Here is a 57,671-nt window from a genome sequence, read left to right on the forward strand (position 1 = left end):
GCTCGCGATGGAGCTCGCGATGGAGGCAGCACATTCAACATTGATGTGTCTGACAAACCGCCATCGCGAGCAAGCTCGGCTCCTACAGAATTTGCGGTCGTTCTTTAGACCGCCATTGGCGCGGTCATCGGCGCATGGTGCTGATAACCCTCAAGCGAGAAATCGCCCGGTTCGATCAACTCCAGCCATTCCGGCTGATACTCACCCGTCTTGGCAAACTCCGGCACTCGATCACTGATCACCAGTTTCGGCATCGGGAACGGCTCGCGCTTGAGCTGTTCGTTCAGCATGTCCAAATGGTTTTCGTAGACATGGGCGTCACCGATGAAATAGGTGAACCAGCGCGGCGTGTAGCCGGTCAGGCGACCGATCAGGCTCAGCAGCGCGGCGCCTTCAGTGAGGTTGAACGGCGTGCCCAGACCCAGATCGTTGGAGCGGATGTAGAGAGTCAGGGAAATTTCCTTGGTCTCGACATTCGGGTGGAATTGGTACAGCAGATGGCACGGCGGCAGGGCCATTTCATCGAGTTGGGCGACGTTCCAGCCGTGGAACAGGATGCGGCGGCTGCCCGGATCCTTGATGATGGTGTCGACGCACTGACGGATCTGGTCGATCGCCTTGTACAGCACCACGTAGGCCTGACCGTCTTCTTCGCCCTCAGCGATCTGGCGATAGCCCTGGCTCAAGGTCTGCTCGATCGCGGCTTGGTTGCTGACCGGGATCTGCTTGTACGCCGGCCACTTGCGCCATTGCACGCCGTAGATTTCACCGAGGTCGTCTTCGCCCTGACGGAACGGGTTGGCCAGCCACTGCGCGTTTTCATTGGCGTTCTGGTCCCAGACCTTGCAGCCCAGCGCCCGGAATTCCGCGGCGTTGTTCACGCCACGCAGAAAACCACACATCTCGCCGACGGCCGATTTGAAGGCCATCTTGCGCGTGGTGATCGCCGGGAACCCTTCTTTCAGGTCATAACGCAGCATCGCGCCTGGAAAGCTGATGGTGTTCACGCCGGTGCGGTTGGCTTGCTTGGTGCCATTCTTGATGACGTGGGAGACCAGTTCGAGATATTGCTTCATGAGTTACCTGTGTCCTTGAACCCGGAGGCCATCGCCCCCGGGATTCGAATTTATACGGCCGCCGCTGGGGTCGCCGGAGCGCGGTGATATGCCAGCCAGATCAGGAACAGACCGCCGACGATCATCGGTACGCAAAGCACTTGGCCCATGGTCAGCCAGTTCCAGGCCAGATAGCCCAGTTGCGCGTCCGGTACGCGGACGAATTCGACGATGAAACGGAAGATGCCGTAGAACAGCGCAAACATCCCGGACACCGCCATGGTCGGCCGCGGCTTGCGCGAGAACAACCACAAGATCAGAAACAGCGCGACGCCTTCCAGCGCGAACTGATACAGCTGCGACGGATGGCGCGCCAGTTGCGCCGGATCGGTCGGGAAGACCATCGCCCACGGCACGTCAGTCGCCTTGCCCCACAACTCGGCGTTGATGAAGTTACCGATACGCCCGGCACCCAAGCCAATCGGCACCATCGGCGCGACGAAGTCCATCAGCTGGAAGAACGACTTGTTGTTCTTTTTCCCGAACCACAGCGCCGCGAGCATCACGCCGATGAACCCGCCGTGGAACGACATGCCACCCTTCCACACTTCGAAAATCAGCGCCGGGTTGGCCAGGTAGGCGTGCAGATCGTAGAACAGCACATATCCCAAACGGCCGCCGACGATGACGCCCATCGACATCCAGAAGACCATGTCGGAGAGTTTCTCCTTGGTCCAGGTCGGGTCGAACCGGTTCAACCGGCGAGACGCCAGCAGCCAAGCGCCGCCAATGCCGACCAGGTACATCAAACCGTACCAGTGGATTTTCAGCGGACCGATGGCCAGGGCCACCGGGTCGATCTGCGGGTAAGGCAGCATTGCGACTCCTCGTTAGAGTTGAAACCAAAATTCCCGGGCGACGCTGCCACCTCAGGATTAAGCCAGGATTGCGCCGTGCGTCAGAGTAAGAAACTCAGGCCAACGCAGAACAGCAAAGCGGCAAACAGTCTTTTCAGCAACTTCGGCGACAGCCTGTGGGCCAATCGCGCGCCGATACGGGCGAAAAACATGCTGGTCAGGGCGATCCCCAGCAGCGCCGGCAAATAAATAAAACCGAGACTATGAGCCGGCAACAACGGATCGTGCCAGCCCAGAATCATGAAACTTAGTGCACTGGCCAACGCGATGGGCAGACCGCAGGCCGATGATGTGGCCACAGCTTGTTGCATCGGCACACTGCGCCAAGTCAAAAACGGCACTGTCAATGAGCCGCCGCCAATCCCGAATATCGCCGAGGCCCAGCCAATCACGCTGCCGGCCATGGTCAGACCGAGTTTGCCCGGCACCGTGCGACTGGCCTTGGGTTTGACGTCCAGCGCCAGTTGCGCGGCGATGACCAGGGCGAATACGCCAATGATCTTCTGCAAATTCGGGCCGGAGATCGCTTCGGCGGTCAGCGCGCCGAAACCGGCGCCGATCAGAATGCCGGCGGTCATCCAGACAAAAATCGGCCAACGCACCGCGCCACGACGCTGGTGTTCGCGGACAGCGTTGATCGACGTAAAGATAATCGTCGCCAGGGACGTGCCGACCGCCAAGTGGGTCAGGATCGACGTGTCAAAGCCCTGCAAGGTGAAACTGAATACCAACACGGGGACGATGATGATCCCGCCACCCACCCCGAACAGCCCGGCCAGCACGCCTGCGCAGGCGCCCAGCGCCAGATAGAGCAGAAAATCCATGCCTGCATCCCACTCTTCACCCAAAACCGGAGCGGCATGGTAACGGATGCATGGCCTTGGGCTCCACTGGATGGCGATGGATACCCGCGCGATGTCTGCGTAGAGTGGGCAAAAAACACACAAGGACCACCTTATGTGCCTGATTGTCTTCGCCTGGCGGCCCGGCCACGCCCAGCCGCTGATCGTGGCGGCCAACCGCGACGAATTCTATGCCCGCCCGAGCCTGCCCCTGGCGCAATGGCCCGAAGCGCCACACGTTTATGCCGGCCGCGACCAGGAAGCCGGCGGCACCTGGCTCGGTATCGGCGCTAACGGGCGCTTCGCCGCGCTGACCAATATTCGTGATCCCCATCAACCGCCGTCGCGAAAATCGCGGGGTGAGCTGGTGGCCGGTTTTCTGTTAGGTGACAAACCGATTGCTGACTACTTGGACGACGTTGTCAGACGTTCGCTGGAATATTCCGGGTTTAATCTGTTGATCGGCAATGCCAACGAGCTGTGGCATTTCAATGCACGGGCGTCTGAAGCGGTGATGCTGGCACCCGGTGTTTATGGGCTGTCGAATGCAGGCCTGAATACACCGTGGCCGAAATTGCTCAAGGCACGGGCGGCGCTGGAGGAAGTGCTGGGGGATCCACAGCCTCAGGCTTTGCTGGCGTTATTGGCGGATTCGCAGACGGCGCCGTTTGCCGAACTGCCGGACACCGGAGTTGGGTTGGCGACCGAGACATTGTTGTCGAGTGTGTTTATTGCCAGCCAGAGTTATGGGACGCGGGCGAGTACGGCGTTGATTGTTCAGGCGGATGGGACGCGGCATATGGTCGAAAGGAGTTTCGGGCCGTATGGCGGGCATTTGGGGGAGGTGGAGATCAGGATTTAGGCGTTGCCTGGACTGACGCCATCGCGGGCTAGCCTTGCTCCTACAGGGTTGTGGCTGCACGCAGTAGCGCGAACGACACAAATCCGTAGGAGCATGGCTTGCCCGCGATGGGACCACCAATGTCTTAGAGGGGCTTGATCGCCGCCGGATTGATCATCCGCGCCAACCCAAGGTTCTTCAGCGCCAGTTGCAGCGAGCTGTGGATAACTTGCGGGTTGTCGATGGTCATCAGCTCCGCGAGCAAATCCTTGGCCTTGCTCAGGTTGACCTGACGCAGCATCCACTTCACTTTCGGCAAGTTGGTGGCGTTCATCGACAGGCTGTCGAAGCCCATCGCCATCAACAGCACCGCGGCCGCCGGATCGCCGGCCATTTCACCGCAGATACTCACTGGCTTGCCTTCGGCATGAGCGTCACGCACCACGCTCTGAAGGGCTTGCAGCACCGCTGGGTGCAGGTAGTCGTAGAGGTCGGCTACTCGCGGGTTGTTTCGGTCTACAGCCAGCAGGTACTGGGTCAGGTCGTTGGAGCCGACCGACAGGAAGTCCACTTGCCGCGCCAGTTCCTTGGTCTGATAAACCGCCGCCGGAATCTCGATCATCACCCCGATCGGCGGCATAGGCACGTCGCAGCCTTCGTCGCGGACTTCGCCCCAGGCCCGGTGAATCAGGTGCAGGGCTTCTTCGAGTTCGTGGGTGCCGGAGATCATCGGCAGCAGAATCCGCAGGTTGTTCAAGCCTTCGCTGGCCTTGAGCATGGCGCGGGTCTGGACCAGGAAAATTTCCGGGTGATCAAGCGTGACGCGAATCCCGCGCCAGCCGAGGAACGGGTTGTCTTCCTTGATCGGGAAGTACGACAACGCCTTGTCACCACCGATGTCCAGGCTGCGCATGGTGACCGGTTGCGGGTGGAACGCGGCAAGCTGCTCGCGGTAGATTGCCAGCTGTTCTTTTTCACTCGGGAAGCGCTGGTTGATCATGAACGGCACTTCGGTGCGGTACAGACCCACGCCTTCAGCGCCGCGCTTCTGCGCCCGCGCCACGTCTGCCAGCAGGCCGGTGTTGACCCACAGCGGCATGCGGTGGCCATCGAGGGTCACGCACGGCAAGTCGCGCAGTGCATCCAGCCCGAGGGCCAGTTGTTTTTCTTCCTCGACCACTTCGGCGAACTGCTTGCGCAGCACTTCACTCGGGTTGGTGTAAACCTCGCCGTGGTAACCGTCGACGATCATCTGGATGCCGTCGACTTTCGAATACGGCAAGTCGACCAGGCCCATCACCGTCGGGATGCCCATGGCACGCGCCAGGATTGCCACGTGGGAGTTGCCGGAACCGAGGACCGACACCAGACCCACCAGCTTGCCTTCCGGCACCTCGCCGAGCATCGCCGGCGTCAGTTCTTCGCTGACCAGAATGGTGTTGTCGGGGTAAACCAGGGTTTGCTGACGCTCCTCCTGCAAATAGGCGAGCAAGCGGCGACCGAGGTCTTTCACGTCTGAGGCGCGCTCACGCAGGTAGGCGTCGTCCATCAATTCGAAACGGTTGACGTGATCGGTGACCACTTGGCGCAACGCGCCCTGGGCCCACTGACCGGTCTTGATGACGGTAGTGACTTCGTTGCCCAGCGCGGCATCGTCAAGCATCATCAGGTAGACGTCGAACAAGGCGCGCTCTTCCGGGCGCAACTGTGTAGCGAGCTTGGTCGACAATGCGCGCATATCGGCGCGCACACCTTCGATGGCGGTCTTGAACAGCCCGAGTTCGGCTTCGATGTCGACGATAGTCTTGTCCGGCACCACGTCCAGATCGGCGGGGGGCAGCATGACCACCGCCGTACCGACCGCCGCACCCGGCGAACCTGGCACGCCGACAAACTTGGCTTCCTGAATACCCTTGCCCTGACGGCCCAGGCCCCGGATCGAACCCGTGGCTTCGGCGTGGGCGATAACGCCGGCTAGCTGCGCGCTCATGGTCACGAGGAAGGCTTCTTCACCTTCATCGAACTGGCGGCGTTCTTTTTGCTGAATGACCAACACGCCGACAACGCGGCGGTGGTGAATGATCGGCGCCCCGAGGAAGGAGGCGAAGCGTTCTTCACCGGTCTCGGCGAAGTAGCGATAGCGCGGGTGGTCCGCAGCGTTTTCGAGGTTCAGGGGTTCTTCGCGCGTACCGACCAGGCCGACCAGACCTTCGTTGGGTGCCATGCTGACCTTGCCGATCGAGCGCTTGTTCAAGCCCTCGGTGGCCATCAGCACGAAGCGGTTGGTCTCAGGGTCCAGCAGGTAGACCGAGCAGACCTGGCTGCCCATGGCCTCTTTGACGCGCAACACAATAATCCCCAACGCCGCCTTGAGATCCTTGGCGGAGTTAACTTCCTGGACGATCTTGCGCAGCGTATTGAGCATGGCTCGGGGTCGAACTCCGTCGTCAGTCGCGCGTTAAAAGGCGCGGGGCAAGCTCTTTGAGAGCGCGTCGATACACCTCGCGCTTGAATGTCACCACCTGGCCCAACGGATACCAATAACTGACCCAGCGCCAGCCATCGAACTCCGGTTTACCGGTCAAATCCATCCGCACCCGCTGCTCGTTGGAGACCAGGCGCAGGAGAAACCATTTCTGTTTCTGGCCGATGCACAGCGGTTGGCTGTGGGTACGGACCAGACGTTGCGGCAAACGATAGCGCAACCAGCCCCGGGTGCAGGCGAGAATTTCAACATCTTCGCGCTCAAGACCCACTTCTTCGTTCAACTCGCGGTACAAGGCGTCTTCCGGCGTCTCCTGGGGGTTGATCCCACCCTGTGGAAACTGCCACGCATCTTGATTGATACGGCGAGCCCATAGCACCTGTCCGGCATCATTCGTGAGAATGATCCCGACATTGGGGCGGAAACCATCGGGGTCGATCACGGCAACAACCTCGCAAACGCATGTCGCCGCATTGTTCCACAAAGGTTGTGAAAGCAGCAACGCGCCGACCGACCTTATGTGCACTCTTGTGAAAAGTCCGTATTCTGGGCGCCTTTCTACAGACTTTTCAGCGAGTAACTGCAATGCGGCTGGCTTTATTCGACTTGGACAACACCCTTCTCGGGGGTGACAGTGACCACGCCTGGGGCGATTACTTGTGTGAGCGCGGCTTTCTCGACGCCGTCGCCTACAAGGCACGCAACGACGAGTTCTATCAGGATTACCTGGCCGGCAAGCTGGATAACGCCGCTTACCTGAACTTCTGCCTGGAAGTCCTCGGCCGCACCGAAATGGCCACGCTGGATCAATGGCACCTGGATTACATGCGCGATTGCATCGAGCCGATCGTGCTGCCCAAGGCCATGGCGCTGTTGGCCAAACACCGCGAGGCAGGCGACAAGCTGGTGATCATCACCGCGACCAACCGCTTCGTGACCGGGCCTATTGCCCAGCGTTTGGGGGTTGAGACCTTGATCGCCACTGAATGCGAGATGGTTGATGGCCGTTACACGGGCCGCAGCACCGACGTACCGTGCTTTCGCGAAGGCAAGGTGACGCGCTTGAATCGCTGGCTGGAAGAGACCGGCTATTCGCTGGAGGACAGCTATTTTTATAGCGACTCGATGAATGATTTGGCGCTGCTGGAGCAGGTGACGAATCCGGTGGCGGTTGATCCTGATCCGAATCTGCGCGCTGAAGCCGAGAAGCGTGGTTGGCCGGTGATGAGCCTGCGCGACTGAATACGCCATCGCGGGCAAGCCTTGCTCCTACAGGTTTGGCGTCGTACCCAAATTCGATGACCCGTAGGAGCAGGGCTTGCCCGCGATTGGGTCAACCCGGTTTCAAGCCCTACACAGGCTTGGCACCCATCAAACCCGCAATGGCCACAAAACAGACAAAACTGAACAACGCCAACGCAAAGGTAAATTTACCGACGCTACCCGGCGCCTTACGCAGTTTGTTAAGCCGCACCAGCAACCAGAACCACGCCAGCGCCGCCACGGTGTAAAGCACGCTCGACGCCAACAACCACGTCTGCCCCAACGACCAGCCCACCAGATGCACCATCCACCAGCCAGTCACCGGCATGCTCAGCAGCGCCAGGCCCATCAACATCCAGATAAACACGCGCGGTCGCTGCAAGGTGCGACTTGCCGCCGTCGCGTCGCCATTGCGCCGCGTGCGCCAGACCCAGATCCCAAGACCCAACGCGCCGATCAGCAACACCACGGTTGCAACCATGTGCGCCGCTTTCAGGGCAGTTAACGTTTCCATTGTTCGGTTTCCTTATGGCCTGCCCTTCAGAGTAGCCACTCAGCCGAGAAACAACTGATAGGCCGGGTTGTCGCTTTCGTCCCAGTACGGGTAGCCGATGTCTTCAAGGGCCGCCGGCACCAGATGACGCTCTTCATGCGGCACTTGCAGGCCCGCCACCACCCGGCCATCCGCCGCGCCGTGGTTGCGGTAGTGGAACATCGAGATATTCCAGCGCCCGCCGAGCTTGTTGAGGAAGTTGAACAACGCCCCCGGACGCTCCGGGAATTCAAAGCGCAACACCACTTCATCGACGACATGGGCCGCACGACCACCGACCATGTGGCGGATGTGCAACTTGGCCAGTTCGTTGTCGGTCAGGTCCAGCACCGGGAAGCCCTGCTCGGTGAGGCTCGCCAGGAGCGCACTGCGCGGATCGGTTTCCGGGTGCGTCTGCACGCCCACGAAGATGTGCGCTTCGCTGCCGGTGTTGTAGCGGTAGTTGAATTCGGTGATCTGGCGTTTGCCGATGGCTTCGCAGAACGCCTTGAAGCTGCCCGGTTTCTCGGGGATGGTCACGGCGATGATTGCTTCGCGCCCCTCACCCAGTTCGGCGCGTTCGGCGACGTGGCGCAAACGGTCGAAGTTGACGTTGGCGCCGGAGTCGATAGCCACAAAGGTATGGCCGGTGACGCCGTTCTGCTCGACATATTTCTTGATCCCGGCCACGCCCAGTGCACCCGCCGGTTCAGTGATCGAGCGGGTATCGTCGTAAATATCCTTGATTGCCGCACAGATCTCGTCGGTGCTGACGGTGATCACTTCATCGACATAGTCTTTGCAGATATCGAAGGTGTGCTGACCGATCTGCGCCACCGCGACGCCGTCGGCGAAGAGGCCCACGGTCGGCAACACCACGCGCTCGCCGGCCGCCATGGCGGCTTGCAGGCAGTTGGAGTCGTCCGGTTCGACGCCGATGATCTTGATTTCCGGGCGCAGGTATTTCACATAGGCCGCGATGCCGGCGATCAGCCCACCGCCGCCCACCGGAACGAAGATCGCATCCAGGCGCCCGGGGTGCTGACGCAGAATCTCCATGGCCACCGTGCCCTGCCCGGCAATGGTGTGAGGATCGTCGTAAGGGTGGATGTAGACGTAACCTTTTTCGTCGACCAGTTTCAGCGAGTAGGCCAGGGCCTCCGGGAACGAATCCCCGTGCAGCACCACTTTGCCGCCGCGCGAACGCACGCCTTCGACTTTGATTTCCGGGGTGGTCTTGGGCATGACGATGGTGGCTTTGACACCCAACACTTTCGCTGCCAGGGCCAGGCCCTGCGCGTGGTTGCCTGCCGAAGCCGTCACCACGCCGCGAGCACGTTCTTCATCGCTCAACTGGGTCAGCTTGTTGTAAGCGCCGCGAATCTTGAACGAGAACACGGGCTGCAAGTCTTCGCGCTTGAGCCAAATACTGTTGCCCAAACGCTCGGAGAGCTGGCGGGCAGTCTGCAATGGGGTTTCTATGGCAACGTCATAAACGCGCGAGGTGAGGATCTTTTTGACGTACTGTTCGAGCATCGGAAAGCATCACTGAGCGGGTTGGGCAGGGCCAAGGAGTCTAACCCGGCTTTTGGGCAGGCGACCACACGAATCAAGAGGTTTTAACCCTCGCAGGCGATAGAGATCCATTGTGGCAAGCTCCCTCACCACAAAACCCTGCTCCCACTGACATACCGTCGCACCGGCCAATCGGGCAATGACCTTCCCAGCCCCGGGGCTTATAATGCCGGCCTCTCGTCCCTCTTCGGCACCTCGGAGCCCGCATGACCCAGGATCAACTCAAACAGGCAGTGGCTCAGGCCGCCGTCGACTTCATCCTCCCGAAACTCGACGACAAGAGCATTGTCGGGGTCGGCACCGGCTCCACCGCCAATTGCTTCATCGACGCCCTGGCCAAGCACAAAGGCGCATTCGACGGCGCGGTCGCCAGCTCCGAAGCCACTGCCGCCCGTCTCAAGGGCCATGGCATTCCGGTGTATGAGCTGAACACCGTCAGCGACCTGGAGTTCTACGTCGACGGCGCCGATGAAAGCGACGAGCACCTGAACCTGATCAAGGGCGGCGGCGCAGCCCTGACCCGCGAGAAGATTGTTGCCGCCGTGGCCAAGACCTTCATCTGCATCGCCGATGCCAGCAAACTGGTGCCGGTGCTCGGTGCGTTCCCGCTGCCGGTCGAAGTGATCCCGATGGCCCGCAGCCACGTGGCCCGCGAGCTGGTGAAACTGGGCGGCGACCCGGTTTACCGTGAAGGCGTGCTGACCGACAACGGCAACATCATCCTCGACGTATTCAACATGCAGATCACCAACCCGGTTGAACTGGAAAGCCAGATCAACGCGATTGTTGGCGTGGTCACCAACGGGCTGTTTGCAGCACGTCCGGCGGATTTGCTGTTGCTGGGCACCAGCGAAGGCGTGAAAACCCTGCGCGCCGAATAAGCCATACACAACGCAAAACCTGCGCATGGCACCGATTTATTGTGGGAGCGAGCCTGCTCGCGATTGCGGACTGTCAGTTGATATCAATGTCGACTGATACACCGCGATCGCGAGCAGGCTCACTCCTACAGTTGTTTCTGGGGTGTTGGTCAGGGTTGTGGTGATTTTTTGAAGACGTAGAACAGATTCGGTTCGCTGACGAGGTACATCGTGCCATCGTCGTCCATGGCGATGCCTTCCGCTTGCGGCACGGTCTTTTGCAGGCCCTGGCGCCCCTTGTTAAGTGACATCGTACTCAACGGACGCCCGTCCACATCCAGCTCCAGAATCAGCCGCGACTCGTCAGACAGCGCCAGTAAATGGCCGCTGCGCTCGTCGTATTGCAGGCTCGACAGGTCTCGCACGAACATCCCGGCATCGCGCTTGGGGTTGTTCACCACGTGCACCGCGTAGGATTTCTCCGGGTTGTAATGCGGGAAGCCCTGCACTTCGTAGATCAGCATCGGGTCGCGCTCCTTGGCGACGAACAACCGCTTGCCCACCGAATCGTAAGCCAACCCTTCAAAACCCTTGTTACTGCCCATGTGCACGCCGAGGGTCATCTGCTCGGCGTCCGCACCATCGAGGAAGGTGGTGTCCTTCTCCAGATGAATCTTGATCAGTCGCTGCTGGCTTTCATCCGCGATCACGTAGGTGTCGGGGCTGATGAATTCCACCGCCTCCGGGTCGCCGAAGCCAATCAACGCCACACGCCGCAGGATCTTGCCCTCGAGGGACAGCTCGATCAGCTCGGAGTTTTTGTTGGTGACCGTGAACAGGCTTTTGCGCACCGGATCAAACGTCAGCGCCGAGACGTTATCGTCCAGCCCGTCGATCGCCCGTGCTTCGATGTCCACCCGGTATTGATCCAGGCCAATGGATTCACTGCTCTGCGGCTGCCAAAGGGTATGCAGGTTGAACCAGGCACGTTCGAACAAGCGCATGTATTGCACGACCGCAACCAGCACGATCAGCGCAATCACTGACAGGATCAAAATGAGGGGTTTGGGACGGGCAAGTCGGCGCATTCAGGCGAGCTCGAAAACAAAACAGGCGGATGAAATATCACGCCTGTATGCATTCAAGCTTAATGGCCAGTGGCTTTCGACCACAACTGCGCGAGTGTTGCCGCCTACTTCTGCTTTTCGAAGCGATAGAACAGATTCGGCTCACTCACCATGTACAGCGTGCCCGCTTCGTCCATGGCCACGCCTTCGGCACGGGGAATGGTTTTTTTCAGACCATTGAAGCCGCTCAACAGCGCGATGAAACTGACTTGCTCACCCTTTTTGTCCAGCTCCATCAACAAGTGGGACTCGGCGGACAGCACCAGCATGTGGCCAGTCCGCGGGTCGATGGCCAAGGCCGACAGGTTGCGCATGTCCAGCGCATGACTGGCCAACTTCAGCTTGTCACCGGTCAGGACCTTGCCGTCACCCTGCCAGGCAAACAATGCCGGCGGACGTTCTTCGCCCAGCAGCAGCTGCTGGTTGCTCGAATCCCAGGTGACACCTTCAAAGGCCTTGTTCTGGTCTTTCGAAGGCCCAAGGTCGTACTTCGGAAAGTTGGCGACGTTCAATTCACGGGTGTCAGCATCAACCTTGACGATGGTGATCAGGTGTTCGCGCTCATCGACAATCGCCAGCAGGCCGTTGCCCAGCACGGTGACGCCTTCAGGGTTGCTCCAGCCCACCAATGGAATTTTGCGCAGCACATCACCCTGCAACGACAACTCGACCAAGAACGGATTTTTACCCATCACCGAAAACAGGGTTTTGGTCTGAGGGTCGTAGGCGAGATCCGATGCTTCGTCCTTTTCCATACCCGGCAATGTTTTGGCATCGATCACTGCCCGGTAGTCAGGAAGCCAGATACTGGCCTGACGCTCGGCCGGGCTTTTGAATTGCTCTTTCACCCAGAGCATACCCCGGTCATCCCAATGCATCGCAAACGCCACACCGTAGGCGATGGCTGCAACCAGCAACAGCCAGGAATACCAACGCAAGGCGAAGCGGGAGCGGCTGGCAGTTTTGAAGGTGGGCAGCAGTGTGGTGGCCATTGGGGGATGCGTTCCAGAAATTCAGGCTAAGGGTAATAGCATAATTGGGACCGGCTCAAACGCCGCAAGCACCGGAATTATCCAGAGAAAATGTGAAAAAAACGGGAAATAGCGGGATTGCCCTACGGTGGCCAACCACGAAACCCTTGTAGGAGCCGAGCTTGCTCGCGATAGCGGTCGTTCATTCAACATCCAGGTTGAATGTGCTGACGCCATCGCGAGCAAGCTCGGCTCCTACAAGGGTTTTGCAGTCTCTGGACTTAGCGCACGCCGCTGGTGAAGCGGCTCGCGCCTGGCAACTCCAGAACAATCTCATCACCGACATTCAGCGGACCAACGCCCACCGGCGTGCCGGTCAGGATTACGTCACCAGCCTGCAGCGAGAAGCAGCCGGCCATGTGCTGGATCATCGGCACGATCGGGTTGAGCATCGCGCTGCTGTTGCCATCCTGGCGCACTTCGCCGTTGATGGTCAGGCGAATGCCGATATCGGTCAGATCAGCAAAGGTGCTGCCGGACACGAACGGCGCGATCACCGCCGCGCCGTCGAAGGACTTGGCGATTTCCCATGGCAGGCCTTTGGATTTCAACTCGGCCTGCTTGTCACGCAGCGTCAGGTCCAGCGCCGGGGCGAAACCGGAGATGGCATCCAACACTTCTTCGCGGCTCGGCTTGGTCGACAACGGCTTGCCGATCAACACAGCAATTTCTGCTTCGTAGTGAACTGAACCGCGCTCGGTCGGAATCGTAAAACTGCCTTCCAGCGGCACGACACAACTGCCCGGCTTGATGAACAGCAGCGGCTCGGTAGGCACCGGGTTGTCCAGTTCCTTGGCGTGTTCGGCGTAGTTGCGGCCAATGCACACCACTTTCCCCAGCGGAAAATGAATACGCGTACCGTCGACATACTGGTGCTGATAGCTCATTACCGACTCCTTCCTGGTTCGTTGATTCAAACAGCGAAAATCTTGCCCGGGTTCATGATGCCGTTCGGGTCGAACACCGCTTTAACTGCTTTCATGTACTCGATCTCGACCGGGGAACGGCTGTAGGTCAAATAATCACGCTTGGTCATGCCCACGCCGTGCTCGGCGGAAATCGAACCGTTGTACTTCTCGACGGTTTCGAACACCCACTTGTTGACGGTCGCGCATTTGGCGAAGAACTCGTCCTTGCTCAGGTTATCCGGCTTGAGGATGTTCAAGTGCAGGTTGCCGTCGCCGATGTGGCCGAACCAGACGATTTCGAAGTCCGGGTAATGTTCGCCGACGATCGCGTCGATTTCCTTGAGAAACGCCGGGACTTTCGACACGGTGACCGAGATGTCGTTCTTGTACGGCGTCCAGTGGGAAATGGTTTCGGAGATGTACTCGCGCAGCTTCCAGAGGTTCTGCAACTGGGTTTCGCTCTGGCTCATCACGCCGTCCAGCACCCAGCCCTGCTCGACGCAGTGCTCGAAAGTTTCCAGGGCGTGGTTGGCCACTTCTTCGGTGGTCGCTTCGAACTCCAGCAGCGCGTAGAACGGGCAATCAGTTTCGAAGGGTGCCGGGACATCGCCGCGCGCCATGACTTTGGCCAAGGCTTTATCGGAGAAGAATTCGAAAGCGGTCAGGTCGAGTTTGCTCTGGAACGCGTGCAACACCGGCATGATCGAGTCGAAATCAGTGGTGCCAAGTACCATGGCAGTGAGGTTTTTCGGGGCCCGGTCCAGACGCATGGTCGCTTCAACCACAAAACCGAGGGTACCTTCGGCGCCGATGAACAGCTGACGCATGTCGTAGCCGGTGGCGTTCTTGATCAGGTCGCGGTTCAGTTCCAGCAAGTCGCCCTTGCCAGTCACGACTTTCATGCCAGCAACCCAGTTGCGGGTCATGCCGTAGCGAATGACCTTGATCCCGCCGGCATTGGTGCCGATATTGCCGCCAATCTGGCTGGAACCTGCCGAAGCGAAGTCCACCGGGTAGTACAGGCCTTTTTCTTCAGCGACGTTCTGCAAATGCTCGGTGACCACACCTGGCTGACAAACGGCCGTGCGGTCAGTGAGGTTCACGTCGAGAATCTGGTTCATGTAGTCGAACGACACGACTACTTCGCCATTGGCGGCCACCGCCGCGGCGGAAAGCCCGGTACGACCGCCGGACGGCACCAGCGCCACCTTGTGTTCATTGGCCCAACGGACAATAGCCTGCACCTGCTCGGTGGTCTTGGGAAACACGATAGCGGTCGGGGCCGGGGCGAAATGCTTGGTCCAATCCTTACCGTAAGCATTCAGGGAGTCGGCATCGGTCAGCACCTTGCCAGGCTCAACCAGGGTCTTCAGCTCTTCAATCAAGGCAGGATTGGTCATCGACAGAACTCTCGAACAATTCATGGTCATCCTGAGAACGCTTCACGTCGCAGGAATGAGTGTTTAGCGGGGCGCCTATGCTAGCATATCGACCCCGCAGGATAGTGCCCAAAGGCTGTTCTGCGGCGACGGCTTTCTTGCCGTCGGGGTCAGCGTCTGTTGACCATTTCCTGCCATTTTTCTCCGGGATACAGGTTTACGCAGATGAGCAAGACTTCTCTCGATAAGAGCAAGATCAAGTTCCTTCTTCTCGAAGGCGTCCACCAATCGGCTGTCGACGTTCTCAAGTCGGCGGGTTACACCAGCATCGAGTACCTCACTGGTTCTCTGCCGGAAGCCCAGCTGAAGGAAAAGATCGCTGATGCGCACTTCATCGGCATTCGCTCCCGCACTCAACTGACCGAAGAGATCTTCGATCACGCGAAGAAGCTCGTGGCTGTAGGGTGTTTCTGCATCGGCACCAACCAGGTTGACCTGAACGCAGCTCGCGAACGCGGCATCGCGGTGTTCAACGCACCGTACTCCAACACCCGCTCCGTTGCCGAACTGGTGCTGGCCGAAGCGATCCTGCTGCTGCGCGGCATCCCTGAGAAGAACGCTTCCTGCCACCGCGGCGGCTGGATCAAGAGCGCGGCCAATTCCTTCGAGATCCGTGGCAAGAAGCTGGGCATCGTCGGTTACGGCTCGATCGGCACTCAACTGTCGGTTCTGGCTGAAGGCCTGGGCATGCAGGTGTACTTCTACGACACCATCACCAAGCTGCCACTGGGTAACGCTACTCAGGTAGGCAACCTGCACGAACTGCTGGCGATGTCCGACATCGTTTCGCTGCACGTACCGGAAACCGCCGCCACCCAGTGGATGATGGGCGAGAAGGAAATCCGCGCCATCAAGAAAGGCGGCATCCTGATCAACGCCGCCCGCGGCACCGTGGTCGAACTGGACCACCTGGCTGCGGCCATCAAGGACAAGCACCTGATCGGCGCGGCCATCGACGTATTCCCGGTGGAGCCACGCTCCAACGACGAAGAGTTCGAAAGCCCGTTGCGTGGCCTGGACAACGTGATCCTGACCCCGCACATCGGTGGTTCCACCGCTGAAGCCCAGGCTAACATCGGTCTGGAAGTGGCGGAAAAACTGGTCAAGTACAGCGACAACGGTACTTCGGTATCGTCCGTGAACTTCCCGGAAGTGGCCCTGCCGGCTCACCCTGGCAAGCACCGCCTGCTGCACATCCACGAAAACATTCCGGGCGTGCTCAGCGAGATCAACAAGGTCTTCGCCGAAAACGGCATCAACATCTCCGGTCAGTTCCTGCAGACCAACGAGAAAGTCGGCTACGTGGTAATCGACGTCGACGCCGATTACTCGGAAATCGCCCAAGAGAAACTGCAGCACATCAACGGCACCATTCGTTGCCGCGTGTTGTTCTGATAGTGACTTGAGCGACAAGAAAAGGAGACCTTGGGGTCTCCTTTTTCATGGGCGCGGTTCTTTATTCCGAGCAGGTTACTTAACGTTGACGGTGATCTTCTCGGAAACGATCGGCGGATCGAACGGTATGTGGTTGCTATCGCCCAGTTCAAGCTGCAAGGTGTGTTTGCCCGGCGTAAGCGTTACTTCACCCTGGGTCTGCGCGCCGCCGAAATGCTGGTGGTTGGCATCTTTGGGAATCGGCGCACCGGCGGCTGGCAGCTCGTCGACGTCGATCAGCAAGTGATGATGACCGGTGTTCTTGGTGGTATTGCCCGCCGGAGCCAAGGAAATGTTCTCGACAGCGAACTTGACGATGACAGTTTGCGGCACCGTGTCACCGTTCTCAAGATCAACGAAGAACACTTCAGCGCCCTTCGGGGCCGGTGTAGCCGCACTGGCCAGCACCGAAACACCCATCAGCAGGCCAGCCAAAGCAGCACGAAACATAAACGTTTTCATTCTCTTCTCCAGTTTTTCCGTAAAATCCGCGTGACCATGACAACTTCATGGTCAATCGTTGTCGAAGGCACTCGATAACCATAGCAAAGCGATCCTGAATCAGAGCATCGCGATAATGAATTCAAAGGAGTGACCATGCGTTTTCTGCCTGGCCTGATCTGTTTGCTACCCCTTCTGAGCCCTCTGGCTCATGCCGAACTGATTGACGACATAAACGACCGCGGCGAACTGCGTATTGCGCTTGAGGCCAATACACCGCCCTTCAATTTCAAGGAAGACGACAAACTCGCGGGCTTTGAAGTCGAACTAGGTCGAATGCTGGCCAACGAACTGGATGTGCGGGCCGACTTCGTTGTCACCGATTCCGGCGATCTGTTGACCGGCGTTGAAAGCGGCAAGTACGACGTCGCCATCAATCACATAGCAATGACCCCGGACCTGAAAGAACGTTTCGACTTCAGCGAGCCTTACGTTCAAACCAATGCGCAATTGATCGCGCAGAAAGAAGAGCAACCACGTCCGATGGTGTTGGTGCAGTCGTTTACAGAAGAGAAACCAAACGCCGCCTCACCCGTGAGCCTGGCGATTCCGTTTCAGAAAGGTAACCCGGCGTTTCATGCCAGCCTGGAAAACGCGCTGCAGCGGATCAAGGATGACGGGCGACTGCAAGCGCTGGAGAAGAAGTGGTTTACGGCGGATGCGAGTGTGGCGCCGAAGCCGTGAGGCACTGCAGATCTAAAAGTCAGTGATATACCTGTGGGAGCGAGCCTACTCGCGATAGCGGTGGACCAGTCAACAAAGATGTTGAATGTTAATTCGCTATCGCGAGCAGGCTCGCTCCCACATTGGTTTTGTGTCGGTTGTCAGTCCTGCATGGCCAAAGCAGCCACCGCCTCGGCCAACTCCAGCTCACTGAAGACCTGCACGCCATTGCGCCTGAGCAAAGCCGCCGTCACACCTTCGCCCGTAACCTTCACGCCACTGAAGCTTCCGTCATACGTCAGCAAATTCCCGCAGGACGGGCTGTTGGCCTTGAGCACGGCGATGCGGATGCCGTGCTTTTGCACCAGTTCCAGCGCCTGATAAGCCCCGGATAGAAACTCGGCACTGACATCCTCGCCCTCGGTGGTGATCACGCAGGCCTGGCCATCCAGCACTTCAGCGCCCTGCCCGCCGGGAATTTCCGCCGCGGCCCTGGGCGTCGGCAAGCCGCCGGCAACCTCGGGGCACAACGGTACGACCCGACCGTCATCCAGCCACTGCTGAAGCTGATCGAATGGCCCGCTCGCCCCGCCGTCGTAACGGACGCGGTGGCCCAGCAGGCAGCGGCTTACCAGAATCTTTTGCATGATCAGAACGGCTCATTACCCCGACGCCGGAACCAGCCAGTCAACGACAGGCGATCCCGGGTGGCGGGCAGGACTTCGTGGGGCACTTCGCCCGACAGGAATACCACCAGGCATCCGCCGGTGGGCACGACATCGTATTCCACACCCTCATCCAGATACATGCGCAATTGACCGCCGTGCTCGGGCAGCCAGGCGTCATTGAGGTAGACGACCGCCGACACCATGCGCCGGTCGTCATCGCGGAAACGGTCGACATGCTTGAGGTAGAACGCGCCGGGCGGGTACAGCGCGAAATGGCTTTCGAAATCTTCCAGACCCAGAAACAAACCGCGATTCATCGCTTGTCGCAGGCTGTCCATCAACGCTAGGTAGCTGTCGCACGCCTCGGCCTGGCCGGGGTCGATCCACTGAATATGGTCACCGCGAATCCCCTCGCGAACCTCCGATGAGGGACCTCGGCCTACGGCGGCTGGGGCCAGTTCACCCTCGGCCGCACGTTTACGGCACTCAGCCGCCAGCGCTCGGGTCAGATCCTGAGGCAGGAAAATATTCTGTTGCGACCAGCCGCGTGCAGCCAGGTCGTCAACGATACGCAACAGCAGCGGGTGATCAGAGGGTATTTGCATGCCGCGCATAGTATTCCTGTGCCTGAAAATCCGACAGAGCCACGCAGCGGGTTGATACGAATTCTCGACAAGCGCGGATGCCACACGGAGAATAGTCGGCTGCTGACAGGAGTCCCTATGCGCCGGTTGCTTTTTTCACTGTTGATGCTCTGTGTTTTGCCCGCTTGGGCAGACGGCCACGACCAGTTGTACAAGGTCGCCGGCTGGCCAGAGCAACGCGCGCATTTCAACGATGCTCTCACGGCCGCACAAAAACGCTACGAGAGCAGCCTGCCACCCGCGGTGTTTCAAGCACTGGTCAATAACAGCAATCAGCGTTTCGCTGCCCAGTCCGTCGATCAGCGTGCCGAAGCGCAAATGCGCAAGAGTCTCGCCGACCCCAAACCCGCACTGACCTTCTTTCAATCGCCCCTGGGCAAAAAAGTCGTTGCTGCCGAACTGCTGGCAACCCGTCGCGACCAATTGGCGAAAAACGCCAAGGGTCTGCCGAAGATTCAGGCCAGCGACAGCCGTCAGTTGATCATCGGCCATCTGGCCCAGGCCCTGCCCGCCCGCGAGGCGGGGGCTGAAGTCAGCCTGGCGATTGCAGGCGTTGCGGCCGACAGCCTGAGTTCAATGATCCCAGGGTTGCTCGGTGGTGGTCAGGCGCAAGGGATGTTGAACGGTCAGCGTCAGCGCTTGATGGACCAGATCGCCAGCGATTTGAACAACACGTTGCTGTATGTCTATCGCGACCTTTCGGATGACGAACTGGAAGAGTTCGCCACGTTTGCCGAGTCCACCGAGGGCCAGGCTTATTACCAGGCGGCGCTGGCGGCGATTCGGGCGGGGTTGGCGGTGGGGCAGGATACTTCGAACCTCAGCCAATAATTTTCGGCGCCTACAAAGGCCCCTTCGCTGGCAAGCCAGCTCCTACATTCCGGCCCTTGATCCGCTTGGTCAAAAACCCGAAATACTCCTCCCGCATCACCAGCGTCTCATTCGCCAGATGATGCCGTGCCTCTGGCAACATCAACACCTGAGGCCGGTCGAACTTGGCCTTCAACACCTCAAGGTTATGCTCCCAATCCACCGTCATGTCCGCCTGCCCCTGCACGATCAGCGGCCGACGCGGGCTGTTCGGTGCGGCCTCGATTTGCTTGATCCAGCGCGCCAACGCCCCGACCCACGCCGTTGGCAGACGCTGCGGCTGCAAAGGATCGGCCTGGAGGAACGGCAAGAAATCAGGGTCGTTGGAGTTCTCGCTAAAGCGCCGGGCGATGGCTTTGACGAAAGGTTTGAGCAGGTAATAGCTGAGCTTTGACCAACCCCAGGCACGCGGCCTGACCAGGGGTGACAATAGAATCACCTGACCTTGAGCGGGGCTGTTCGCGCCTTGATTGAGCACATGATCGATCACTATCGCCCCGCCCGTGCTCTGCCCGCACAAGTGCCACGGCTGCGGCAGGTCGATGGACAACGCCTCGGCGAACAAGCCTTCCAGCGTGTCCTGATACTCGGCGAATTCCTTGATGCTCGCCCGCTCGCCGCTGGACAGACCATGCCCCGGCAGGTCGCAGGYGATCACGGCGAACCCCTGATCCAGCGCCCACTCGATCACATGGCGGTAGAGCCCGGTGTGATCGTAGAACCCGTGGAACATAAACAACGTCGCCTTCGCCCGCTCAGGCCACCAGTACTGACTGACCAATTCATAGCCATCGACCTCGAAACGCCCCAGCCCCCCGCGCAGCGTACGACCCGGAAAATCCAGCCCGTAAAAACGCTGATATGCCATGGCCTCGGTCGACAGCGCCTGCCCTTCGGCCAATGGCCGCAGGCTGGCGCGCAAGTGATCGGGGGCAAAAGTGGCGGACATGAAGGATTCCAGAGCGTTAAACAGACTTTATAGGCCTGCGATATTCATCTGTCGCAGCAAGCATGGCAAGCTAGCCGACCTTCGAGGATTCAAACCCATGCGTCCGGCCTACCGCACCCCACTGCTTGCCAGCCTGCTCGCCCTCGTGTGTGCCGGCGTTTTGTGGGCCGCATATGACTGGTTTCAGGGGCGCTACTTGCGCGCGTTCAGCGAACACACCGCGGTGTTTTCCGGCGACCCGTTGCGCCTGCCCGACGACCTCGCCGGCCCCGGCGCCATCCGTCTGGTGCACTTCTGGGACCCGGCCTGCCCGTGCAACGTCGGCAACCAACAACACTTGAGCGAACTGGTTGAGCGCTATGTGCCGCAAGGCGTTGAGTTTTACGCCGTGCAAAAACCCGGCAGTCACGGCCAGCTACCCACCACGCTGAGCAGCCTGAAAACCATCAACGTGCTGCCTGGCGCCGAACAGATCCCCGCCAGCCCGGCCGTAGCGATCTGGGACCGCAGCGGCAAACTGGCCTATTTCGGTCCGTACAGCGAAGGCCTGACCTGCAATTCGAACAACAGCTTTATCGAACCCATTCTGCAAGCACTGAGCGAAGGGCGCGGGGTGAATGCCACGCATACACTGGCCGTGGGTTGTTACTGCCCGTGGCCAAACAAAACAATAATAGATAACTAATGCAATATGCCCACCTTAAGTCAGGATGGGCAAAATTGCTCTACGAAGATCTATGATAGGTATCAGACAATATTTTTAAAATCCAAATAACGTCTTAATGGTTCAGGAATCTCTACAGAGCCGTCAGCTTTTTGAAAGTTTTCCAAAATCGCGATCATCGTTCTTCCTAGTGCCGAAGCGGTTCCATTGAGAGTATGAACATACTGATTTTTCTTCAGAAGAGGATCCTTATATTTAATATTAAGTCGCCGCGATTGATAGTCAGTACAATTACTTGCTGACGTTATTTCACCATATTCCCCGGCAGTGCCTTTACCCGGCATCCAGGCCTCGATATCATATTTTCTATACGCCGGCGCCCCCAAATCGCCAGTGCAATTTAGTACGACTCTATACGGAATACCTAGCTCGGTATAAATCTCTTCCTGCAATGCAAGAATTTTCTCATGAAATTCAGCGCTATCCTCGGGCAGACACAATACAAATAATTCTAATTTTTCAAATTGATGGACCCTATAAAGGCCTTTGCTAGACTTACCGGAAGCCCCAGCTTCTCGCCTGAAACAATGGCTTTCGGCAATATAAAGCAGTGGGAGTCGAGCAAAATCAATTACCTCATCAGAATGCATACCGGCAATACATATTTCGGCTGTAGCGATAAGACTTTTGTCTAAGCCACCCAACTCGTATGTATTACTTTCGTCCCCCTTGGGAGAAAACCCTACGCCTTCCATTATATGATTGTAAGATATGTCCGGCGTCTGCAAAGGTGTGAAGCCGGCCTTTAATGCCTTGTTGAAAATATAGCTCTTCAGCGCGTGCTGGAGGAACACCGCTTGATTTTTAAGAAAATARAACTTTGAACCTGCGACTTTTGCACCCGAGTCAAAATCAAGCAAGTCGAGATTACGCCCCAATTCAAGATGATCCTTACTGGGAAAGGAGAACTTGGGAATTTCTCCACTTACTCGGACAGTTAAGTTGTCTTCATCGCTGAGGCCAATTGGCACATCTGACGAAGTCCAATTTGGTAACTGGCGGATACACGATGAAAATTCCGCATCAAGTAAATTAAACCTCTCTTTAGCCTTTATAATGGCACCTTTTAATGTCATCGCACTCATCGCGACGGACGGTGGAATTTCCGCTGTTAAGGCACTATCTCTGGGCACTTTCGAAAGAGCATTTAACTGACCTTGCATATCCTCAAGTTCTCGCTTTTGCGATTTAACGTCCTCATAGAGAGAAATAATACGGTCCAAATCGATTCTTATATTTCTTGCCGACAAATTGGATTTCATCGACTGATAGTTTTCCTGCAGCTGTTTTATATCTATCATATTAAATACCCGCATATTTTTCTAATACTTACGGAGACAGACGGCTTCAGCTAACCGACCTGGCACCAAAAATCTAAACAACAACTAAAGGTTCAGATAAAAAATTTGCTAACGCTTTAATGCCAAATCGTATTTGGTCGATATCGATTTTTTCATTAGCTGAGTGTGCATCACTTAAAGAGCCTGCACCGAAAATCGCAGTGGGAATATTGGCTTCTTGGGCATAATGTCGAGCATCACAACTAGCCCTCCAAGCAAATATTCCATCGTTCTTTGTTAACCCCCGCGCCTCGGAAACAGATTGATCTAATCGCTTTAAGAAAATGTCCTCCTCAGAAACAATATATGCTTTATTCCGTAATCCAACGTGAAAATCGAAGTCGACTTTGACTTCTGGGTATTCTGACAAAAGTGACTTCATTCGAGTCTTCAATAAAGTTTCGATATCTTCTACCGACGTGGCTGGCAAAAAACCTACATTAAAAGTGAAGCTGCACTTTTCGGGCACCGAACCAGGCCACTCCCCCCCTGAAATCTTACCCACATTTATCTGTACAGGTCGTTTCCAGATTGAAAAGGCAGAGTCACTATGAGACTCCCGAACCATCTCTTTTTCTAAAGCGTTCAAACCTTCGATTAATTTCATTGCGACAGTTATCGCAGATACCCCCTCTAGAATGCCACCCATATGAACAGCCTTTCCGATAATAGTTATTTCACAGGTCAAACACCCTCGGTGACCGCGATGAACCGCCAAGTCAGTAGGCTCGAAAACAACGACCATATCTGCATAAACCCCATGGAGAATAGTGGACAATGTTCCGTTACCTCCTATTTCTTCTTCCGAAACCAAGTCCAATAAAATTTTAAATTGAGGACTGATCTCTTTATGCTTCATATACGCCAAAGCACCAAACAATAAAAAAAGATTTCCCTTGGTATCACATGAACCACGACCATAAACGTAATTGCCGTCGATCCAAGGTGATAGCAACTTTCGCCCCTCACCCTCTGCCGGAACAACATCTATGTGCGAGTTGAATAGAACCGTGCCATCCGTGACAGACAACGCATTCAGCTCTGCTCTAATATTTACTTTTCCATTGTTATCATCTGAAACTGTGTTAGCCCTATGAGCTCCAAGCTCCGTATGATATTGCTCAACACGGAACCTAAAACCATATTTTTCAAGTAAGCTCTCCAAACAAGGAATGGCCTCCCGCTCCTTTCCTAAGCTGGTATCAATAGATAAATACTCTATTAGCTCAGGCAGCATTTCTTTTTTGTAAACATTAAACCAATCACCGAACTCACAATTATTTAACATTATCGTCACCTTTGAATTATTTCAATTATAAGGGGATCAATCTTGTTTAATCAGATATGACAAAATTTTCTCAGATAGACCTTGTCGAACCTTGGATAAAAATACTTCTTGAGCGGCCTTGATCATTTTGTAATCTTCAGTTCCATTCAGAAGATCGGAACAATGGCTCAAGTCCTTTAACGCATCACCAATTGAAAATTTAAGCGGATCTTCGATATCATCTATAATGGCACTCACAAACGATTGCGTAATAGCATTATTTACTGCTCCCTGCTGTATTAAAGTTCTTAAATAATGAACATTAATATTCAATACCTGCGCGGCACCAATCATATTTGCGGTCAGCGCAACAACCCCCATAGAAAGTGCATTATTTAACAACTTTAACTTCTGCCCTTCCCCTGTTTCTCCAGCATGAAGGACCCATCTACAAAACCCACTTAATACAGTACAAGCCTCATCCACCAGCGCCTTTGGCGCCCCAAGTATCGCATTTGACTCCCCACGTCTTGCCTCTCTAGGCCCCCTTGTGAGTGGCGCATCAACGTAACGAATGCCGTGGTCCAACAATTTTTCGGAGAGTTGTCGGGTTTCAACCGGACATCCTGTCGTAGTATCAATTATTAATAGACCATCGTGACGTGCTGTAATTAATCCATTCCTGCCAAAGCAGACACTTTGAACCTCTTTCGTAGAGGGAAGTGACAGAATTATGGTTCCGCACGACTCAGCGACGTCCTTCGGAGTGGTTACTTCATTACCACCCAACTCGACTAACTCTGCTATACCTTCCCGAGAGCTATACGATAAACTTGTAATCGAAGCTCTATTTCTGATTAGGCTTACAGCAATTCCGCGTCCCATTTTCCCGAGACCTATAAGCCCTATGCGACGCCCTTCTAGTAGCGTCTTTTTATACAAATCAATATCGACTACTCCAGTCATAAGGCAATTCCTTCGAAACACCAAATTTTATTAACTTAGCCAACTCATACAATTGCTGTATTTCCTTTTCGTCTGAGGCATAACGGCCCTCAGAAAATCCTCGTCGCCTGATTACTCTCCCCTTCTCAAACTCATTTACGATTTTCTGTACCAAAAGGGCTTGAGACTTAGTTGGTAGAGCCTTTGAACCTCCGCCACCGATATCGCTAATAACATCCTCCAGAAATAAACAGATTTTTTCAATGTGCCGGCGTGAACCAAACTGTTGAGACTGAGTAACACATGAAGTCTCAAGACTCGGAGAGATAGCATCCCCATCAATTCTAAAAATTCTCAGACTATCGTCGTCCCACCCAGGGTTATCTAGGTGAAGGACCGCAACTTCAACAACCTTCGATAATTCGTCAGCAAGTAGAAACTCCATCGTTCTACTACGTTGACTGTGAACATAACTACTAGTACCACTAAGTAACATACCTCCCTCAAACTCAGCACAAGCCGTCATCGTGTCAGGTCGAAATGCCCCTCCTCGTACGTAATCGCTTTCTAAAATGCAGGAAAAGTGAAGCTGGAAATCATTATCATCTTTTACAGCACCTAAATAGCAGGCCAAATCTACTGGATGAGTGATTTCCGAAATTACTCCCACAGTGGGTCGTGAATCTTTTATTCGATACTTTGACCAAACAAAATTAGCACTGGATACACTTCGCCTATTGATTTCAATATAATATTTCAATGCTGAAACAGCTGAACTGTACCGCTCGACAAAACTCACAAAGATCCGATCATCATCAAATGCTGAACGTACAAATTGACAATTTTCCTCAGTAGTAACAATGGGTTTTTCGCAAATTATTTTTTTATACCCAATTGATTGCTCTTTAATGAATCTCAATATTTCATAATGTGAACTGTCAGTGGTAGCAATTATAATTAGCTCACACGGAACATTCATTAAGATCTTTTTGAAATCTAACTCCAAGGGTATATCTATTTCGGTTAAAGCATTTAGCTTTTCGGAATCTATGTCCGCCACACCTACTATTTCTATCTTGCCGATTGACGGATCAATATATTGGGCAGCTCGTAAGAAACGCGAACCAGATCTACCTACCCCAATTACCACAGTTTTAATACTCACCATCACTCCACCCCGCTTTACTTATTCATCATTAGCCCCAGCAACAAATAACTTCATCACAACACGCAAAATACACATAAATGCAACCTTAGTTGCACTCGCGCACTTTTGACTTTTGGTAATGCTCAACGTACCAATTCACAGTTTCCCTSAAGCCTGTCGCGACAGTCATGCTTGGTTCATACTTTAGTTCCTCTTTGATCCGATCTATATCTGCTAATGAATGTCGAATGTCGCCTTCCCTATATGGGGCCTTAACTGGAGTTAACTCATATTGCAAACCCAAGTTTTCGAGCTGACTTTTTATCAAACAGTAGAGTTCGCTCAAAGATGTTTGAGAATTCAGTGCGACATTGAAGATATTGCTTGTGCTTTTTTCATTAGCTAGCGAAGCAAGGATATTGGCCTGGACCACATTTCCCACAAAACAGAAATCTCGGCTCGTGTCTCCACTCCCATTTATCACGACAGGTTTATTGCGAAGCATCGACTCAATCCACCGCGGGATTACCGCCGAATATTCACTTACTGCATTTTGCCTGGGACCAAAAACATTAAAATACCGTAACCCAATAATTTTATAATCGCAGGATGAAGAGAAAACATCCGCATATAATTCATTCGCTCTTTTCGTCACAGCGTAAGGCGACAACTGTTTGCCCGTTTGCTCCTCATGCATTTGCGCACCCTCTACGTTTCCATATACTGAACTGGAAGATGCATATACAAAGCTCTTGAGCCCTATGTTCCTTGAAGACAACAATATATTTAAAAATCCCCTTATGTTAACTTCATTGGTTTCCAAAGGATCTTTTAAAGATCGTGGGATTGACCCTAAAGCCGCATGATGCAAGACATGTTCGACCCCAATGAGACTCTTCCTACAGTCATCTAGGTTCCTAATATCCCCCTCTATGAATTCAAATCTGTCCCACTGGCGCTTACTAACCTTAGATTTTACTTCCTGAAGGTTACTTTGTTGTCCAGTCACAAAATTATCCAACCCCACTACGTCCTGGTCTGCGGAAAGTAAATACTCAAGTAAATTCGAACCAATAAATCCTGCGACACCAGTGATCAACCATTTTTGCTTTGTATTTCTCAATGACACTTCAAGGTTTTCAATCAGACTGCTCATATAAACTCCGACATTAGAGACGCAAGTCGCTAGAGGCCTTAGGCAAAATATATTTCAAATCGTAGATTAGGCATTGTGCTTTCCCCCAAGAACGAATGATTTCTTCATCAAACGATCGAAACTCATCGTGAGCGACTGCCAGTACTACAGCGTCATACGCTGCTAACGCTGGAGATAAAATCGTATTAAGATCATACATATCAAGCACGTCATCTTTGTTAGCAAAGGGGTCATATATATCAACCTGCACTTTATAATCAATTAGTTTGCGGGCTATATCGACTATCTTGGTATTACGCAGATCAGTACAGTTTTCTTTAAACGTACAACCGAGCAATAGAACTCTAGCTCCATTTATTGAAAAACACCGCTGAACCATTTTTTTTATCAGCTCAACGACGATGTGTTCTGCCATACCTTCATTGATTCGCCTCCCCGAAAGTGTCATGACAGCATGATGGCCAATTTCTTCGGCTTTATATGCAAGATAATACGAGTCCACACCGATGCAATGTCCACCAACCAATCCAGGCCTAAAAGATAGAAAGTTCCATTTGGTTTCGGCCGCTGTCAACACCTCTTCAGTGTCAATTCCCAACCTATTAAAGATCATGCTGAACTCGTTTATTAAAGCAATATTCACATCCCGCTGGACGTTTTCAATTAGCTTCGCTGCTTCTGCTATTTTTATACTGCTTACAACATGGACTCCAGCTTTTATAATACTTGAGTAAAGCTCTCGAACAAACTGCTCAGTTTTAACGGTCGAGCCTGATACTAATTTGACAACTTGAGTAAGACCGCGTTTTTTATCGCCTGGATTAATTCGCTCTGGACTGTATCCTACAAAAAAGTCTAAATTAAACTTTAGACCTGAAACCTCTTCAATGCAGGGCACACACTTTTCTTCGGTCGCGCCAGGATAGACTGTTGATTCAAATATAATTACATCATCCTTTTTTAGCACTTTCCCGAGCAGCTCACAGGCAAATATCAAAGGATTAAGGTTTGGCCTACTATCTTCAGCAGGAGTGGGAACCGCTACGATATATACATTACAGAGTGCTAGATCATCTGGATTTGCAGATAGCTTTAACTTAGAAGACCTCGCTATTGCTTCGTCACCAACCTCGTAGCTGACATCTGTACCGCTTACAAGCTGGTCTATTCTTTTCTCATTAATATCAAATCCAAGAGTAGGATAAAAACGCCCAAACTCAACAGCAAGAGGAAGCCCTACGTACCCTAGCCCAATAACAGCGATACGGCATTGATTAATATCCATACACTCTCCAGAGATTTCTCAAAGTAGTTTGGATTAGCGAACCAACATAAAAAACAGTACGATGATGACAAAAAAATCTAGTCAAACCAATACGCTGCTTGATCTTGATTCAATGTCGGCCAACAACTTCCCTTGTCAGAACCTCTAAGTAGTCAGTTAGTATAGAATCCCTATCTAGAAACGGAACAATTTCCCTGACTTTATTGAATAGAACGGTTGTTGAATCTGACAAACCATCTACGCCTCGTATTTCCGCCGCTTGGCAAGCGCATATCAGCTCGAAAGAAATAATAAATTTAGTATTTTCAAAAATTTCTCGAGCTCGCCTTGCTGCCACTAACCCAAATGAGACGATATCTTGAAAATCTGCAGTCGTCGAAAGTGATTGGATAGATAAAGGAGTACAAAGTGATCTATTCTCCGCCGTCAATGAGGCAGTCATAAATTGCCCCCCCATTAGACCTAATCTCAATCCAGGGTCTATACTACAAAGGAACGGCGGAAGCCCATTGCTATTACTTTTATCGAGGAACCTATCTACGCGTCGGTTAGAAAGATTTGATAATGTAGTTAGCCCAATCGATAAAATATCCATGGCCATCGCGACATATTGCCCATGAAAATGGCCATTATGAAAGATCTCATTAGAGTCAGGCACAATAAGTGGGTTGTCGTTTGAGGAATTCAATTCATTCTGCACAATGGTCCGAACATACTCTAATCCATCTACAACCGGACCGAGAATTTGCGGAGTGCATCTTATCGAATAAGCATCCTCTATTTGACTATTAGATGGCTTTACCGAACCGTCTTGTTCTAACTGAATTTCCTGCTGAGCTTCTGCCTCCTGCTTGATCATTTTTGATGATTCTAGATAATCAAAAATTTTCTGTGCTACTTTCAACTGTCCTGGATGAGGTTTCAATTTATGGACTTCTGGATCAAATGGTTTCTTTATCGCATGTAGCCCTTCAAAACTTAGAGAACTTATTAAACAATATTGCTCCAACAACTCTTGAACTTCTCGAACTAAACAACAGGCGACACCGGTCATCGCCGAGGTTCCATTTATGAGTGCTAAACCTTCCTTATAGCTTAAACGAGCTTTTTCTATTCCCGCGAGAATAAGCGCGTCTTGCGCCGGGAGCAACTTCCCCTCGTACCTGACTTTCCATTCGCCCGTGCATACGAGCGCAATACATGCAAGGGGCCCTAGATCTCCGCTTGTCCCTAAAGACCCTTTTTCCGGAATACATGGAATAATCCCGCTATTGTACAAAGCTACTAATACATCTAATACCTCTAAAGAAATAGCTGAGTTCCCTCGACACAGTGAATTTATTCGCGAAAGCATTATCGCTTTAGTATCCACTCCACTTAAATAACTACCTACATTTGTTGCAACAGACCTTATAAGATTCATTTGGAGCATATTCGCCTTTTCTATTGTCACATGCCAATTAACAAAGCCACCCATGCTTGTATTTACACCATATATAATACGACCCTCAGAGACAAACTTTTCTAGTTGTCGTCGGGACGAATCGACCCTGCGCCGGGTCTCATCGCTTAGGCTGATTTTGGTATCACTCGTCGCTATCTCTGCGAGTCGTTCAGGAGAAAGAGTTTCACCTGTTTCAAATATAAACATGACGTCACCTCTGGCTTGTATTAATTTTTATTCTCCGCTCTATCCTATCCGCGTTTTCGACAGCCTTAGCTCTTGTTGATCCAACGGCAATTATATATGCCACACCACCGCATCCATATTGAATCGGCGGAATTTCGTCACCGACTTTAAGTTCGCTCCCCCACCATTTGAAAGAATAATATCCCTCACATTTTTTTAGTGAGTCTACATCCGAAATACTTTGTATAACGCCAGAATCCAGGGTAATTGATCTATTTACCATCCCCTTAGAGAATTTTGGAAGCAACAAATCTATATTGATTTCGTCACCCACTGCTTGCTGTATTGCCGCTTTTAGTATGTTTGTTCCATTGCTTAACGGAACCATCTCCGTACCAAAACGCGGTCCGCCTAATCGTGCGGCAACCTCAAGTACGTTAACTCCTTTCCTTGCTGAATAAACAAGATCTCCTTTAACTACTCCTCTGGTTATTCCTAGCGAGAGCGCGGCTTCACGCGTAACTTCATATAATTCATTTTTTACCTTTTCGGGGAGAGATGTAGGCATTACATCACCTACCTCTACAAAAAAAGGGTGGTACTTTTCGTAATGGAAAACTCTATCTGATATAGCGGTAAGGTAAAAATCACCATCTACCATCAATCCTTCAACACTGTGCTCAGTTCCGATCAGATACTCATTCAACATTATATCTTTTTTGTCGGAAAAACTTTTACAGTGCGCGTATGCAAAACCTAAGCTCCCTACAGAGTCAACTCTGATTACACCTTTGGATGATGACTGATCAATCGGCTTTAAAATAACCGGAAATTCAAACTCTTGTATGCGCTGAAGTAACTGTTCATACGAATTTACAACAGCATATTTTGGTGAGGGGACACCATGCTTTCGAAAGGCATCGGACCTCAGATCTTTATGTGTCGCTTTCATAGCTGAAGCTATCGAAACCGAGTACAAATCTAATTCAGYGGCAATGGTAGCGACCGATATAGCGGTATCCCAACAAAGACTGATTACACCATTGATCTCAACGCCCGACTCCACCAGGCTTTTAGCTGCTCCCAACGCCGCTTCCGGATCCTTCGAGTTTGCTTCAACAAAAATATCTGCTTCCGACGTGCCTACATCTAGTGGAAATTCCGATATCAAAGCAACTTTATAGCCCCACGTTTTGATTGTAGGAATTACCTCTCCACTCAAACCATTACCACATAGTAAAATAGTCTTCATCGGAAACCACCGCCTTAAAAGTTCACCGTACTTAAACGATGATTATTTTTATTAAGTTGCGCTAAAAACAATCAGCGCTCAGACCGTACATCTCTATTACCAAGAACTCAAAGATGGACAAATCATCACACCGCCCAAATCACTTGTGTTCTTTATAGTCAGACTAGAAATAATTCGCAATGCTATTTTTGTAGTACAATTCGCTAACTAACGAAGGAAGCTTCCTATAAATACATAGTCTCAACCACATTGATCCGCTACTCATCTATGAATGTGCTGCTGCTTAACTACTCCTAGATCAGCAGCCTCAACGCTATAAATCATATTCTTTCGCCTACAACTTTCGCATTTACCCACACACTTTTAAGTCAACTACTTTATATGCTTCACAGTACGAACCAGCAACCAGCCTTTGCGTAGGAGACGTACTAATTATTCGCAGTGGATTACCTATATTAGAGGCACTACTTTAAACAACTCATACGCAATACTGTTTAACCCAGACACGACAACGAACACTAGAAGATTGAGTTCGTAGATTCAGTGGCACTTTCTTGTGATTGCCACGCACACACTCGCGGTGGGGGATTACCGACCTTGGCCAGTCGACCCCACGAAGTAGCAAAGTCGTTGAAATACGAATCCCTCCTACGGGCTATGGGCCAATTCTGTGAGCCGTGTTAAACAGTGGCACCAGGGAACTGCAGCCACTGATAACAACAAGGAGTCACCATGAAACGCGTCCTGACCGTACTTGCCTCGCTGGTAGTCGTGCTCACCATCGGGGTCGGCGGGTACGTGTACAGCAAGCAACCGACGCGCCAGGGCCAAGTGGAATTGCAACGCCTGCAAAGCTCGGTGACCGTGCGCTACGACGAGCGCGGCGTACCGCATATTCGCGCTGAAAACGAAATCGACCTCTACCGTACCCTCGGCTATGTGCAGGCCCAGGACCGCTTGTTCCAGATGGAAGCCATGCGGCGCCTGGCCCGTGGTGAACTGGCGGAAATCCTCGGCCCGAAACTGATCGACACCGACAAACTGTTCCGCAGCCTGCGTATTCGTGAACGTGCCGCAAGCTATGTGGCCGCGCTGGATCGGCAGTCGCCGGCATGGAAGGCCCTGGAAGCCTATCTGGACGGGATCAATCAATATCAGGACAGCCACGCTGCGCCCGCCGAGTTCGACGTGCTGGGCATCCACAAACGCCCGTTCACGGCTGAAGACAGCATCAGCGTCGCCGGCTACATGGCGTACAGTTTTGCCGCAGCGTTTCGCACCGAACCCTTGCTGACGTTTGTGCGCGACCAACTGGGCGCCGACTACCTGAACATCTTCGACCTCGACTGGCAGCCCAAAGGCGTGTTGGCCGAGGGGCATTCCAAATCTGCTCCAGCACTGTCCGCCAGTGACTGGAAAGACCTCAACGCTCTTGCCCGCTTGAGCGAACAGGCGCTGGCCGACAATGGCCTGCCACAATTCGAGGGCAGTAACGCCTGGGTAATTGCCGGCAACCGCACCAAAAGCGCCAAGCCACTGCTGGCCGGCGACCCGCATATTCGCTTCTCGGTGCCGGCGGTCTGGTACGAGGCGCAACTCTCGACGCCAGGCTTTGAACTGTACGGCCACCATCAGGCGCTGGTGCCGTTTGCGTTTCTGGGCCACAACCTGGATTTCGGCTGGAGCCTGACCATGTTCCAGAACGATGATCTGGACCTGATCGCCGAGAAGACCAACCCGGACAACCCCAATCAGGTCTGGTATCGCGGCAAGTGGGTGGACATGGTCACCACCGAGCAACAGATCGCCGTGAAGGGCCAGGCACCGGTCAAGCTGACGCTACGTCAATCGCCCCACGGGCCGATCATCAACGACGCACTCGGCACGGCGGCCGGCAAGACGCCGGTGGCCATGTGGTGGGCTTTCCTTGAAACACCAAACCCGATTCTCGAAGGCTTCTACCAGCTCAACCGCGCCGACACCCTGGCCAAGGCGCGCACCGCAGCCGCCAAGGTTCAGGCGCCGGGGTTGAACATTGTCTACGCCAACGCCAAGGGTGACATCGGCTGGTGGGCCTCGGCGCTACTGCCTAAACGCGCGGTTGGGGTGAAGCCCGGTTTCATCCTCGACGGCAGCACCAATCAGCCGGACAAGGACGGCTTCTACCCGTTCAGCGCCAACCCGCAAGAAGAAAACCCGGCACGCGGCTACATCGTCTCGGCCAACTTCCAACCGCTGTCGCCGACCGGCATGGAAATTCCGGGCTACTACAACCTCGCCGATCGCGGCCAGCAACTCAATCACCAGCTCAGCGACAAAAACGTGAAGTGGGACATCGACGCCAGCAAGAAGCTGCAACTGGGCACCACCACTGCCTACGCCCCCCGTCTGTTGGCGCCGTTGTTGCCGGTGCTGCGTGAGGTGGTGAGCGATCCCGCAGAACTCAAGCTGGTGGAGCAACTGGCGCAGTGGACAGGCGACTACCCGCTCGACTCCACCAGCGCCACGCTGTTCAACCAGTTCCTGTTCAACCTGGCCGACGCAACGATGCACGATGAGCTGGGGAATGATTTCTTCGAGACCTTGCTCTCGACCCGGGTGATCGACGCTGCACTGCCACGACTGGCTGCCACGCCTGATTCACCGTGGTGGGACAACCGCAACACCCTCGACAAGGAAACCCGGGCCGATACAGTCAAGGTTGCGTGGCAAGCGAGCATCGCCCACCTCAAGACCACCCTGGGTGYGGATTCGGCGCAATGGCAGTGGGGCAAGGCGCATACCCTGACGCATGGCCATCCACTGGGCATGCAGAAGCCGCTGGACCTGATCTTCAACGTCGGGCCGTTCGCCGCACCCGGCACGCATGAAGTACCGAACAACCTCTCGGCCAAAATCGGCCCGGCGCCCTGGCCGGTGACTTACGGCCCGTCGACGCGGCGCCTGGTCGACTTTGCCGACCCGGCTCACAGCCTGACCATCAACCCGGTCGGCCAGAGCGGCGTACCGTTCGACAGCCACTACGACGACCAGGCCGAGGCGTATGTCGAAGGGGTTTACTTCGAGGCGCATTTCAACGACGAAGAAGTCACGGCCAATACGCGTAGCACGCTGAAGTTTTTGCCAGCGCGAGATGTGCCGTAGATTTTCGGTGCCTGCTCGCGAAGAGGCCTAACCAGACAACAACAATTTGTGTTCAAACCATCGCAGCAAAATTCCGTCTGAACTGCTGCGGCGTTACCCCCAGCCTGCGGTTGAACACGCTGCGCATGTGCTGGGCATCGCGAAATCCACATTGGTAGGCCACGGTCTTGAGCGGCGAATGCGTGCTCTCCAGCAGCACCCGCGCCGCATCCACCCTCGCCCGCTCGACGAACTCCGCCGGGGTGATTTTTGCTTCCTTGGCGAACACCCGGGAAAAATTGCGCGAGCTCATGTTGGCCGCAATCGCCAGGTCAGCAAGGGTCAGATCGCCTGTAAGGTTGGCTAGCACGTAGAGCTGAACCATCGCCACGACAGAAGTGGGTTCAGCGTGGGGCATCAGAAACGGGCTGAACTGAGATTGCCCGCCCGAACGCTGAGTGAACACCACCAGACGCTTGGCCACGTTCAACGCAACGTCCGGCCCGTGGTCCCTGGCCAGTAAATACAACGACAAGTCGATTCCCGCGGTGACACCGGCCGAGGTATAGAGCTCACCGTCCTGCACGTACAAGCGATCCGCCTCGACCCGGGTCGACGGACACAACTGTGCCAGAGCGGCAGCGTCGCCCCAGTGGGTCGTCACGGTTCGTCCATCGAGCAATCCGGCCCGGGCGAGTATGAACGCGCCATTGCAGATCGAGCCAAAGCGTTGTGCCCGCGCGCAGGCACCCCGCAGCCAGGCATCGAACGCGCCGCCAAAATCCATGAACGGCAACTGCGGCCCACCGGCCACCAGCAGCAAGTCATACGCCTCTATCGCCTCGCTGAAATGCGTGTGGGCATTGAGCGACAGACCGTTGGAACACGGCATTACTCCGCGCCCGACGCCGATCACCTCCAGCCGATAGTGGTCTTGCGGCTCGAGAAAACGATTGGCTTCAGAAAACACATCCATGGGACCGGTGACGTCCAGGGACTGAACGCCGGCGAAGACCACGATGGCGATGGTTTTACTCATGGCGAGAAACGCCCTCTATGGGTTGATGCCGCTGCTATATAAAACACAAAACCTGTGGGAGCCGGGCTTGCCCGCGATGACGGCCTTCCAGCCGACAGGTGTGGTGACTGACACGGCGCCATCGCGGGCAAGCCCGGCTCCTACAGGGACCGTGCACAACCTGCGACGTCATCAAACTTAGCCAATCCACGCACAACAAGCGAGGTTGGCGCGATATGCAGGTTCATTGGCAAGGATCGCAGCCATGGATCGATTGTCCACTTCCGGGGGCCAGCACAGACTTTGCCCATCAGCGCCGCCACGGCGTTCCCCGCGAGGACAGCACCATGAGCAGCAACATTGCCGGTATCAACATCCCCGACAGCGCACTGGCCAAGGCCACCACCGAATACATCCGCGACGTCGAATCCGACCTGCTGTATCACCACTCGCGCCGGGTGTTTTTGTTCGGTGCCTTGAGCGGCGAGCGCAAGCAACTGGCCTATAACCCGGAACTGTTGTACGTCGGCGCGATGTTCCATGACCTCGGTCTGGTGGAAGGTCATCGCAGCGCTGACGAGCGTTTTGAAGTCGACAGCGCCAATGCCGCCAAAGCGTTCCTCAAGCCTTTCGGGCTAAACGACGACGATATCGAGCAGGTCTGGTTGTCGATTGCGCTGCACACCACACCGGGCGTGCCACAGCACTTGCGGCCGAACGTGGCGCTGGTGACCGCAGGCGTTGAAATGGACGTGTTGGGCATCGACTACGCGGCGTTTTCCACCGAGCAGCGTGAGGCGGTGGTGCATGCGCATCCACGGGGTGAAGGGTTCAAGGAGTGCATCCTGTGTGCGTTCGCCAACGGCTTCAAGCATAAGCCGGACACTACGTTCGGCACGGTGAATGCGGATGTGCTGGTCGACAGCGAGGCGGGGTTCAAGCCGATGAACTTCGTCGAGATCATCCGCCAATCCCCTTGGGTGTCCTGAAACAACTGTGGGAGCGAGCCTGCTCGCGAAGAGGTCATTTCAGTCGACACAGATGTTGACTGATAGACCGCTATCGCGAGCAGGCTCGCTCCCACAGGGGGGGGGTGGGTTGGCCACTAATTGTGATCAACCCGGCATGACGCTTACGCTGCTTCCGGCGCCTGCGCGCGGCGCACGTCCGGTTGTTTCCAGGAGTCGGCAGCGCCTTCTTCGATGGCTTGCTGAATCGCACGCTTGCGGCTTTCTTCGGCGCGGCGGCTGAAGAACCAGACCAGGAAGGTCACGATCGACACCGCCAGCAGAATCAGGCTGGCCACGGCGTTGATCTCAGGCTTCACGCCCAGGCGCACCGCCGAGAACACTTCCATCGGCAGGGTCGTGGAACCCGGCCCCGACACGAAGCTCGCCAGCACCAGGTCATCCAGCGACAGGGCGAACGACATCATGCCGCCTGCCGCCAGCGATGGCGCAATCATCGGGATGGTGATCAGGAAAAACACCTTGAATGGCTTGGCCCCGAGGTCCATGGCCGCTTCTTCGATGGACAGATCCAGCTCACGCAGGCGGGCGGAAACGACCACCGCCACATAGGCGGCACAAAAGGTCGTGTGCGCGATCCAGATGGTGATGATGCCGCGTTCCTGTGGCCAACCGATCATCTGCGCCATCGCCACGAACAGCAGCAACAACGACAGACCGGTGATCACTTCGGGCATCACCAACGGCGCGGTAACGAGGCCGCCAAACAGCGTGCGACCCTTGAAGCGTGTGATGCGGGTCAGCACAAACGCCGCCAGCGTACCGAGTGCGACCGCTGCCACCGCCGTGTAGCAGGCGATTTCCAGCGAGCGCACCACCGAGCCCATCAGTTGGGTGTTGTCGAGCAGGCCGACGTACCACTTGATCGACCAGCCGCCCCACACTGTCACCAGTTTCGAGGCGTTGAACGAGTAGATCACCAGGATCAGCATCGGTGCGTAGATAAACAGCAAACCGGACACCAGCATCAGGCTGGAGAATCTGAAGCGCTTCATTCTTTGCCCTCCATTTCTTTGGCCTGACTACGGTTGAACAGGATGATCGGCACAATCAGGATCGCCAGCATCACCACCGCCAGGGCAGACGCCACCGGCCAGTCACGGTTGTTGAAGAACTCTTGCCACAGCACTTTACCGATCATCAGGGTTTCCGGACCGCCGAGCAGTTCCGGGATCACAAACTCGCCCACCACCGGAATGAACACCAGCATGCAGCCGGCGACGATCCCGTTCTTGGACAGTGGAATGGTGATCTTCCAGAAGCTGTTGAAGGTGCTCGAACCGAGGTCCGAGGCGGCTTCCAGCAGACTGTGGTCGTGCTTCACCAGGTTGGCGTAGAGCGGCAGGATCATGAACGGCAGATAGGAGTAAACGACACCAATGTAGACCGCGAGGTTGGTGTTGAGGATCTGCAGCGGTTCGTTGATCCAGCCCATGCTCATCAGGAAACCGTTGAGCAAACCGTTGTTACTGAGGATGCCCATCCACGCATACACGCGAATCAGGATCGCGGTCCAGGTCGGCATCATGATCAGCAGCACCAGCACCGTTTGCATCTCTTTACGGGCACTGGCAATGGCGTAGGCCATGGGGTAACCGATCAGCAGGCAAAGGACGGTGCTGATCAGCGCCATCTTCAACGAGCCGAGGTAGGCTGCGATGTACAACTCGTCGCCCGCCAGCATCGCGTAGTTGGCGAGGTTGAGCAGCACCTGCAACTTCTGGTCGACGAAGTTGTAAATCTCGGTGTACGGCGGAATGGCCACGTCGGCTTCGGCGAAGCTGATCTTCAAGACGATGAAGAACGGCAACATGAAGAACATGAACAACCAGATGAACGGAACCCCGATGACCAACTGGCGGCCACCGGGAATTATTCGATTGAGGCGGCGTTTGAATTTGCGCATGTTCATGAGCGAAGTACCACGCCGCTGTCGTCTTCCCAATACACGAAAACCTGGTCACCCCAGGTTGGGCGCTGACCGCGGCGCTCGGCGTTAGCGACGAACGACTGGACGATCTTGCCGCTCGGCAATTCGACGTAGAACACCGAGTGACCACCGAGGTAGGCAATGTCGTGCACCTTGCCGCTGGACCAGTTGTATTCGCAGGTCGGCATGATCGGCGTCACCAGCAGTTTTTCCGGACGGATCGCGTAGGTCACGGATTTGTCCTGCACCGAGGTGCTGATGCCGTGGCCCACATAGATCTGACGGTCCAGGTCCTTGCAGGTGATGGTGGCGTGGCCTTCGGCGTCGTCGATCACTTCACCGTCGAAGATGTTGACGTTGCCGATGAACTCGCAGACCAGACGGCTGGTCGGGGTTTCGTAGATGTCGATCGGGCTGCCGATCTGGGCGATCCAGCCCAGGTGCATAATCGCAATGCGCTCGGCCATGGTCATGGCCTCTTCCTGATCGTGGGTCACCATGACGCAGGTTACACCGACGCGCTCGATGATCTCGACCAGCTCAAGCTGCATCTGCGAGCGCAGCTTTTTGTCCAGTGCGCCCATCGGTTCGTCGAGCAGCAACAGCTTCGGTCGCTTGGCCAGCGAACGCGCCAGTGCCACACGTTGACGCTGGCCACCGGACAGCTGATGCGGCTTGCGCTTGGCGAACTGGCTCATCTGTACCAGCTTGAGCATGTCGGCCACGCGCGCATCGACTTCAGCCGCGGGCAGCTTGTCCTGCTTGAGGCCGAAGGCGATGTTCTGCGCCACGGTCATGTGCGGGAACAAGGCGTACGACTGGAACATCATGTTGATCGGCCGCTCGTACGGCGGCATGTCGGTGATGTCTACGCCATCGAGGAAAATCCGCCCTTCGGTCGGTCGCTCGAAGCCGGCGAGCATACGCAGCAACGTGGATTTGCCCGATCCCGAGCCGCCGAGCAGGGCGAAAATTTCACCTTTCTTGATTTCCAGGGACACATCGTCCACGGCAATCGTCTCGTCGAACTTCTTCGTGACCCGGTCGATTTTGACCAGCACCTGTTTAGGTGACTGGTCGCCCTCGAGGGCTTTCTTATAGGCGCCGGAGGCAACTGCCATTTACGAAACTCCCAGAAAAAAAGAGTGCAGTTCGCTCAAGGTGAGCCAACCTTGGATAGTTTGAGCCCTGAAGCTATTTACCCGACTTGACCTTGGTCCAGCTGCGGGTCATCAAACGTTGAATGTTTGGTGGTAACTCGACCGACACGTAAGTCTTGTCGAGGACGGCTTGCGGTGGATACACCGACTCATCGGTGCGGATGGACTGTTCCATCAGTTTGTCCGAGCCGGGGTTGGGGTTCGCATAGCCAACAGAATCACTGACTTGTGCGATCACCTCGGGTTTCAACAAATAGTTGATGAAGGCGTGGGCCTCTTTGACGTTGGCCGAATCCTTGGGAATCGCCAGCATGTCGAACCACAACGCGCCACCCTCTTTGGGAATGGTGTAGGCAACGTTTACGCCTTTGCCGGCCTCTTCCGCCCGGGCCTTGGCCTGGAACATGTCACCGGAGAAACCGATGGCGATGCAGATGTCGCCGTTGGCCAGGTCCGAGATGTACTTGGACGAATGGAAGTACGTGACGTAAGGCCGCACCGCCAGCAATTTGGCTTCAGCCTTTTTGTAATCTTCGGGGTTAGTGCTGTTGGCGTTCAGGCCCATGTAGTTGAGGACCGTTGGCATCATTTCATCGGCAGAATCGAGGAACGCTACGCCGCAGCCGTGCAGTTTCTTGATGTTTTCCGGCTCGAACACCACATCCCAGGAGTCGATCTTGTCGACACCCAGTACCGCCTTGATTTTTTCGACGTTGTAACCGATGCCGTTAGTACCCCACAGGTAGGGAACAGCGTAAAGATTACCCGGATCGTTTTGCTCCAGACGCTTGAGCAGCACCGGATCAAGGTTGGAATAGTTAGTCAGCTTCGACTTGTCGAGCTTCTGGAAAGCGCCCGCCTTGATCTGCTTGCCGAGGAAGTGGTTGGACGGCACGACGACGTCGTAACCGGTACGCCCGGCCAGCAACTTGCCTTCCAGGGTTTCGTTGGAATCGAAAACGTCATAAACCGGCTTGATGCCGGTCTCTTTCTGGAAGTCCGCCAGGGTCGTCGGACCGATGTAATCCGACCAGTTATAAATATGCACAGTGCCGGCGGCCTGGACACTAACGGCAAGCGTCAGCCCGGCGCCAACCAGCATGGCATTGCGAAACAAAGAAAAAATTGGCAAGTGGAGGTCCTCTAAAATGAGTTGGGCCCAAGTTGCCCCGCGTTACATGACAGCCATGGCTGCCCGGCAACAAAACCGGCGCGCAACTTACCCTCGAAAAACCGTTCCAGCAAACTTTATGAAGATCTGTAGCAGCTGCCGCAGGCTGCGCTCAACTGCGAAGCAGTTGTGCTGTTGAAAACGCGGAGGTCCTTCGGACCTCAACGCAGCCTTCGGCAGCTGCTACAAATTTACTTCTTATTTACCCGATTTGATCTTGGTCCAGCTGCGAGTCAGGAGCCGCTGGGTCGCGGCCGGCAAGTCGGCAATCGCGTACAGCTTGGCCAGCACGTCCGCTGGCGGGTAGATGCCTGGATCGCTGGTGATGTCTTTATCAACCAACGGTGTGGCGGCCGCGTTACCGTTCGGGAAGCGCACGGCGTTGGTGATTTCCGCCATGATTTCCGGCTTCATCAGGAAGTTCATGAACTTGTAGGCGCCTTCAACGTTTTCGGCATCTTTAGGCATGGCGACCATGTCATAGAAGCTGCCCGCACCTTCTTTCGGAATGTTGTAGCTGACTTTCACCTTGTCACCGGCTTCAGCCGCGCGGGACTTGGCCTGGTAAATGTCACCCGAATAACCCACGGCTACGCAGATGTTGCCGTTGGCCAGGTCAGAGATGTACTTGGACGAGTGGAAGTAAGCGATCGAAGGACGGACCTTCATGATCAGCGCTTCGGCTTTGTCGATGTCTTCTTTCTTCTGGCTGTCGGTTGGCAGGCCCAGGTAGTGCAACGCTACCGGAATCATCTCGGTTGGCGAGTCCAGCAAGCTGATACCGCACGACTTCAGCTTGGCAGCGTTTTCAGGTTTGAAGATCAGGTCCCAGGAGTTGGTCGGCGCATCGGCACCCAGTGCAGCCTTGACCTTCTCGGCGTTGAAACCGATACCGATCGAACCCCACATATACGGGAAGGCGTGTTCGTTGCCCGGGTCACTCACCGATACCGCTTTGAGCAGCTCAGGGTTCAGGTTTTTCCAGTTAGGTAGCTTGGACTTGTCCAGCTTCTGGTAAACGCCGGCCTTGATTTGCTTGGCCAGGAAGTTGTTCGACGGTACGACGATGTCGTAACCGGACTTGCCCGCCAGCAATTTGGCTTCCAGGGTTTCGTTGCTGTCGAAAACGTCGTAGACCACTTTGATGCCCGACTCGTCTTCAAACTTCTTGACGGTGTCCGGTGCGATGTAGTCGGACCAGTTGTACACGTGAAGAACCTTGTCGTCCGCCTGAACTGCACCCGCCATCACGCCCATCAGGGACATGGCGAGAAGGGTCTTGCCAGCTATCTTCATACCTAATGCCTTCATCGGTAATGCTCCAATTTTTTCTTTTTAACCACGTGCTCAGCGGCCTTTCCTGGGCATCTGAAACAACCGGTAGTCTGGCAAGATCCAAGGCAGGCTTTCAAGGAAAGACCCATCCTTTGTTTGCACTGAGCGAAGTGCAATCTTCGCACCTCGCTCAGAGCCTAGCACTTAGCCCTGCAACGCACTCAGGGTCAGGTCCAGACACTTGCGTGCCTTGGCCACCAACTCATCGATTTCAGCCGGTGTAATCACCAGTGGCGGAGCAATGATCATGGTGTCGCCCACGGCGCGCATGATCAGGCCGTTGTCGAAGCAGAACTGGCGGCAAATCATGCCGACGCCCTTGCCTTCGTAACGTTTGCGAGTGGCTTTGTCCTGAACCAGTTCGATGGCCCCCAACAGACCGACCCCGCGCACTTCACCCACCAGGGGATGATCGTTCAGTTCTCGTAGGCGACTCTGCAAATAGGGTGCCGTTTCTGTGCGTACGCGTTCGACAATTTTTTCTTCGCGCAGGATGCGGATGTTCTCCAGTGCCACCGCAGCGGCCACCGGGTGCCCGGAATAGGTGAAACCGTGGTTGAAATCGCCACCTTCGTTGAGCACCTCGACCACTTCGTCACGCACGATCAGGCCACCCATAGGGATGTAGCCGGACGTCAGGCCTTTGGCGATGGTCATCATGTCGGGCTTGAGGTCGTAGTAATCGGTACCGAACCACTCACCGGTGCGGCCAAAACCACAAATCACTTCATCCGCCACGAACAGGATGTCGTACTTGGCGAGGATTTCCTTGATGCGCGGCCAGTAGGTGTCTGGCGGAATGATCACGCCGCCGGCACCCTGGATCGGCTCGGCAATAAAGGCACCGACGTTGTCCACGCCGACTTCCAGAATCTTCTCTTCCAGCTGATTGGCCGCCCAGACGCCGAACTCTTCAGGCGTCATGTCACCGCCTTCGGTGAACCAGTACGGCTGCGCGATGTGGACGATGCCCGGAATAGGCAAGTCGCCTTGTTCGTGCATGTACGTCATGCCACCCAGGCTCGCGCCGGCCACGGTGGAACCGTGATAACCGTTCTTGCGACTGATGATGACTTTTTTCTTCGGCTGGCCCTTGATCGCCCAGTAGTGACGAACCATACGCAGCATGGTGTCGTTGCCTTCCGAACCCGAACCGGTGAAGAACACGTGGTTCATGCCCTCAGGTGCGATGTCGGCGATGGCCTTGGCCAGTTCCAGTACCGGCGGGTGAGCGGTCTGGAAGAACAGGTTGTAGTAAGGCAGTTCGCGCATTTGCTTGCTGGCGGCATCGGCCAGTTCATCACGACCGTAACCGATCGCTACACACCACAGACCGGCCATGCCGTCGAGTATCTTGTTGCCTTCGCTGTCCCACAGGTAAACGCCCTTGGCGTTTGTGATGATCCGCGGGCCTTTCTCTTTCAGCTGCTTGAAATCGCTGAACGGGGCCAGGTGGTGATCGTTGCTCAGGGTTTGCCATTCACGGGTTTGCGGATTATTGCTGGTCATACAAATCTCCTAAAAAAAATCAGGTGAAAGCGCCGCCCGACTACGACGGCGCCCGGCGTATCAGACGGCGAAGAGCAGGAACTCGCGCTCCCACGAACTGATCACGCGCTTGAAGTTTTCATGCTCGGCCCGCTTGACCGCGACGTAGCCAGTGATGAATTTTTTGCCCAGGTACTTCTCGATGGTTGCGCTGTTTTCCATGCGTTCCAGCGCGTCCTCGATGGTCAGCGGCAGGCGCAGGTTGCGGCGTTCATAGCCACGGCCCACCACCGGCGCGCTCGGGTTGAGGCCTTCGACCATGCCGATGTAGCCGCAGAGCAGGCTCGCGGCAATCGCCAGGTACGGGTTGGCGTCGGCGCCCGGCAGGCGGTTTTCCACCCGACGGTTTTGCGGGCCGGCATCCGGAACCCGCAGGCCCACGGTGCGGTTCTCTTCGCCCCACTCCACGTTCACCGGTGCCGAGGTATCTGGCAGGAAGCGGCGGAACGAGTTCACGTTCGGGGCGAACAGCGGCAACAGCTCGGGGATCAGTTTCTGCAAGCCACCGATGTGGTGCAGGAACAGTTGGCTCATGGTCCCGTCTTCATTGGAGAAGACGTTCTTGCCGGTTTCGAGGTCGATGACGCTCTGGTGCAAGTGCATCGCACTGCCCGGCTCGCCGGTCATGGGCTTGGCCATGAAAGTCGCCGCCACGTTATGCTTGAGCGCGGCTTCGCGCATGGTGCGTTTGAACACCAGGATCTGGTCGGCCAGGGACAGGGCATCGCCGTGACGGAAGTTGATTTCCATCTGCGCCGTGCCGTCCTCGTGGATCAAGGTATCGAGGTCCAGCTCCTGCAACTCGCACCAGTCGTAGACGTCTTCGAACAGTGGGTCGAATTCGTTCGCCGCTTCGATCGAGAACGACTGACGACCGATTTCCGGACGCCCGGAGCGGCCAACCGGGGGTTGCAGCGGGTAGTCGGGGTCGTCGCTGCGCTTGGTCAGGTAGAACTCCATTTCCGGCGCCACGATGGGTTGCCAGCCGCGGTCGGAATAGAGTTTGAGGACCTTCTTGAGCACGTTGCGCGGCGACAGCTCGATCGGGTTGCCTTGCTTGTCGTAGGTGTCGTGGATCACCTGGGCGGTCGGTTCGATGGCCCACGGCACGAGGAATACGGCGTTCTGGTCGGGGCGGCAGATCATGTCGATGTCGGCCGGGTCGAGCAGTTCGTAATAGATGTCGTCTTCGACATAGTCGCCGGTCACTGTCTGCAACAGAACGCTTTCGGGCAGACGCATGCCTTTTTCAGCAATGAACTTGTTGGTCGGCGAGATCTTGCCACGGGTAATCCCGGTCAAGTCGGCGATCATGCATTCGACTTCTGTGATCTTGTGGTCTTTCAACCAATCGGTGAGCTGGTCGAGGTTGTTACTCATAAATGCCTCTAGGCTTTGAGTTTCCTGCCGCTTGCTTGCGTCAGGCAATGGTTGACGCATCGGCGTCGCGTTGAAACGGGTGTCTTTGACAGGCTATCGTGATTTTTCGCACGGTGCGGCAAACGCCAGGCGTGCGGTATCACAAGCGATAGTCGGGCCGCTATTGTGAATCGGTTCTATATTGAATGAAGTAACCGTAATGGGGGTGCTATCAAGGCCGTCCAGAATATCGGACGGAGACAGTCGATCCGTCATGGATGACAGGATTACCGCCCGGTCCGCAGGCGCTGAGGCCACTGCGCGGACGTAGGTGTCGCCACTGATGTGATAAGCATGCAGACCGATGAGCTTAGAGCAGTCGGTGACGCCGATTAACGGCAGGCGAGACATGAAGCACCCCGGTATTATTGGTGTTATGGGTTTGAATCGAGCTTAGCCTTGTTCATTTTTTTACACAACACCCCCGTAAAAAATACAACACGCCCCGCTCAAGCCCGCGGCAGCTAAAGCGTTCAAAGGCATAAAAACGCCCCAAACTGCCTCAAAAAAGCCTTACGAGCGCTTTTTTAGGGCAAAAAAGGCCTCGCTTGACTTCGGCATGCCGTTCGGGTTGACTGGAATCCGAAGTGTTCAATGATTGATATTTTTAACAACAAMGGTGTTGCATCATGTCGGTACCCCCGCGTGCCGTTCAGCTTAACGAAGCGAACGCGTTCCTTAAGGAACATCCTGAGGTTCTGTACGTTGACCTTCTGATTGCGGATATGAATGGTGTGGTGCGCGGCAAGCGCATTGAACGCACCAGCCTCCACAAGGTTTACGAGAAAGGCATCAACCTGCCGGCCTCTCTATTTGCTCTGGATATCAATGGCTCGACGGTGGAAAGCACCGGCCTGGGCCTGGACATCGGTGATGCTGACCGAATCTGCTATCCAATCCCTGACACCCTGTGCAACGAGCCTTGGCAGAAGCGCCCTACCGCGCAACTGTTGATGACCATGCACGAACTCGAAGGTGACCCTTTCTTCGCGGATCCCCGTGAAGTCCTGCGTCAAGTGGTCGCCAAGTTTGACGAGATGGGTCTGACCATCTGCGCGGCCTTCGAGTTGGAGTTCTACCTGATCGATCAGGAGAACGTGAACGGCCGCCCACAACCGCCGCGCTCGCCAATCTCCGGCAAACGCCCGCATTCGACTCAGGTCTACCTGATCGACGACCTCGACGAATACGTCGACTGCCTCCAGGACATTCTGGAAGGTGCGAAAGAGCAAGGCATCCCTGCCGACGCGATCGTCAAGGAAAGCGCCCCGGCGCAATTCGAAGTCAACCTGCACCACGTGGCCGACCCGATCAAGGCCTGCGACTACGCGGTCCTGCTCAAGCGTCTGATCAAAAACATCGCCTACGACCATGAAATGGACACCACCTTCATGGCCAAGCCTTACCCGGGCCAGGCGGGCAACGGTCTGCATGTCCATATCTCGATTCTTGATAAAGATGGCAAGAATATTTTTGCCAGCGAGGATCCCGAGCAGAACGCCGCACTGCGTCACGCGATCGGCGGTGTGCTCGAGACCCTGCCCGCGCAGATGGCTTTCCTCTGCCCGAACGTTAACTCCTACCGTCGTTTCGGCGCACAGTTCTACGTGCCGAACTCGCCATGCTGGGGCCTGGACAACCGCACCGTGGCGATCCGCGTTCCAACCGGTTCCTCCGATGCCGTGCGCATCGAACACCGTGTTGCCGGCGCCGATGCCAACCCGTACCTGCTGATGGCTTCGGTCCTGGCAGGCGTACATCACGGCCTGACCAACAAGATCGAGCCGGGCGCTCCGGTCGAAGGCAACAGCTACGAGCAAAACGAGCAGAGCCTGCCGAACAACCTGCGCGATGCACTGCGCGAGCTGGACGACAGCGAAGTCATGGCCAAGTACATCGATCCGAAATACATCGATATCTTCGTGGCCTGTAAGGAAAGCGAGCTGGAGGAGTTCGAACACTCCATCTCCGACCTTGAGTACAACTGGTACCTGCATACCGTGTAAGTGGTTGCAGTAAAAAACAACGCCGCCGGCTTTACAGCTTGCGGCGTTTTTTTATGGCCGCCTTCGGCGGATCGCGAGCAGGCTCACTCCTACAGGGGATTTACTGTGAACACAGAATTTATATTCACCGGAGATCAACTGTGGGAGTGAGCCTGCTCGCGATGGCGTCCTGGCAGACAACATCAAACCCTGCTCGTACAATGCCCGCTGCCCCCGCAGGAGACTTCAATGACCCGACTCGCCACCCCACGCAAACCCCGCGCCCGCAGCCAGGCCCGGATCGATTCGATACTCGATGCCGCCCGTACGCTGCTGGCCGCCGAGGGCGTGGGAAGTCTGTCGATCTACAGCGTCGCCGAGCGCGCGGAGATCCCGCCCTCCTCCGTCTATCACTTCTTCGCCAGTGTCCCGGCACTGCTTGAAGCCTTGACGGCCGACGTCCACGCCGCGTTCCGCGCCTGCCTGCAAGCGCCCATCGATCACGGTGCCCTCAGCGGCTGGCGTGACCTGTCACGACTGGTGGAGCAACGCATGCTCGCGATCTACAGTGAAGACGCCGCCGCCCGCCAATTGATCCTCGCCCAGCATGGCTTGACCGAAGTCACCCAGGCCGACCGCCAGCACGACATCGAATTGGGCGACCTGATGCACAAGCTCTTCGATCACCACTTCGAATTGCCCAAGCTGCCCACGGACGTCGACGTGTTTGCCCTGGCCATGGAGCTCGGCGATCGCGTCTACGCACGCTCGGTGCAACAACACGGCCAGATCACGCCACGCATGGCCGAAGAAGGCATGCGTGTATTTGATGCTTATCTGGGCCTGTACCTGCCGCCGTACCTGGCCAGGCGCGACGTATAACGCAACGAGGTGTTCTGCTCATGGCGCACGTACCCGACAACTACCTTGGCGTGTGGAAACGACGCCTGATCGCCTTCCAGTCCGGGCGCACCGACAGTGAAACAGCGGTGTACTGGCTGCAAACCCCACGCCTGTTTGCCGACCTGCGCATCCCGCCCGCCGCGCTCCCGGCGCTGCCCCTGGAACAGCTCAATCACACGGACCTGTTGACCTTAAGCGAACAAAAGGGCTTCGCCGGTGTGACCGAGGTCGAGGGTGACATTTGCCAGTGGCATCGCAAACTGGACTATCAACCTGACAGCGCCGGGCAAGACATCGGGCGCATGCACTTTGAAACCAGTGAGCGCCTGATCGAAACCGCCCTGGACGATGACTACTACGAAGTCTGGGAGCGACTGCCCGACTCTCGCGGCATCTGTCGCGGTCAATGGTTGCAGGCCGCCGATGATCCAACGCGGGTTGCCTGCCTGGTGCTGGCCGGCGATTACTTTCTATTCGCCGCCAGCCGGGTTGTCACGTTGGCCCTCGGCGGTCATCTGCGTGATCACATGAACGCTGCGGCTGCACACCAATTGCTCACGACGGAGTTATCCTTTGGCCGTCACCATGGCGGGCAAACCCCGTGGCAGATCGACTACTCCACACTGCCCCGGCAAACCGGCCTGCCCTTGTTGCCGGCAGACATTGACCCAACTGCCGGCGACCTGTTCAGCGACCCGCGCGTGCTGTCATCACTCGGCACCTACGCGCCTGAAACGGGTTGGCGCTGCGCCCCCGAGCCCTGACATAAAAAACCCCGAAGGGCTCACACCCTCCGGGGTTGTTGTTTGCCCACAGGCTTACAACTTGGCGATCGACACTTCGGTGGATTTCACAAACGCGATCACTTCACTGCCAACCACCAGTTCCAGCTCTTTCACCGAGCGCGTGGTGATCACCGAAGTGACGATGCCGGACGCGGTTTGCACGTCGATTTCCGACAGCACGTCCCCCAGTACGATTTCCTTGATGGAGCCTTTGAATTGGTTGCGAACGTTGATGGCCTTGATAGTCATGAGCTTGATTCCTGTCGTTGAATAAGTTCGGTTAATGAGCCCAACGCAATTGCGTGGGCAAGGGTGAAACGGGTTCCGGTTCCGGCGGTTCGCCGGGCAGTTCGAGCACACGATTGAGCACTTGGGTTTCCAGCGCCGCCAGCCGATGCGAGCCGCGAACCCGAAGGCGCGGTAGTTCCACTAGCAGGTCGAGGCCGACTTCACCCTCTTCGATCAGGATCACCCGATCGGCAATCGCCACTGCTTCACTGACGTCGTGGGTCACCAGCAACACGGTGAAGCCGTGCTTGCGCCAGAGCCGCTCGATCAGTTGCTGCATTTCAATTCGGGTCAGGGCGTCCAGTGCACCCAGCGGTTCGTCGAGCAACAGCAAACGCGGTTGATGGATCAGCGCCCGAGCCAGGGCCACACGCTGTTTCTGTCCACCGGACAAGGCGGCAGGCCATTCAGTGGCGCGATCGGCCAGACCGACTGACGCCAGCGCTTCCAGTGCTTGTGGCTGCCAGTTGCCCTTGAGCCCGAGGCCGACGTTGTCGATGACCTTTTTCCAGGGCAACAAACGCGCTTCTTGAAACATCAAACGCGTGTCTTCCCGCGCGTCACTCAGCGGCGCGGCACCGGCGAGCAATAAACCGCCCGTGGGTTGGTCGAGACCGGCCAGCAGGCGCAACAAGGTACTTTTGCCACAGCCACTACGACCGACGACCGCAACGAATTGGCCTGCCGGTATGTGCAAGTCGATCTCGCGCAACACCTGCCGCGAGCCGAAGGTTTTTTGCAGTTTGCGCACCACTAGCGGAATTCCGCGCAGCAGGCGTGGAGGTTGTTGAGCCGTCATGCCGCACCTCCTTTGGCAACCTGATAAGCCGGGTGCCAGCGCAGCCATACACGCTCAAGCCCACGGGCCGCGAGGTCGGCCAGTTTGCCGAGTACCGCGTACAGAAGAATCGCCAGCACCACCACGTCGGTCTGCAAAAACTCCCGGGCGTTCATCGCCAGATAACCGATGCCGGAACTGGCGGAGATGGTTTCCGCGACGATCAGCGTCAACCACATGAAGCCCAGTGCGAAGCGCACGCCGACCAGAATCGAAGGCAACGCGCCCGGCAGGATCACCTGGCAAAACAGGCTGAAACCGGACAAGCCATAACTGCGTGCCATCTCCACCAGTGCTGGATCGACGTTGCGGATACCGTGATACGTGTTGAGGTAGATCGGGAACAATGTGCCCAACGCCACCAGAAAAATCTTCGCCGACTCGTCGATGCCAAACCATAAAATCACCAGAGGAATCAGCGCCAGATGCGGCACGTTGCGGATCATCTGCACCGAACTGTCGAGCAGGCGTTCGCCCCATTTCGACAGGCCCGTGATGAAGCCCAGCGCCAGACCGATACTGCCGCCGATGGTGAAGCCCAGCGCAGCGCGCCAGCCACTGATTGCCAGGTGCGTCCAGATTTCGCCGCTGCGCACCAGACTGACGCCGGCCTCGATCACCGCGATGGGTGCCGGCAGAATCCGTGTTGACAACCAACCCGCCGACACCGACAACTGCCACACCGCAAGCAACAACACCGGCAACGCCCAGGGCGCAAGACTGTGGATAATTTTCTTCATGGCACGCCTCAGCTCTGGGACGCAGCTTTGGGAAGAATGTCGTTGGCGACCATCTCACCAAACGGGCTGACGTAACCCGCGCTTTTCGGCAACTCGGGACGCTCAATGTCGAGGTGCGGGAACAGCAATTCGGCCACGCGGTACGACTCTTCAAGGTGTGGATAACCGGAGAAGATGAACGTGTCGATGCCCAAATCCGCGTATTCCTTCACACGAGCCGCCACGGTCAGACCGTCGCCAACCAATGCAGTACCAGCACCGCCACGCACCAGACCGACACCGGCCCACAGGTTGGGGCTGACTTCGAGGTTGTCGCGGCTGCCGCCATGCAGTGCGGCCATGCGCTGCTGGCCGACGGAATCGAAGCGCGCCAGAGAGGCCTGAGCGCGGGCGATGGTGTCGTCGTCCAGATGCGAGATCAGTTTGTCAGCCGCTTGCCACGCCTCGGCATTGGTCTCACGAACGATCACATGCAGACGAATACCGAAGCGCACAGTACGACCCAGCTTCGCGGCTTTGGCGCGCACTTGTTCAATCTTCTCGGCAACGGCGGCCGGTGGTTCGCCCCAGGTCAGGACCATTTCCACTTGCTCTGCCGCGAGGTCTTGTGCCGCTTCCGACGAGCCGCCGAAGTACAGCGGCGGACGCGGTTGCTGGATCGGCGGATAGAGCAACTTCGCCCCTTTCACGCTGATGTGCTGACCGTCGTAATCAACGGTTTCGCCTTCCAGCACCCGACGCCAGATGCGGGTGAATTCCACCGAGGCCTGATAGCGCTCTTCGTGGCTGAGGAACAAACCGTCGCCGGCCAATTCTTCCGGATCACCGCCGGTGACCAGATTGAACAACGCACGACCGCCAGACAGACGATCCAGCGTTGCTGCCTGACGCGCCGCCACCGTCGGGGAAATGATCCCGGGGCGTAGCGCAACAAGAAACTTCAACCGCTGGGTCACCGGGATCAGTGACGCGGCCACCAGCCACGAGTCTTCGCAGGAGCGACCGGTAGGAATCAGCACCCCGCCGAAACCCAGACGATCCGCCGCTTGCGCGACTTGTTGCAAGTAACCGTGGTCAACGGCGCGAGCGCCTTCGGCGGTGCCAAGGTAATGGCCGTCGCCGTGGGTAGGCAGGAACCAGAAGATATTGAGGCTCATGGAGTGGTCTCCTTGGGGAATCGAGTTACTGGGCTTTGGTTACTGAGCTTTGGGCAACGGCTGCCGGTGGCGTCCAGATCACGTCTTTGATGCTCAACTGTTTTGGTATCAGCTTGAGCTCGTAGAAGCTGTCGGCGATTTTCTGTTGGGCCGCGACCACTTCTGGCGTGAGGAACAGCGCGCCATAACCCTGGCGTTTCACCGAGGTCAGGGTGATGTCCGCCGGCAGGCCGAGCAGTGGCGAAACCTGTTGGGTGACGTCTTGCGGATTGGCCTTGGACCATTCACCGACCGCGCGCACTTCTTCGACGAGGGTCTTGATCACCTCAGGATTTTTCTGCGCGTAAGGTTTGGTCGCGAGGTAGAACTGATGGTTGTCGACGATGCCCTGGCCGTCGCGCAGGGTGTGCGCTTGCAGTTGTTTTTCAGCGGCGGCCTGGTACGGGTCCCAGATGACCCAGGCGTCGACGCTGCCACGTTCAAAGGCAGCGCGGGCATCGGCCGGCGGCAGGAACACGGTCTGGATATCGGTGTATTTGAGGCCGGCGTCCTCCAGCGCACGTACCAACAGGTAGTGCACGTTGGAGCCTTTGTTGAGCACGACTTTCTTGCCCTTGAGGTCCTTCACCGATTTGATCGGCGAGTCCTTCGGCACCAGGATCGCTTCGCTGTGTGGCGCCGGTGGTTCGTAGGCGACGTAGAGCAGATCAGCACCCGCAGCTTGAGCAAATACCGGCGGGGTTTCGCCGGTCACGCCGAAGTCGATGGAGCCGACGTTCAGGCCTTCGAGCAGTTGCGGGCCACCGGGGAATTCAGTCCATTGCACGTCCACGCCTTGGGCGGCGAGACGTTTTTCCAGCGTGCCTTTGGCTTTGAGCAGCACCAGGGTGCCGTACTTTTGATAACCGATTCGCAAGGTCTCGGCTTGAGCTTGAGTAATGGCGCCGAAGGACACAGCCGCAACAAACAGAGCGACCAGACCACGACGCAAAATGACAGTGCGCATAGCGCTCTCCTTTTTGCAGTGAGGTTTTGGCTGCACCTGCTAAGCCGTTGGCGGCTGAGTAAGGTGATTTTTTGTTCGAAAAGTGCCTGAGCTTCGCTCGGCGACTTTTCAAACTAAAAAATGAAAAAGCTTTAAATGCTCCAGCGAGCACTCAACAAACGTTCATTCAACAGATTCGGGTCGAGCGGCTTTGGCCGCCTCGCCATGGCGCTGAAAAACAGTTCCAGCGACTCGTTCAATCGTTGCTCCAGCTCCGGCGCCAATTGCGCCTGGGCGCGGCCTTCGCCGTAAGCGATCTGGCTGTCTACAGCAAAAATTCCGTGAAGCATTTCCTGAGCTTTGAGCGCCGACAGCACCGGTTTGAGTGCGTAATCCACCGCCAGCATGTGGGCGATGCTGCCGCCGGTGGCCATCGGCAACACGACCTTGTGGCTGAGCGCGCGCTCCGGCAGCAGGTCCAACACGGTTTTCAGTGCGCCCGAGAACGACGCCTTGTAAACCGGTGTGGCAATCAGCAGGCCGTCGGCGTTTTCAATCTGTTGCAGCAGGTCGATGACCTTGGGGCTGTCGAAACGCGCGTGCAGCAAGTCTTCTGCCGGGAAGTCCCGAACCTGGTAACTCACCACTTCCACCCCTTGCTCCTGTAACCAGCGTTGGGAGCATTCCAGCAACACCCCGGAACGGGAGCGCTGGCTGGGACTGCCACCGAGTGAGACGACCAACATTCAGATGATTCCTTGACCGTTGTTGGCGATTCGCGGTTTGCGATCTCGCTGTGATGGGAGTGACCTTAACAGGTGACTTATATATCTTTAAATCATATTTATTCATTTAGTTATTCTCTTAAGATATATACAAACACTGATTTCGAGGTATAAAAAAAGGCCGTCGAAACGGCCTGCAATCCCCTGCTTTGTGAATCTGGATACTGCGGCGCCTGTCAGGCCGTCTTCGCGAGCAGGCTCGCTCCCACAGGGAAATGCATTCCAAATGTGGGAGTGAGCCTGCTCGCGATGGCGATTCAAGCCACGCTGAAAATGCTTACCTGTTCGGCTGAGGCGTCAGACGCAAATAAGGCTTAACGGCACGATAGCCCTTGGGAAACCGCTGCTTGATTTCATCCTCATCCTTGAGCGACGGCACGATCACCACTTCATCACCGTCCTGCCAGTTGGCCGGGGTGGCCACTTTGTAGTGGTCGGTGAGCTGCAGCGAGTCGATCACCCGCAGAATTTCGTGGAAGTTGCGGCCGGTACTCGCCGGGTACGTGATGGTCAGTCGAATCTTTTTGTTCGGATCGATCACGAACAGCGAACGCACGGTCAGAGTGTCATTGGCGTTGGGATGGATCAGGTCGTAAAGGTCCGACACCTTGCGGTCGGCGTCGGCGAGAATCGGGAAGTTGACGAGGGTGTTCTGGGTTTCGTTGATGTCCTCGATCCACTTGTGGTGCGAGTCCACCGGGTCAACCGACAGGGCAATGGCTTTCACCCCACGGCTGGCAAACTCATCCTTGAGCCTGGCGGTGAAACCCAGTTCGGTGGTGCAGACCGGAGTGAAGTCCGCCGGATGGGAAAACAGCACGCCCCAGCTATCGCCCAGCCATTCGTGGAAACGGAGATTACCGGCGCTGGAATCCTGTTCAAAGTCGGGGGCGATGTCGCCCAGTCTGAGGCTCATGGTGCTGCTCCTGATGAGTGCTTGTTGAGCTCGACTGTGCCTGCATTTGCGAATAAGTAAAAAGAATAAATATCGATTTATTTAGAACATAAATGAATATTAAAGATCTGTTCACTGGACGTGATCGGGCAACGAGACGAACATCGCCCACAAGGTTCGAGAAGGCCTTGAGTGCTGCAAAAGAAGGAAATTTCGAGACGGGTTTACGGGGGTGATCCCGCCTTGAAACGCAAAAGCCCCGCCGGGCGTGATGCCGGGCGGGGCTTTTTTGTCTCTGTTACACGAGCGCTATTACAACAGCGGGATCGAGTAGCTGACGATCAGACGGTTTTCATCCTGGGTGCGAGTGTTCGGCAGGTCTGTACGCCAGGTCGCATTTTTCCAGGTAACGCCGAGGTTCTTCAGCGGGCCTTGCTGAAGAACGTAAGCAACGGTCAGATCGCGTTCCCACTCGGAAGCGCCGTTGGCCGCCTCTCCACCGCTGGCGTTAACGGTATCGATGTCGTCACCGTGCAGGTAAACCATACCTGCCGTCAGGCCAGGTACGCCGACCGTGGCGAAGTCATACAAGTAGCGTGCCTGCCAGGTGTGTTCGCCAGCACGGGCGAACTTCTGGATTTGCGAGTCGGTGATGATGTAAGCCGACGCTCCGTCACCCTGGTTAAGGAAAGGGAAGTCGCTACTACCGTTGCTGACCTGGTAGCCGCCACCGAAGGTATGACCGGCAACGGAGTACAGGAACAGGCCGCTGTACAAGTTGTTGTCGACCTTACCTTTACCGCTCGGCGCGTTGTAGTTGCCAGTGCTGAAGTACAGCGGGTCGTGACCGTTGGCACCATCATCAGAGCTGTTGAAATAACGTAAATCCGACTTCAACACGCCCGGGCCGATTGCCCAGTTGTGAACCAGACCCAGGAAGTGTTGCTTGTAGAACTCTTCCAGGTTGCCGTAGTAATACTGGGCCGTCAGGTCCTTGGTGATTTTGTAATCGCCGCCGGCAAAGTTGAACTTGTTGCTGTCGCGGAATTTGGGACCACGAGTGTTCGCACCCGAAATGGACATCTGCTCGTTGTTGCTGGAGTTACGCCCCTTAACGGCTTCGATCTGGCCACCGATCAGCGTCAGGTCCTTGATGTCACCGGAAGAGAGCTGGCCACCCTGCCAGGTTTGCGGCAGCAGTCGACCGTCGTTGGTCACGATGACCGGCAGTTTTGGTTGCAGGGTACCCAGCTTCAGTTCGGTCTGGGAGATCTTGGCTTTGGCAGTCAGGCCCAGGCTGGAGAAGTCATCAACCGCTTCGCCGTTGGTTTTGGTTGGGAAAACAGTGCCGCCGTAGGAGGTTGCAGTGGCGCCATTGGTGCCGCCGCCCGAATCCAGCTTCACGCCCAACAGGCCGATTGCATCAATACCGAAGCCGACAGGGCCTTGGGTATAACCAGAGATGAAACGCAGATCGAAGCCTTGGCCCCATTCTTCGTTTTTGTTCGGGCCCGTACCATCACGGTAATCAGTGTTGATGTAGAAGTTACGCAGCCCCAGGGTGGCCTTGCTGTCTTCGATGAAACCGGCGGCGCTTGCTTGCTGCGCCAGAACCCCAACGGCCACAGCCATGGCCAAGGTGGACTTGTTCATTGTTTCGCTCCTCATTTCTAATGCTTGTGGTCCTGGTCCTGGGTCTAGCGCCCTGGATCCTAAGACGCGCAATTTTTGCCGAGCTGTCTAGCCCGGTCGTTTTGGTGGTGCAGGATACAGTTCAATAAAGCTAAAAAGAATTTTGTGTTTCTTTTTAATTCCGTTTGGGAATATGCCTATGCAGCACAGATTCGAGGTATCGGCAAAAACGCCCATTCCTTGACCTGCTCTACTGTCGGGAATCAATGTGCTAAAGCCGAGCCCCATGATGAGTACCGGACGGGGCTTACTTTAGGTGCTTGCGAAAAAAACCAAAAAGAATAAAAAATACGCACAACAGCAGTTATTGGAATATACGCAAACAAAAAAAAGCCTCGCCAGCAGGCGAGGCTTCTTTGGACGGCTTTTTACAAGAAGCTGTAGGTGTAGTTGAAGATCACACGAGTCTGGTCAACATCGGGGTTGTTGGAGACTTCACTGCCGCGATAGACGCCATTACGCACCGTCACACCGAAACCTTTGAGGGCGCCCTGCTGGATGGTGTAGTCGACCCGCATGTCGCGCTCCCACTCGGACGCATCAGGGCCCGTGCCGTTCGTTGCTTTGATGTCATCGCCGTGCAGGTAGGCGATCGAGGTTTTCAGGCCCGGCACACCCAGCGCCGCGAAATCATAGGAGTACTGGCCAAAGGTGGTGTTTTCACCGGCACGGACAAAACCGTTGATCATGGAATCGGTGAACAGGTAGAAGCTGGCACCGCCCTCACCTTGGTTATTACCGTTGCTATCAACCACGTTGGCCTGGTTCAGGTAGACGAAGCCACCGTCATCGCTCACGCGCTGGTGACCCAGCAGGAATGCGTTGCCACCCAGGGTGTAGGTGAACATACCGCTCCAGGTCTTGTTGTCGACCTCGCCCGGAGTCCTGGCGAAACCGTTGTTGTTGTTGAAGCGGAAACCGGGGTCGCCGTTCTTGCCATTAGAGCTGCTGTCGAAGTAGCGAAAATCCGACTTGAACGACTGCTTGGCATCGATCGTCCAGACGTGAACCATCCCCAGGAAGTCCTGCTTGTAGTAATCCTTCAGTTCCGAGTGGTAGTACTGCAGGGTGAGGTCTTTGGTGGCCTTCCAGTCAACACCGCCGTAACGGAACTGGTTACTGGCCTCAGTACCGCCCGCCACGGCCAGGCCGGAGGAGTTTGAAGAGGCACGACCCGCCGCGTGTTCGAACTGACCTACGTTGAGGGTCAAGTTGTCGATTTCTTTCGAGGAGAGGGTGCCACCGTCAAAGGTCTGTGGCAGCAGGCGGCTATCGTTCGCTACCAGAATCGGCATGTTCGGTTGCATAGCGCCGCCCAGGTGGGCTTCGGTCTTGGAGATGCGCGCCTTGACGTTGGCCGCTGCGCGGCTCCACTCGTTCACAGCCGAACCATCGCTGTCGCTTGGGAAGAAGGTGTTGTTATCCGGGTGATGCCCCTTGCCGCCGTCCAGATGGATGCCGACCAGTGCCTGGGCGTCGATACCGAAGCCGACAGTACCCTGAGTGAAACCAGACAAGTAATCGAACTTGAGGCCT

Annotated in this window: 52 protein-coding genes and 1 pseudogene (1 of these 53 running past the window's edge); 12 read left to right on the forward strand and 41 right to left on the reverse strand. The window is 55.8% G+C overall.

Translation table 11 applies throughout. The features are described 5' to 3' along the window. Positions 1–104: 104 nt before the first annotated feature. The 3 genes from AC1DWM_RS22525 to AC1DWM_RS22535 form a co-directional block, all read right to left on the reverse strand. On the reverse strand, positions 105–1,076 hold the full coding sequence (locus AC1DWM_RS22525; RefSeq protein ID WP_223517933.1) for a thymidylate synthase: 972 nt from the start codon (positions 1,074–1,076) through the stop codon (positions 105–107). 50 nt (positions 1,077–1,126) lie between these two features. After that, positions 1,127–1,933, reverse strand: coding sequence for a prolipoprotein diacylglyceryl transferase (lgt, locus tag AC1DWM_RS22530; RefSeq protein WP_223517930.1), 807 nt, complete (start codon positions 1,931–1,933; stop codon positions 1,127–1,129). Positions 1,934–2,013: 80 nt separating this feature from the next. Then, positions 2,014–2,796 carry a sulfite exporter TauE/SafE family protein gene (locus AC1DWM_RS22535; RefSeq protein WP_223517927.1) on the reverse strand — a complete coding sequence of 261 codons (783 nt, stop codon included), beginning with the start codon at positions 2,794–2,796 and terminating at the stop codon, positions 2,014–2,016. Positions 2,797–2,929: 133 nt separating this feature from the next. On the opposite strand from AC1DWM_RS22535, the gene AC1DWM_RS22540 reads away from it, so the two are divergent. Beyond that, entirely contained in the window at positions 2,930–3,676 is a 747-nt protein-coding gene (locus AC1DWM_RS22540) for an NRDE family protein (RefSeq protein ID WP_477796148.1), read from the forward strand. A gap of 124 nt (positions 3,677–3,800) precedes the next feature. Here the strand turns inward: AC1DWM_RS22540 and ptsP are convergent, their stop codons facing one another. Both ptsP and AC1DWM_RS22550 read right to left on the reverse strand, forming a co-directional pair. Beyond that, positions 3,801–6,080, reverse strand: coding sequence for a phosphoenolpyruvate--protein phosphotransferase (gene ptsP, locus AC1DWM_RS22545; RefSeq protein ID WP_477796149.1), 2,280 nt, complete (start codon positions 6,078–6,080; stop codon positions 3,801–3,803). Between the two features lie 22 nt (positions 6,081–6,102). Next, positions 6,103–6,582, reverse strand: coding sequence for an RNA pyrophosphohydrolase (locus AC1DWM_RS22550; RefSeq protein WP_095083604.1), 480 nt, complete (start codon positions 6,580–6,582; stop codon positions 6,103–6,105). Positions 6,583–6,725: 143 nt separating this feature from the next. Between AC1DWM_RS22550 and AC1DWM_RS22555 the strand changes: the two genes are divergently transcribed. Continuing rightward, on the forward strand, positions 6,726–7,382 hold the full coding sequence (locus AC1DWM_RS22555) for a histidinol-phosphatase (protein ID WP_223517920.1): 657 nt from the start codon (positions 6,726–6,728) through the stop codon (positions 7,380–7,382). Positions 7,383–7,491: 109 nt separating this feature from the next. Here AC1DWM_RS22555 and AC1DWM_RS22560 read toward each other — a convergent pair whose 3' ends face one another. Together AC1DWM_RS22560 and ilvA are read right to left on the reverse strand one after the other, a co-directional pair. After that, positions 7,492–7,917: a DUF2269 domain-containing protein gene (locus AC1DWM_RS22560; RefSeq protein WP_223517918.1), complete on the reverse strand. Its 426-nt coding sequence runs from the start codon at positions 7,915–7,917 to the stop codon at positions 7,492–7,494. A gap of 39 nt (positions 7,918–7,956) precedes the next feature. Further along, on the reverse strand, positions 7,957–9,471 hold the full coding sequence (ilvA, locus tag AC1DWM_RS22565; RefSeq protein ID WP_223517916.1) for a threonine ammonia-lyase, biosynthetic: 1,515 nt from the start codon (positions 9,469–9,471) through the stop codon (positions 7,957–7,959). Positions 9,472–9,716: 245 nt separating this feature from the next. Between ilvA and rpiA the strand changes: the two genes are divergently transcribed. Beyond that, positions 9,717–10,391, forward strand: coding sequence for a ribose-5-phosphate isomerase RpiA (gene rpiA / locus AC1DWM_RS22570; RefSeq protein WP_223517915.1), 675 nt, complete (start codon positions 9,717–9,719; stop codon positions 10,389–10,391). 149 nt (positions 10,392–10,540) lie between these two features. Here rpiA and AC1DWM_RS22575 read toward each other — a convergent pair whose 3' ends face one another. The 4 genes from AC1DWM_RS22575 to AC1DWM_RS22590 all read right to left on the reverse strand — a co-directional run bounded on the left by AC1DWM_RS22575 (position 10,541) and on the right by AC1DWM_RS22590 (position 14,836). Continuing rightward, on the reverse strand, positions 10,541–11,458 hold the full coding sequence (locus tag AC1DWM_RS22575; RefSeq protein WP_223517913.1) for an SdiA-regulated domain-containing protein: 918 nt from the start codon (positions 11,456–11,458) through the stop codon (positions 10,541–10,543). 104 nt (positions 11,459–11,562) lie between these two features. Next, positions 11,563–12,489, reverse strand: a complete 927-nt coding sequence (locus AC1DWM_RS22580; protein WP_477796150.1) for an SdiA-regulated domain-containing protein — start codon at positions 12,487–12,489, stop codon at positions 11,563–11,565. A 260-nt stretch (positions 12,490–12,749) separates the two neighbouring features. Continuing rightward, positions 12,750–13,415 carry a fumarylacetoacetate hydrolase family protein gene (locus AC1DWM_RS22585; RefSeq protein WP_223517910.1) on the reverse strand — a complete coding sequence of 222 codons (666 nt, stop codon included), beginning with the start codon at positions 13,413–13,415 and terminating at the stop codon, positions 12,750–12,752. A gap of 26 nt (positions 13,416–13,441) precedes the next feature. Beyond that, entirely contained in the window at positions 13,442–14,836 is a 1,395-nt protein-coding gene (locus tag AC1DWM_RS22590) for an FAD-binding oxidoreductase (RefSeq protein WP_033049202.1), read from the reverse strand. Positions 14,837–15,040: 204 nt separating this feature from the next. On the opposite strand from AC1DWM_RS22590, the gene serA reads away from it, so the two are divergent. Beyond that, positions 15,041–16,270, forward strand: a complete 1,230-nt coding sequence (gene serA, locus AC1DWM_RS22595; protein WP_223517909.1) for a phosphoglycerate dehydrogenase — start codon at positions 15,041–15,043, stop codon at positions 16,268–16,270. Between the two features lie 75 nt (positions 16,271–16,345). Here the strand turns inward: serA and AC1DWM_RS22600 are convergent, their stop codons facing one another. Continuing rightward, positions 16,346–16,771 (reverse strand): DUF4399 domain-containing protein, encoded by a 426-nt coding sequence (locus tag AC1DWM_RS22600; protein ID WP_223517907.1) that lies wholly within the window; start codon positions 16,769–16,771, stop codon positions 16,346–16,348. Between the two features lie 135 nt (positions 16,772–16,906). On the opposite strand from AC1DWM_RS22600, the gene AC1DWM_RS22605 reads away from it, so the two are divergent. Further along, positions 16,907–17,494 carry a transporter substrate-binding domain-containing protein gene (locus AC1DWM_RS22605; RefSeq protein ID WP_477796151.1) on the forward strand — a complete coding sequence of 196 codons (588 nt, stop codon included), beginning with the start codon at positions 16,907–16,909 and terminating at the stop codon, positions 17,492–17,494. Positions 17,495–17,634: 140 nt separating this feature from the next. On the opposite strand, the gene AC1DWM_RS22610 is transcribed toward AC1DWM_RS22605, so the two are convergent. Continuing rightward, entirely contained in the window at positions 17,635–18,120 is a 486-nt protein-coding gene (locus AC1DWM_RS22610; protein WP_477796152.1) for a 2-thiouracil desulfurase family protein, read from the reverse strand. A 2-nt stretch (positions 18,121–18,122) separates the two neighbouring features. Further along, the gene (locus AC1DWM_RS22615; protein WP_223517899.1) at positions 18,123–18,755 is read right to left on the reverse strand and encodes a 2OG-Fe(II) oxygenase; all 633 of its coding nucleotides are present in this window, start codon (positions 18,753–18,755) and stop codon (positions 18,123–18,125) included. 108 nt (positions 18,756–18,863) lie between these two features. On the opposite strand from AC1DWM_RS22615, the gene AC1DWM_RS22620 reads away from it, so the two are divergent. Beyond that, positions 18,864–19,616 carry a DUF2059 domain-containing protein gene (locus AC1DWM_RS22620; RefSeq protein WP_477796153.1) on the forward strand — a complete coding sequence of 251 codons (753 nt, stop codon included), beginning with the start codon at positions 18,864–18,866 and terminating at the stop codon, positions 19,614–19,616. 10 nt (positions 19,617–19,626) lie between these two features. Here AC1DWM_RS22620 and bipL read toward each other — a convergent pair whose 3' ends face one another. Then, positions 19,627–20,604 carry a phospholipase BipL gene (gene bipL / locus AC1DWM_RS22625; RefSeq protein WP_477796154.1) on the reverse strand — a complete coding sequence of 326 codons (978 nt, stop codon included), beginning with the start codon at positions 20,602–20,604 and terminating at the stop codon, positions 19,627–19,629. 97 nt (positions 20,605–20,701) lie between these two features. Between bipL and AC1DWM_RS22630 the strand changes: the two genes are divergently transcribed. Beyond that, positions 20,702–21,289, forward strand: a complete 588-nt coding sequence (locus AC1DWM_RS22630; RefSeq protein ID WP_477796155.1) for a DUF6436 domain-containing protein — start codon at positions 20,702–20,704, stop codon at positions 21,287–21,289. A gap of 62 nt (positions 21,290–21,351) precedes the next feature. On the opposite strand, the gene serS is transcribed toward AC1DWM_RS22630, so the two are convergent. The 8 genes from serS to AC1DWM_RS22670 form a co-directional block, all read right to left on the reverse strand. Continuing rightward, positions 21,352–22,629, reverse strand: a complete 1,278-nt coding sequence (gene serS, locus AC1DWM_RS22635; protein ID WP_477796156.1) for a serine--tRNA ligase — start codon at positions 22,627–22,629, stop codon at positions 21,352–21,354. A 73-nt stretch (positions 22,630–22,702) separates the two neighbouring features. After that, entirely contained in the window at positions 22,703–23,956 is a 1,254-nt protein-coding gene (locus AC1DWM_RS22640) for a M20 family metallopeptidase (protein ID WP_477796157.1), read from the reverse strand. Between the two features lie 36 nt (positions 23,957–23,992). Further along, positions 23,993–24,901 carry an NAD(P)-dependent oxidoreductase gene (locus AC1DWM_RS22645; RefSeq protein ID WP_477796158.1) on the reverse strand — a complete coding sequence of 303 codons (909 nt, stop codon included), beginning with the start codon at positions 24,899–24,901 and terminating at the stop codon, positions 23,993–23,995. Continuing rightward, the gene (locus AC1DWM_RS22650) at positions 24,879–26,045 is read right to left on the reverse strand and encodes a Gfo/Idh/MocA family protein (RefSeq protein WP_477796159.1); all 1,167 of its coding nucleotides are present in this window, start codon (positions 26,043–26,045) and stop codon (positions 24,879–24,881) included. The genes AC1DWM_RS22645 and AC1DWM_RS22650 overlap by 23 nt, the downstream gene beginning before the upstream one ends. 88 nt (positions 26,046–26,133) lie before the next feature. Next, positions 26,134–27,183: an NAD-dependent epimerase/dehydratase family protein gene (locus AC1DWM_RS22655; protein ID WP_477796160.1), complete on the reverse strand. Its 1,050-nt coding sequence runs from the start codon at positions 27,181–27,183 to the stop codon at positions 26,134–26,136. 13 nt (positions 27,184–27,196) lie between these two features. Then, entirely contained in the window at positions 27,197–28,468 is a 1,272-nt protein-coding gene (locus tag AC1DWM_RS22660; protein WP_477796161.1) for a nucleotide sugar dehydrogenase, read from the reverse strand. A gap of 109 nt (positions 28,469–28,577) precedes the next feature. Further along, entirely contained in the window at positions 28,578–30,119 is a 1,542-nt protein-coding gene (locus AC1DWM_RS22665; protein ID WP_477796162.1) for a phenylalanine aminomutase (D-beta-phenylalanine forming), read from the reverse strand. A 4-nt stretch (positions 30,120–30,123) separates the two neighbouring features. Further along, on the reverse strand, positions 30,124–31,350 hold the full coding sequence (locus AC1DWM_RS22670; protein WP_477796163.1) for an ATP-grasp domain-containing protein: 1,227 nt from the start codon (positions 31,348–31,350) through the stop codon (positions 30,124–30,126). A gap of 732 nt (positions 31,351–32,082) precedes the next feature. Here AC1DWM_RS22670 and AC1DWM_RS22675 point away from each other — a divergent pair. Then, positions 32,083–34,494, forward strand: coding sequence for a penicillin acylase family protein (locus AC1DWM_RS22675; protein WP_477796164.1), 2,412 nt, complete (start codon positions 32,083–32,085; stop codon positions 34,492–34,494). Positions 34,495–34,546: 52 nt separating this feature from the next. On the opposite strand, the gene AC1DWM_RS22680 is transcribed toward AC1DWM_RS22675, so the two are convergent. Then, positions 34,547–35,512 (reverse strand): GlxA family transcriptional regulator, encoded by a 966-nt coding sequence (locus AC1DWM_RS22680; RefSeq protein ID WP_223517883.1) that lies wholly within the window; start codon positions 35,510–35,512, stop codon positions 34,547–34,549. Positions 35,513–35,838: 326 nt separating this feature from the next. Between AC1DWM_RS22680 and AC1DWM_RS22685 the strand changes: the two genes are divergently transcribed. Continuing rightward, positions 35,839–36,480, forward strand: coding sequence for an HD domain-containing protein (locus tag AC1DWM_RS22685; RefSeq protein ID WP_477796165.1), 642 nt, complete (start codon positions 35,839–35,841; stop codon positions 36,478–36,480). A gap of 143 nt (positions 36,481–36,623) precedes the next feature. Here the strand turns inward: AC1DWM_RS22685 and AC1DWM_RS22690 are convergent, their stop codons facing one another. The 8 genes and pseudogenes from AC1DWM_RS22690 to AC1DWM_RS22725 all read right to left on the reverse strand — a co-directional run. Continuing rightward, positions 36,624–37,514 (reverse strand): ABC transporter permease subunit, encoded by an 891-nt coding sequence (locus AC1DWM_RS22690; protein ID WP_223517872.1) that lies wholly within the window; start codon positions 37,512–37,514, stop codon positions 36,624–36,626. Continuing rightward, positions 37,511–38,392: an ABC transporter permease subunit gene (locus AC1DWM_RS22695; RefSeq protein WP_317849414.1), complete on the reverse strand. Its 882-nt coding sequence runs from the start codon at positions 38,390–38,392 to the stop codon at positions 37,511–37,513. The genes AC1DWM_RS22690 and AC1DWM_RS22695 overlap by 4 nt, the downstream gene beginning before the upstream one ends. Positions 38,393–38,427: 35 nt before the next feature. After that, complete coding sequence (locus AC1DWM_RS22700; RefSeq protein WP_223517868.1) at positions 38,428–39,570, reverse strand: ABC transporter ATP-binding protein; 1,143 nt, start codon at positions 39,568–39,570, stop codon at positions 38,428–38,430. 73 nt (positions 39,571–39,643) lie between these two features. Then, positions 39,644–40,741 carry a polyamine ABC transporter substrate-binding protein gene (locus AC1DWM_RS22705; RefSeq protein ID WP_317849412.1) on the reverse strand — a complete coding sequence of 366 codons (1,098 nt, stop codon included), beginning with the start codon at positions 40,739–40,741 and terminating at the stop codon, positions 39,644–39,646. A gap of 237 nt (positions 40,742–40,978) precedes the next feature. Further along, a complete protein-coding gene (locus AC1DWM_RS22710) occupies positions 40,979–42,076 on the reverse strand; it encodes a polyamine ABC transporter substrate-binding protein (protein WP_223518202.1) in 1,098 nt (365 codons plus the stop codon). 183 nt (positions 42,077–42,259) lie between these two features. Further along, positions 42,260–43,624 (reverse strand): aspartate aminotransferase family protein, encoded by a 1,365-nt coding sequence (locus tag AC1DWM_RS22715; protein ID WP_477796166.1) that lies wholly within the window; start codon positions 43,622–43,624, stop codon positions 42,260–42,262. 60 nt (positions 43,625–43,684) lie between these two features. Next, entirely contained in the window at positions 43,685–45,043 is a 1,359-nt protein-coding gene (locus AC1DWM_RS22720) for a glutamine synthetase family protein (RefSeq protein ID WP_477796167.1), read from the reverse strand. Between the two features lie 290 nt (positions 45,044–45,333). Then, positions 45,334–45,433: pseudogene (locus tag AC1DWM_RS22725) on the reverse strand (gamma-glutamyl-gamma-aminobutyrate hydrolase family protein); the annotation flags it as partial. Between the two features lie 278 nt (positions 45,434–45,711). Between AC1DWM_RS22725 and AC1DWM_RS22730 the strand changes: the two are divergent. The 3 genes from AC1DWM_RS22730 to AC1DWM_RS22740 all read left to right on the forward strand — a co-directional run bounded on the left by AC1DWM_RS22730 (position 45,712) and on the right by AC1DWM_RS22740 (position 48,734). Beyond that, positions 45,712–47,088 carry a glutamine synthetase family protein gene (locus tag AC1DWM_RS22730; RefSeq protein ID WP_007897683.1) on the forward strand — a complete coding sequence of 459 codons (1,377 nt, stop codon included), beginning with the start codon at positions 45,712–45,714 and terminating at the stop codon, positions 47,086–47,088. A gap of 228 nt (positions 47,089–47,316) precedes the next feature. After that, positions 47,317–47,949 (forward strand): TetR/AcrR family transcriptional regulator, encoded by a 633-nt coding sequence (locus tag AC1DWM_RS22735; protein WP_477796168.1) that lies wholly within the window; start codon positions 47,317–47,319, stop codon positions 47,947–47,949. A gap of 20 nt (positions 47,950–47,969) precedes the next feature. Next, on the forward strand, positions 47,970–48,734 hold the full coding sequence (locus tag AC1DWM_RS22740; protein ID WP_223517863.1) for a hypothetical protein: 765 nt from the start codon (positions 47,970–47,972) through the stop codon (positions 48,732–48,734). A 54-nt stretch (positions 48,735–48,788) separates the two neighbouring features. On the opposite strand, the gene AC1DWM_RS22745 is transcribed toward AC1DWM_RS22740, so the two are convergent. The 9 genes from AC1DWM_RS22745 to AC1DWM_RS22785 form a co-directional block, all read right to left on the reverse strand. Beyond that, positions 48,789–49,004, reverse strand: coding sequence for a TOBE domain-containing protein (locus AC1DWM_RS22745; protein ID WP_003229256.1), 216 nt, complete (start codon positions 49,002–49,004; stop codon positions 48,789–48,791). A 31-nt stretch (positions 49,005–49,035) separates the two neighbouring features. Further along, positions 49,036–49,842 carry an aliphatic sulfonates ABC transporter ATP-binding protein gene (gene ssuB, locus AC1DWM_RS22750; protein ID WP_477796169.1) on the reverse strand — a complete coding sequence of 269 codons (807 nt, stop codon included), beginning with the start codon at positions 49,840–49,842 and terminating at the stop codon, positions 49,036–49,038. Continuing rightward, positions 49,839–50,621 carry an aliphatic sulfonate ABC transporter permease SsuC gene (gene ssuC, locus AC1DWM_RS22755; protein WP_223517861.1) on the reverse strand — a complete coding sequence of 261 codons (783 nt, stop codon included), beginning with the start codon at positions 50,619–50,621 and terminating at the stop codon, positions 49,839–49,841. Before ssuC ends, ssuB begins: the two co-directional genes overlap by 4 nt. 8 nt (positions 50,622–50,629) lie before the next feature. After that, on the reverse strand, positions 50,630–51,778 hold the full coding sequence (gene ssuD / locus AC1DWM_RS22760) for an FMNH2-dependent alkanesulfonate monooxygenase (RefSeq protein ID WP_223517860.1): 1,149 nt from the start codon (positions 51,776–51,778) through the stop codon (positions 50,630–50,632). A 25-nt stretch (positions 51,779–51,803) separates the two neighbouring features. Further along, a complete protein-coding gene (locus AC1DWM_RS22765) occupies positions 51,804–52,784 on the reverse strand; it encodes a sulfonate ABC transporter substrate-binding protein (RefSeq protein ID WP_477796170.1) in 981 nt (326 codons plus the stop codon). Between the two features lie 131 nt (positions 52,785–52,915). After that, the gene (ssuE, locus tag AC1DWM_RS22770; protein WP_477796171.1) at positions 52,916–53,509 is read right to left on the reverse strand and encodes an NADPH-dependent FMN reductase; all 594 of its coding nucleotides are present in this window, start codon (positions 53,507–53,509) and stop codon (positions 52,916–52,918) included. 316 nt (positions 53,510–53,825) lie between these two features. Continuing rightward, positions 53,826–54,464 carry a peroxiredoxin gene (locus AC1DWM_RS22775; RefSeq protein ID WP_477796172.1) on the reverse strand — a complete coding sequence of 213 codons (639 nt, stop codon included), beginning with the start codon at positions 54,462–54,464 and terminating at the stop codon, positions 53,826–53,828. A gap of 291 nt (positions 54,465–54,755) precedes the next feature. Beyond that, positions 54,756–56,096 (reverse strand): OprD family porin, encoded by a 1,341-nt coding sequence (locus AC1DWM_RS22780; protein ID WP_477796173.1) that lies wholly within the window; start codon positions 56,094–56,096, stop codon positions 54,756–54,758. Positions 56,097–56,503: 407 nt separating this feature from the next. Beyond that, a protein-coding gene (locus tag AC1DWM_RS22785; protein WP_223517852.1) for an OprD family porin crosses the window boundary here: on the reverse strand, positions 56,504–57,671 show its 3' portion. The gene runs 164 nt beyond the window's last position; 1,168 of the gene's 1,332 nt are visible here — the last part of the coding sequence; its start codon lies beyond the right edge, outside the window; its stop codon occupies positions 56,504–56,506.

It is taken from the genome of Pseudomonas sp. P4_C8 (assembly GCF_056401975.1).

Excerpts from the sequence above, each read along its gene's own strand:
- AC1DWM_RS22525 (WP_223517933.1), bottom strand. The coding sequence starts at position 1,076 with ATGAAGCAATATCTCGAACTGGTCTCCCACGTCATCAAGAATGGCACC.
- lgt (WP_223517930.1), bottom strand. The coding sequence starts at position 1,933 with ATGCTGCCTTACCCGCAGATCGACCCGGTGGCCCTGGCCATCGGTCCG.
- AC1DWM_RS22535 (WP_223517927.1), bottom strand. The coding sequence starts at position 2,796 with ATGGATTTTCTGCTCTATCTGGCGCTGGGCGCCTGCGCAGGCGTGCTG.
- AC1DWM_RS22540 (WP_477796148.1), top strand. The coding sequence starts at position 2,930 with ATGTGCCTGATTGTCTTCGCCTGGCGGCCCGGCCACGCCCAGCCGCTG.
- ptsP (WP_477796149.1), bottom strand. The coding sequence starts at position 6,080 with ATGCTCAATACGCTGCGCAAGATCGTCCAGGAAGTTAACTCCGCCAAG.
- AC1DWM_RS22555 (WP_223517920.1), top strand. The coding sequence starts at position 6,726 with ATGCGGCTGGCTTTATTCGACTTGGACAACACCCTTCTCGGGGGTGAC.
- AC1DWM_RS22560 (WP_223517918.1), bottom strand. The coding sequence starts at position 7,917 with ATGGAAACGTTAACTGCCCTGAAAGCGGCGCACATGGTTGCAACCGTG.
- ilvA (WP_223517916.1), bottom strand. The coding sequence starts at position 9,471 with ATGCTCGAACAGTACGTCAAAAAGATCCTCACCTCGCGCGTTTATGAC.
- rpiA (WP_223517915.1), top strand. The coding sequence starts at position 9,717 with ATGACCCAGGATCAACTCAAACAGGCAGTGGCTCAGGCCGCCGTCGAC.
- AC1DWM_RS22575 (WP_223517913.1), bottom strand. The coding sequence starts at position 11,458 with ATGCGCCGACTTGCCCGTCCCAAACCCCTCATTTTGATCCTGTCAGTG.
- AC1DWM_RS22580 (WP_477796150.1), bottom strand. The coding sequence starts at position 12,489 with ATGGCCACCACACTGCTGCCCACCTTCAAAACTGCCAGCCGCTCCCGC.
- AC1DWM_RS22585 (WP_223517910.1), bottom strand. The coding sequence starts at position 13,415 with ATGAGCTATCAGCACCAGTATGTCGACGGTACGCGTATTCATTTTCCG.
- AC1DWM_RS22590 (WP_033049202.1), bottom strand. The coding sequence starts at position 14,836 with ATGACCAATCCTGCCTTGATTGAAGAGCTGAAGACCCTGGTTGAGCCT.
- serA (WP_223517909.1), top strand. The coding sequence starts at position 15,041 with ATGAGCAAGACTTCTCTCGATAAGAGCAAGATCAAGTTCCTTCTTCTC.
- AC1DWM_RS22600 (WP_223517907.1), bottom strand. The coding sequence starts at position 16,771 with ATGAAAACGTTTATGTTTCGTGCTGCTTTGGCTGGCCTGCTGATGGGT.
- AC1DWM_RS22605 (WP_477796151.1), top strand. The coding sequence starts at position 16,907 with ATGCGTTTTCTGCCTGGCCTGATCTGTTTGCTACCCCTTCTGAGCCCT.
- AC1DWM_RS22610 (WP_477796152.1), bottom strand. The coding sequence starts at position 18,120 with ATGCAAAAGATTCTGGTAAGCCGCTGCCTGCTGGGCCACCGCGTCCGT.
- AC1DWM_RS22615 (WP_223517899.1), bottom strand. The coding sequence starts at position 18,755 with ATGCGCGGCATGCAAATACCCTCTGATCACCCGCTGCTGTTGCGTATC.
- AC1DWM_RS22620 (WP_477796153.1), top strand. The coding sequence starts at position 18,864 with ATGCGCCGGTTGCTTTTTTCACTGTTGATGCTCTGTGTTTTGCCCGCT.
- AC1DWM_RS22630 (WP_477796155.1), top strand. The coding sequence starts at position 20,702 with ATGCGTCCGGCCTACCGCACCCCACTGCTTGCCAGCCTGCTCGCCCTC.
- AC1DWM_RS22640 (WP_477796157.1), bottom strand. The coding sequence starts at position 23,956 with ATGTTAAATAATTGTGAGTTCGGTGATTGGTTTAATGTTTACAAAAAA.
- AC1DWM_RS22645 (WP_477796158.1), bottom strand. The coding sequence starts at position 24,901 with ATGACTGGAGTAGTCGATATTGATTTGTATAAAAAGACGCTACTAGAA.
- AC1DWM_RS22660 (WP_477796161.1), bottom strand. The coding sequence starts at position 28,468 with ATGGATATTAATCAATGCCGTATCGCTGTTATTGGGCTAGGGTACGTA.
- AC1DWM_RS22665 (WP_477796162.1), bottom strand. The coding sequence starts at position 30,119 with ATGTTTATATTTGAAACAGGTGAAACTCTTTCTCCTGAACGACTCGCA.
- AC1DWM_RS22680 (WP_223517883.1), bottom strand. The coding sequence starts at position 35,512 with ATGAGTAAAACCATCGCCATCGTGGTCTTCGCCGGCGTTCAGTCCCTG.
- AC1DWM_RS22685 (WP_477796165.1), top strand. The coding sequence starts at position 35,839 with ATGAGCAGCAACATTGCCGGTATCAACATCCCCGACAGCGCACTGGCC.
- AC1DWM_RS22690 (WP_223517872.1), bottom strand. The coding sequence starts at position 37,514 with ATGAAGCGCTTCAGATTCTCCAGCCTGATGCTGGTGTCCGGTTTGCTG.
- AC1DWM_RS22700 (WP_223517868.1), bottom strand. The coding sequence starts at position 39,570 with ATGGCAGTTGCCTCCGGCGCCTATAAGAAAGCCCTCGAGGGCGACCAG.
- AC1DWM_RS22710 (WP_223518202.1), bottom strand. The coding sequence starts at position 42,076 with ATGAAGATAGCTGGCAAGACCCTTCTCGCCATGTCCCTGATGGGCGTG.
- AC1DWM_RS22715 (WP_477796166.1), bottom strand. The coding sequence starts at position 43,624 with ATGACCAGCAATAATCCGCAAACCCGTGAATGGCAAACCCTGAGCAAC.
- AC1DWM_RS22720 (WP_477796167.1), bottom strand. The coding sequence starts at position 45,043 with ATGAGTAACAACCTCGACCAGCTCACCGATTGGTTGAAAGACCACAAG.
- AC1DWM_RS22730 (WP_007897683.1), top strand. The coding sequence starts at position 45,712 with ATGTCGGTACCCCCGCGTGCCGTTCAGCTTAACGAAGCGAACGCGTTC.
- AC1DWM_RS22735 (WP_477796168.1), top strand. The coding sequence starts at position 47,317 with ATGACCCGACTCGCCACCCCACGCAAACCCCGCGCCCGCAGCCAGGCC.
- AC1DWM_RS22740 (WP_223517863.1), top strand. The coding sequence starts at position 47,970 with ATGGCGCACGTACCCGACAACTACCTTGGCGTGTGGAAACGACGCCTG.
- AC1DWM_RS22745 (WP_003229256.1), bottom strand. The coding sequence starts at position 49,004 with ATGACTATCAAGGCCATCAACGTTCGCAACCAATTCAAAGGCTCCATC.
- ssuB (WP_477796169.1), bottom strand. The coding sequence starts at position 49,842 with ATGACGGCTCAACAACCTCCACGCCTGCTGCGCGGAATTCCGCTAGTG.
- ssuC (WP_223517861.1), bottom strand. The coding sequence starts at position 50,621 with ATGAAGAAAATTATCCACAGTCTTGCGCCCTGGGCGTTGCCGGTGTTG.
- ssuD (WP_223517860.1), bottom strand. The coding sequence starts at position 51,778 with ATGAGCCTCAATATCTTCTGGTTCCTGCCTACCCACGGCGACGGCCAT.
- AC1DWM_RS22765 (WP_477796170.1), bottom strand. The coding sequence starts at position 52,784 with ATGCGCACTGTCATTTTGCGTCGTGGTCTGGTCGCTCTGTTTGTTGCG.
- ssuE (WP_477796171.1), bottom strand. The coding sequence starts at position 53,509 with ATGTTGGTCGTCTCACTCGGTGGCAGTCCCAGCCAGCGCTCCCGTTCC.
- AC1DWM_RS22775 (WP_477796172.1), bottom strand. The coding sequence starts at position 54,464 with ATGAGCCTCAGACTGGGCGACATCGCCCCCGACTTTGAACAGGATTCC.
- AC1DWM_RS22780 (WP_477796173.1), bottom strand. The coding sequence starts at position 56,096 with ATGAACAAGTCCACCTTGGCCATGGCTGTGGCCGTTGGGGTTCTGGCG.